This window comes from Mycobacterium sp. 852002-40037_SCH5390672, from assembly GCF_001665875.1.
GTDB lineage: Bacteria > Actinomycetota > Actinomycetes > Mycobacteriales > Mycobacteriaceae > Mycobacterium.
The window spans coordinates 1-57,517 of the sequence record NZ_LZTA01000008.1; the positions used below are offsets into that span (position 1 = coordinate 1).

The window sequence follows — 57,517 nt, forward strand, 5'->3', positions numbered from 1 at the left end:
CAACGGCAGCCCCGGCGCGAGCAGCAGCGCCAGCATGAGGCGAAGCGTCACCCGCAGCGGCACACCAGCGGCCGCGCGGCGCGGCGCCGCATCGAGGAGTCCCGCGAGCTGATCGCCGACAAGCTGGGCGCGCGCCCCTCGGAGGTCATCTTCACCGCCGGCGGCACCGAGAGCGACAACCTGGCGGTCAAGGGCATCTACTGGGCCCGCCGCGACGCCGAACCGCGTCGCCGGCGCATCGTCACCAGTGAGGTGGAACACCACGCCGTGCTGGACTCGGTGAACTGGCTCGTCGAGCACGAGGGCGCCGAGGTCACCTGGCTTGCGACCGCCGCCGACGGGTCGGTGTCGGCGGCGGAGCTGCGCGAGGTGCTTACCCGCCACGACGACGTCGCGCTGGTCTCGGTGATGTGGGCCAACAACGAGGTCGGCACCGTCATGCCGGCCGCCGAACTGGCCGCCGTCGCGGCCGAATTCGGTGTCCCGATGCACAGCGACGCCGTGCAGGCGGTGGGCCAGTTGCCCGTCGACTTCGCCGCCAGCGGGTTGTCGGCGATGAGCGTCACCGCACACAAGTTCGGTGGCCCGCCGGCCGTGGGCGCGCTGCTGCTGCGCCGCGACGTCGCGTGCGTGCCGCTGGCCCACGGTGGTGGGCAGGAGCGCGACATCCGTTCGGGCACCGCCGATGTCGCAGGCGCCGTGGGAATGGCGGCGGCGGCCCGGATCTCGGTCGACGGGCTCGAGGTCAACAGCGCCCGGCTGCGGGCGTTGCGCGACCGGCTGGTCGACGGTGTGCTGGACGGCATCGAGGACGTCAGCCTCAACGGGGCCCGCGACCCGCTGCGCCTGCCCGGCAACGCGCACTTCACCTTCCGCGGCTGCGAAGGCGATGCGCTGTTGATGCTCTTGGATGCCAACGGAATCGAGTGTTCGACCGGATCGGCGTGCACCGCGGGAGTCGCGCAGCCGTCGCACGTGCTGATCGCGATGGGCGCCGACGCGACCAGTGCCCGTGGGTCGTTGCGACTTTCGTTGGGTCACACCAGTGTCGACGCCGACGTCGACGCCGTGCTGCGGGTGCTGCCGGGCGCGGTGGATCGCGCCCGTCGGGCCACGCTGGCCGCCACGGGGGCGTCCTAAGTGAAAGTGCTTGCCGCCATGAGCGGTGGCGTCGACTCGTCGGTCGCCGCCGCCCGGATGGTCGACGCCGGACATGACGTGGTCGGCGTGCACCTGGCGCTGTCCAGCGCGCCAGGCACGCTGCGCACCGGTTCGCGCGGGTGCTGCTCGAAGGAGGACGCCTCCGACGCGCGCCGCGTCGCGGATGTGCTCGGAATCCCGTTCTATGTGTGGGATTTCGCGGAGAGGTTCAAGTCAGACGTCATCGACGAATTCGTGTCGTCGTATGCGCGCGGCGAAACACCCAACCCGTGCGTGGTGTGCAATCAGAAGATCAAGTTCTCGGCGCTGTCGGCGAAAGCCGTTGCGCTCGGCTTCGACACGGTGGCCACCGGCCACTACGCGCGGCTTTCGAACGGCCGGCTGCGTCGCGCCGTCGACATGGACAAGGACCAGTCCTACGTCCTGGCCGTGTTGAGCGCCGAGCAGTTGCGCCACGCCGCGTTCCCGATCGGGGACACCCCCAAGCCGCAGATCCGGGCCGAAGCCGCGCGGCGCGGTCTGACCGTCGCCGAAAAGCCGGACAGTCACGACATCTGCTTCATCCCCTCGGGCAACACCCGTGCCTTCCTGGGCGATCGCATCGGGGTTCGCCGGGGTTCCGTGGTCGATGCGGACGGCGCGGTGCTCGCCGAGCACGACGGCGTGCACGGGTTCACCATCGGCCAGCGCAAGGGGCTCGGCATCGCGGGACCGGGGCCCGACGGCCGTCCGCGTTACGTGACTGCGATCGACGCGGAGACCGCGACCGTGCAGGTGGGCGAGGCGGCTGATCTCGAGATCCGCGAAATGGTCGGGCGGACACCGGTTTTCACCTCTGGCGGCACGCCGTCGGGGCCGCTGGAGTGCGCGGTTCAGGTGCGCGCGCACGGGGAGACGGCCGACGCGACAGCCGAACTGGTCAACGACGAACTCGTTGTGCGACTGCGCGCTCCGATGCGCGGCGTGGCCCGCGGCCAGACGCTGGTGCTGTATCGCCGCGACCCCGACGGTGACGAGGTGCTCGCCAGCGCCACCATCGCCGGCACCACACGCTGAATCCTCACTACCGCGGCATGTTCGCGGAAATATTCGTCATCACGATGTCAGACACCGATTGCGCGAATCCGCAGAAGGTGACCTCCAGCATGGCCACCGACCGGATGCGGTAGTCGCGACCGCATCCGCCCGGCCGCAGGTGCAGCGAGGTGTCGTCGGCGTTCCAGTCGCCGACGTAGAGCTGCCCGCTCGAGCCGTTCGCGCAGTCGCCGACGGTGCCCACCAGGGCGCCGAAGGCACGACGGGCGGTGTCGGCATCGTGGTAGGCCGCGGCGCCTTCGGAGATCAGCGCGCCATCAGGTGGGTCCTGAAAGGTCGTCTTGTGGAACGCCGCGAGATCGCGGCCGAACGTTGCCGTCTCGGCGTAGATGAACCGGCACTCGCGCGGTGCGGTGTCGGCGAGTGCCTCGATGTCCACCGGGCTGGTGCCGTCCATGGAGGGGATGATGCTCAGATGCTCACCGGCACCGGTGATCGCGCGCATCCGTGACTGGTCGAGCAGGATCGCGTCGACATCGACGCCCTGCACCACCCTGCGGTTGGCGCCGGATCCCGCCGCAGCCGCGCCGTCCACCACCCGGGTGCACGACGCCGCCAGCAACACCGCCGTGCACAGCAGCGGTAGCCACGCCGATTTCGCCTTCTGTGACACGATTTCGCACCCCTTCGGCGTTGAACCTACCCGCGCGCTCCGCCGGCACACAGACCCCTGCCGACCGGTCGGTGGTGCGTCGTCGAATACGGTTGCCGGATGAGTGTTTTCGCCCATCCCTTTGCCGGCGCCAGCGGTGTCGGATCGTGGCCCGGCATCGCCGCGCGCGAAGCCGCCGAAGTTGTCGTGGGTGAACTGGCGGGCGCGCTGGCGCACATCGTCGAACTGCCGGCGCGCGGAGTAGGTGCGGACATGCTCGGCCGGGCCGGCGCGCTGCTGGTCGACGTGGCCATCGACACGGTGCCCCGCGGCTACCGGCTTGCCGCCCGGCCCGGCGCGGTCACCCGCCGCGCCATCAGCCTCCTCGACGAGGACATGGACGCGCTGGAAGAGGCCTGGGAAGCCGCCGGCCTGCGCAACGAAGGCCGGGTGGTGAAGGTGCAGGCTCCCGGCCCGATCACGTTGGCCGCCGAGGTGGAGCTGGCCAACGGCCACCGGGCGATCACCGACCCCGGGGCGCTGCGCGACCTCGCGGTGTCGCTGGCCGAGGGTGTGTCCGCGCATCGTGCGGCGATGGCCCGCCGCCTCGAGGCGGAGGTGGTGGTGCAGTTCGACGAGCCGTCGCTACCCGACGCGCTGGGCGGGGGGCTGCGTGGGGTGACCTCACTGAGTCCGGTGGCCCCGCTCGACGAGGCGGTGGCCGTCGGACTGCTCGACACCTGCGCCCAAACGGTGGGAAGCGAGGTTCTGCTGCATTGCTGCGCCCCGGGTGTTCCGTGGAAACTCTTGCAGCGCAGCGCTATTCGCGCTATTTCAGTGGACGCCGGCACGCTGAACGCGGCGGATCTGGACGGCATTGCCGAGTTCGTGGAGCCTGGTCGCACCGTCATGCTGGGGGTGGTCGCCGGCAAGACCCCGCCACGTCGGCCCTCGGCGGAGGAGGTGGCCGCCGCGTTGGTCGCGGTGACCGATCGCCTCGGCTTCGCCCGCTCGGCACTGCGCGACCGCATCGGCGTCACCCCCGCGTGCGGCCTGGCCGGCGCCACGCCGGAGTGGGCCCGCACCGCGATCGGGCTGGCGCGCAGGGCGGCTGAGATGTTCGCGGAGGATCCCGACGCCATCGAATAAGCAACCATAAGGTTGCGTGTTCGGCCACATTGTGCTCAACTCATAGGCAACCAGGAGGTTGCATATGAAGATCGAGAAGCACGTGGTGCTGCGCGCCCCGCTCGAGCGGGTGTGGCGGGCCATCAGCGATGCCGAGGAGTTCGGTCGCTGGTTCGGGGTGCGCTTCGACGGGCCGTTCGTCGCCGGAACCTCGGTGACCGCCGCGATCAGCCCGACCACCGTCGACGGCGAGGTCGCACAGCGTCAGGAGGCGCATGCGGGAGTGCAGAGCACGTGGCAGATCGTCGCCATGGAGCCCCAGCGCCGGTTCGCCTACCGCTGGCATCCGTTCGCCACCGACCCGGATGTCGACTACGACCGCGAGCCGACCACGCTCGTCGAGTTCACCCTCGCCGAGCAGTCCGACGGCGTGTTGCTGACCATCACCGAGTCCGGCTTCGAGGCGATTCCCGAGGCGCGCCGCGGGCAAGCGTTCGAGGCCAACGGCGAGGGGTGGGCTATCCAGACCACGCTGGTGCGCAAGTACATCGAGGGCGTCCGGGTATGAGCGGAGGTGTCACCGTCGGCGCGCCGCTCTTCGACGCCTTGGGTGATCCCAACCGGCTGCGCATCATCGTGCGGCTCTGCGATCAGGGGCCGAGCTCGACATCCCAGGTCACCAGCGTTATCCCGGTCACCCGGCAGGCGGCCAGCAAGCACCTGCGGCTGCTGGAGTCCGTCGGGCTGGTGACCAGCAGCCGGCGGGGTCGTGAGCGCGTCTGGACGGTGCAGACCCGACCGCTGGCGTCGGCCAGCGACTACCTGAGTCAGCTGTCCCGCCGGTGGGACGCCGCGGTGGACCGGTTGCGGTCCTACGTGGAGGGCCCAGTGGAGGGCCCAGTGCAGGACTGAGCGCGCCGCGTTTTGCGTCGGTGTCCTCGGATAGCCTGCCAAGGTGAGCTCAGCAGAAGCTGATTCGGTATCGCCCGAGGTGCGCCGGCAGTGGCAGGACCTGGCCGAAACGGTTCGTGAACACCAGTTCCGCTACTACATCAAGGACGCTCCGATCATTTCGGACGCGGACTTCGACACGATGTTCAACGAACTCCTGGCGCTCGAGGAACGGCACCCGGAGCTCCGGGTGCCCGATTCCCCGACGCAGCTGGTCGGCGGGGCGGGATTTGCCACCGAGTTCGGCGAGGCGCAGCACCTGGAACGGATGCTGAGCCTCGACGACGTCTTCGATCGCGACGAGCTGGTGGCCTGGAGCAACCGCGTCGAGAACGAGGTCGGCAAGGAACCGCATTACCTGTGCGAACTCAAGATCGACGGGGTGGCACTGTCGCTGGTGTACCGCGACGGCCGGTTGGAACGCGCCGCGACCCGGGGCGACGGTCGGGTCGGCGAAGACGTGACGCTCAATGCGCGCACCATCGACGACGTCCCCGAAAGGCTTTCCGCCAGCAAGGGCTTCCCGGTTCCCGCCCTGCTCGAGGTGCGGGGCGAGGTGTTCTTTCTGCTCACCGATTTCGAGGCGCTCAACGCCAGCCTGGTCGAGGGCGGCAAGGCGCCGTTCGCCAACCCGCGCAACAGCGCGGCCGGGTCGCTGCGCCAGAAGAACCCGGCCGTCACCGCCCGGCGCAAGCTGCGGATGATCTGTCACGGCATCGGCCGCACCGAGGGGTTCGCGCCGAAGACCCAGCACGAGGCCTACACCGCGCTGAAAGTCTGGGGGCTGCCGGTGGCCGAACAAACCGCGCGCGTGCGCGGCCTTGCCGCCGTGGAGGAGCGGATCGGCTACTGGGGTGAGCACCGTTACGACCTCGAGCACGAAATCGACGGGGTGGTAGTCAAAGTCGACGACGTCGCGCTGCAACGCCGGCTCGGGACCACGTCGCGCGCGCCGCGATGGGCCGTGGCCTACAAGTACCCGCCCCAAGAGGCGCAGACCAAGCTGCTCGACATTCGCGTCAACGTCGGGCGCACCGGGCGTGTCACCCCGTTCGCGTTCATGACGCCGGTGAAGGTGGCCGGGTCGACGGTGGGGCTGGCCACTCTGCACAACGCCGCCGAGGTGAAACGCAAGGGAGTGCTGATCGGCGACACCGTGATGATCCGCAAAGCCGGCGACGTGATCCCGGAGGTGCTCGGTCCCGTCGTCGACCTGCGCGACGGCTCCGAACGCGAATTCGACATGCCCACCACGTGTCCCGAATGCGGCACCCCGCTGGCGCCGGCCAAGGAGGGCGACGCCGACATCCGCTGCCCCAACGCCCGGTCCTGTCCCGCGCAGTTGCGCGAGCGGGTGTTTCACGTCGCCGGTCGCGGGGCGCTCGACATCGAGGGGCTGGGCTATGAAGCCGCCACCGCGCTGCTCAAGGCCGGTGTGATCGCCGACGAGGGCGACCTGTTCGCGCTCACCGAGGACGACCTGCTGCGTACCGAGCTGTTCCGGACGAAGGCCGGCGCCCTGTCCGCCAACGGCAGACGGCTGCTCGACAACCTGGACAAGGCCAAGAAGGTGGCGCTGTGGCGAGTGTTGGTGGCGTTGTCGATCCGGCATGTCGGGCCGACGGCCGCGCGTGCCCTGGCGACCGAGTTCGGTGATCTGGACGCGATCATGTCGGCGTCGACCGAGCGCCTGGCCGCGGTGGAAGGTGTCGGACCGACGATCGCGGCGGCGCTCACCGAATGGTTCACCGTCGACTGGCACCGCGCGATCGTCGAGAAGTGGCGGGCCGCCGGTGTGCGAATGGCGGACGAACGCGACACCAGCGTGCAGCGCACGCTGGAGGGACTGACGGTCGTGGTCACCGGGTCGCTGGCCCGCTTTTCCCGCGACGACGCCAAGGAGGCGATCCTGGCGCGCGGTGGAAAGGCCGCCGGCTCGGTGTCGAAGAAGACCGACTACGTCGTGGCCGGCGATTCCCCGGGTTCCAAATACGACAAGGCGATCGAGCTAGGGGTACCCGTCCTCGACGAGGACGGCTTCGCGAAACTGTTGGCCGAAGGTCCGCCCGAAACCCCGGCGGACTGAGCATGACCGGCCGGTACGGTGATTCCACTCGTAGCCTCAAAGCCGTTGATCTGGAGGCGATCTCGGGTCAGCCCGTGGCGCCGCAGGCGGTGCTCGCCGCCACCTATCACCTGTCCAGCGACGAGACCGGCGCTTGGGACAGCTACGGCCGCAGCTCCAATCCGACCTGGCGGCAACTGGAGTCCGCACTCGCCGAGCTGGAGGGGGCCAGCGGCGCGCTGGTGTTCGGCTCGGGCATGGCGGCCATCAGCGCCGTACTACGCGTACTGGCGACGCCCGGATCGACGGTGGTGATACCGGCCGACGGCTATTACCAGGTGCGCCGCTACGCCTCCGAAGACCTGGTGCCCGCGGGCGTGACGGTCATCGAGGCGTCCAGTGCGCGGATCTATGACGCGGCGGCCGAAGCCGACGTGGTGCTGGCCGAAACGCCCACCAACCCGGCGTTGGACGTGATCGATCTGCACCGGTTGGCCACCATCTGCCGGGGCCGCAACGCGCGCTTGATCGTCGACAACACCGCCGCGACGCCCTTGGGCCAGCAGCCGCTGTCGTTGGGCGCCGACGCGGTGGTGGCCAGCGCGACCAAGGCCCTGTCCGGTCACGGCGACCTGCTGGCCGGCTATGTCGCCACCAATCAGCCCGAGCTGCGCGCCGCGGTGGAGCGACACAGGCTGCTCGCCGGTGCGATCCTCGGCGGGTTTGAGGCGTGGCTTGTGTTGCGCAGCTTGGGAACCGCCGGATTGCGATTCGAACGCCAATGCCAGAACGCCCGGGCGGTGGCGACGATGTTGGCCCGCCACCCGGCGATACGGGCGGTGCGCTACCCGGGATTGGTCGACGACCCGGCCCATCCGGTGGCCATGGCGCAGATGCGCCGATTCGGAGCGCTGGTCTGCATCGAATTGGCCGATGCGGCCGCGGTGCACGCGCTGGTGGAGCGCAGCGAACTGCTCATCGCCTCCACCAGTTTCGGGGGCCTGCACACGTCGGTGGACCGCCGGGCGCGCTGGGGAGATCCGGTCGCCGACGGATTCGCGCGCATCTCGCTGGGTATCGAAGACACCGACGACCTGCTCGCCGACATCGAACGTGCGCTGATGCCCGCCCGCTGACGAATTCACATTCGTCGGGGTGGGCTGCGCCGAAATTGGTCCGCATCGCCCGCGCGGCTCTATCGTGGGTTCTATGACCCAGACGGCCGACCGGTGCGACCACGCATCACCATGGTCGCCGCGCGAGGCCGAGATCCTGGCTGTGACCCTGGGGCTGCTGCAGGAACACGGCTATGACCAGCTGACGGTGGACGCGGTGGCCACCGCCGCCCGCGCCAGCAAGGCCACGGTCTACCGGCGTTGGCCGTCCAAGGCCGAACTGGTGCTGGCCGCCTTCATCGAAGGCGTCCGCCAGGTGGCCGTCCCCCCGAATACCGGCACGTTGCGCGGCGACCTGCTGAGCCTGGGGGAGACGATCAGCCAGGAGTGCGGGCAGCACGCCGGCACCATCCGCGCGGTGATGGTCGAGGTGTCGCGCCACCCCGCGCTCAACGACGCGTTGCAGCATCAATTCCTCGATCAGCGCAAAGCCATGATCCAGCACGTGCTGCATCAGGCCGTCGACCGCGGTGAGATCACCGAAGACGTCATCACCGACGAACTCTGGGACTTGTTGCCCGGCTACCTGATTTTCAGGTCGATCATTCCCGGTCGCCCGCCCACTCGCCGCACCGTGCAAGATTTTGTCGACGGATTTCTCATCCCCGGCCTGACCAAGTCCGCCGGGTAAACGATGCCGCATTCCGGGCTCGGCCCCGTCGGGGAAATATACGCGTGCGTCTCTTGTACAGTACGGTCCCGTACCGTACTGTCATAGCTGTCGATCATGCTCATGACGTTGGCAGTCGCACTTGACTTGAGCGTGATCCCGTCGCCCGATCTTCGAAAGGCTAACGCGTGAAAGGCTTTTCGATCGCGTCCCTGGCGAAGCGGTGGTGGATGGTGCTCGTCGCGGTACTGGTCGTCGCGCTCGCGGGCTTCGGTATCTATCGCCTGCACGGAATCTTCGGGTCGCACAACAACACGTCGGCCAACAGCGGCCTGGCCAACCAGATCGTCCCGTTCAACCCCAAGCAGGTCGTGCTCGAGGTCTTCGGTGCACCGGGGGCGACCGCGACCATCAATTACCTCGATGTCAATGCCCAGCCGCAGCAAGTCAAAAATGCGCCCTTGCCGTGGTCGTTCACCATTACCACGACCGAGCCCGCGGTTATCGGCAACGTCGTGGCGCAGGGCGACGGCGACACCCTGGGCTGCCGCATCACGGTCAACGGAGAAGTGAAAGACCAACGCACCGTTAACAAAGTCGACGCCTACACCTTCTGTCTGGATAAATCTGGATGAGCAACGATCAACAGTCGCGGCCGTTCGTGCCGCGCACAATCCGCCGGCTCGCGTTGCCGATCCTGCTGTTCTGGGTGGCACTGGCCGCCATCACGAACATCGCGGTGCCGCAGCTGGAAGAGGTGGGCAAGACCCACAACGTGGCGCTGAACTCGCCAGATGCGCCGTCGCTGAAGGCGATCAAGCGCATCGGCGAAAAATTCCACGAGTTCGACACCGACAGCTCGGCCATGATCGTGCTGGAAGGCGACAAGCCGCTCGGCGCCGACGCCCACCGCTTCTACGACGAGATGATCCGCAAGATCGAGCAGGACAAGAAACACGTCCAACACGTCCAGGATTACTGGGGCGACACCCTCACGGCGGCGGGATCGCAGAGTAGTGACGGCAAGGCCGCTTATGTTCAGGTGAACCTTGCCGGTAATCAAGGTTCGGCGTTGGCCAACGAGGGCGTCAACGCCGTGCGCGACATCGTCGAGCGCATCAAGCCGCCGCCGGGCGTCCGGGCCTATGTGACCGGGGCGGCGCCGCTGATCTCCGATCAGTTCGACGTCGGTAGCAAGGGGACCGCAAAGGTCACCGGTATCACCATCGGGGTGATCGCGCTGATGTTGTTCTTCGTCTACCGCTCGGTGCTCACCACGTTGCTGGTGCTTGCCACGGTCCTGATAGAAATGTCAGCCGCCCGAGGTCTTGTCGCGTTTCTCGGAAACGCAGGAGTCATCGGGCTGTCGACCTATGCGACGAATCTGCTGACGCTCTTGGTGATCGCCGCCGGAACCGACTACGCGATATTTTTCGTGGGTCGCTACCAGGAGGCCCGTGGTACCGGTGAGGATCGCGAAAAAGCTTTCTACACCATGTATCACGGCACCACGCACATCGTGCTGGGTTCGGGGCTCACCGTTGCGGGTGCAGTGGCCTGCCTGAGCTTCACCCGGCTGCCCTACTTCCAAACTCTGGGCATTCCCGCCGCGTTGGGCATCCTCGTCGCACTGTTCGCCGCGCTCACCCTGGGCCCGGCCATCCTCACCCTGGGCGCCATGGCGGGCATCTTCGATCCCAAGCGAGCGATACGAACCCGGGGATGGCGGCGCATCGGTACCGCCATCGTCCGTTGGCCCGGCGCGGTTCTGGCGGCGGCGTGCGCGCTGGCCCTGGTCGGTCTGCTGGCCCTGCCCGGTTACAAGACCAGTTACGACACCCGCCCGTACATGCCCGCCAGCGCACCGGCCAATATCGGTTACACCGCCGCCGAGAAGCACTTCTCGCGGGCCCGGCTGGAGCCCGAATTGCTGATGGTCGAAACGGATCACGACATGCGTAATCCGGAGAGCATGCTCATCCTGGACAAGGTGGCCAAGTCGGTGTTCCACGTACCCGGCGTCGCGCAGGTGCAGACCATCACCCGTCCCCTGGGAACCCCGCTGGTGCACAGCTCGCTGGCGTTTGTGGTCAGCAACTCCAGCGCCGCGCAGCAGGAAAACCTGACCTACCAACAAGATCGGGCGAACGACGCCCTCAAGCAGGCCAATGAACTGAACAAGACGATCAACATTCTCAAGCAGCAGTACGTATTGCAGCAACAGCTCGCCGGCACCACCCACGACGAGACCCAGAGCTTTCATGACACGCTGGGCACGATCCAGGATCTGCGCGACAAGATCGCGAATTTCGACGATTTCTTCCGGCCGGTGCGCAGCTATTTCTATTGGGAGAAGCATTGTTACGACATTCCCGTCTGCTTCGCGTTCAGGTCCCTGTTCGACGCGCTCGACGGCATCGACCAGCTCACCGAGAAGTTCGAAAACCTCACTGCTTCCCTCGACCAGCTTGACGCGCTGCAGCCGAAACTGGTGGCGCTGATCCCGCCGCAGATCGACAGTCAGCAGACCAATCGCGATCTGACGCTGGCCAATTACGCCACGTTGTCCGGCATCTACGCACAGACCGCGGCCGCGATCGACAACGCGACTGCGCTGGGTCGGGCCTTCGACGCGGCCAAGAACGACGACACCTTCTACCTGCCGCCCGAGGTGTTCAACAACCCCGACTTCAAGCGCGGGCTCAAATTGTTCCTGTCACCGGACGGCAAGGCCGCCCGCATGATCGTCACGCATGAGGGTGATCCCGCTACCCCAGAAGGCATTTCGCACATCGATCCGATGGCCAAGGCCGCGCATGAGGCCTTGAAGGGCACGCCGATGGCCGGCGCGGGGATTTATCTCGGCGGCACCTCCGCGACCTACAAGGACATCCAGGACGGCGCGAAATACGATCTGATGATCGTGGCGTTCGCGGCGCTGAGCCTGATCCTGCTGATCATGATGATCATCACGCGCAGCCTGATCGCCGCGCTTGTCATCGTGGGTACGGTGGCCCTGTCGCTGGGCGCTTCGTTCGGGCTGTCAGTCCTGGTGTGGCAGTACATCTTCGGCATTCAGCTGTATTGGGTCGTGCTCGCGTTGGCGGTGATCCTGCTGCTGGCAGTGGGATCCGACTACAACCTCCTGTTGATCTCGCGCTTCAAGGAAGAGATCCATGCGGGCCTGAATACCGGCATCATCCGGGCGATGGCCGGCTCCGGCTCGGTGGTCACCTCGGCCGGCATCGTCTTCGCCGTCACCATGTGTGCGTTCGTGTTCAGCGGGTTTCAGGTCCTCGGCCAGATCGGGACCACCATCGGCCTCGGCCTGTTGTTCGACACGCTGATCGTGCGGTCATTCATGACGCCTTCTGTCGCAAGGCTTCTCGGGCGCTGGTTCTGGTGGCCGCAACGGGTGCGTCCACGGCCGGCCAGCACCATGCTGCGGCCCTACGGTCCGCGCTCGGCGGTCCGACAACTGCTGCTGTGGGACGACGACGACCCGGTAGCGATGTCCGGATCGCACGCGTCGTCGCGCTAGCGCAGCATGGTGGCGACGATCCCGGCGAGGTAACCGAGCCGGGCGACCTCTGACGGCCTGAATTCCGGGCCGGGACGGCCCAGCACCACCGCGGTGTCCGGGTCGCCCAACGGCGCCGCGACCATCGTCATGTCCATATCGCGCCACGCCTTGGGCACCCACTCGGCGCTGCTGTCCAGCGTTACGGCCCGCTCGATTGGCAGCCAGGGCGCCGAGTCCGCCTTGGTTTCCGGAGCGCCCGGACTGCCGGACAGGCGCTGCAGCTCGCCGTCCGAACTGCGCAGTACCGTGCACCAACTGACGCGCAGCACCTTGGGCGCCTCGTTGGCGAGGACCTGCAGTCGTGCCGCCTTGCCGTCGGCCGCGGCGATGTGGTCGAGCAGCTCCAGCTCGCGGTGCGCTTCCAGTAGTCCGGTGTGCGGACGCACGCTGTCCACCCGGACGCCGGATAGGGATTCGGCGGCGGTGATGAGTGTGTCGGGCATGGCTCCATGCGGCAGTTCGATCACCAGGTCGTCGGTGGCGTAACCCGAGCTGCGTTCCACGACATCGAGCGACAGGATGTCGGCGCCCACCGAACCGAGCGCCACCGCCAGCGACCCCAGGCTGCCCGGCCGGTCGACGAGCTCGATGCGCAACAGATAGGACGGCACGGCCAACACTGTTGCACAGCCATGTGTCGGCGGCATTTCGGTTCGACCCGGTTCGGGCCCCGTCCGCCGGTCCCACGCTCGCGGCTAGGCTTTCGGATCGTGTCCCAGATCTCCCGCGACGAGGTAGCGCACCTGGCACGGCTGTCCCGGCTGGCGTTGACCGACAGCGAGCTCGACAGCTTCGTCGGCCAGCTCGGCGCCATCCTGACCCACGTGAGCCAGGTCCAGGCGGTCGATGTCACCGGCGTCGAAGCCACCGACAACCCGCTCAGTGACGTCTTGAAAGACGTCACTGGCACCCGCCCGGACGAGCCGACACCGTGCCTGACACAGGCCGAAGCGCTGGCCGAAGCGCCCGCGGCCGTCGACGGCCGCTTCGCCGTGCCGCAGATCCTGGGGGACAGCGAGTGAACGAGATCATCCGGTCCGACGCCGCCACGCTGGCGGCCCGGATCGCCGCCAAAGAGGTGTCATCGGTCGAGGTCACCCAGGCGTGCCTGGACCAGATTCGGGCGACCGACGACCGCTACCACGCCTTCCTACACGTGGCGGCCGACGAGGCGCTTGCGGCGGCAGCCGCCGTTGACAAGCAGGTCGACGAGGCGGTGGCCGCCGGGGAGCGGCTGCCGTCCCCGCTGGCCGGGGTCCCCCTGGCGCTCAAGGACGTGTTCACCACCGTGGACATGCCCACCACTTGCGGGTCCAAGATCCTTCAGGGCTGGCGTTCCCCGTACGACGCCACCGTCACCTCGCGACTGCGCGCCGCGGGAATCCCGATCCTGGGCAAGACCAACATGGACGAGTTCGCGATGGGCAGCTCGACCGAGAACTCCGCCTACGGCCCCACCCGCAACCCGTGGAACGTCGACCGGGTGCCCGGTGGCTCCGGGGGCGGCAGCGCGGCCGCACTGGCCGCGTTCCAGGCCCCACTGGCCATCGGATCCGACACCGGGGGTTCCATCCGGCAGCCCGCCGCGCTGACCGCGACGGTGGGAGTCAAGCCGACCTACGGCACGGTGTCGCGCTACGGCCTGGTGGCGTGCGCGTCGTCGCTGGATCAGGGCGGCCCGTGTGCCCGCACGGTGCTGGACACCGCGCTGCTGCATCAGGTGATCGCCGGGCATGACACCCGCGACTCCACCTCGGTGAACGCGGCGGTGCCCGACGTCGTCGGCGCCGCCAGGGCCGGCGCGGCCGGTGACCTCAAGGGTGTGCGCGTCGGAGTGGTCAAGCAGCTGCGCGGCGAGGGTTATCAGCCCGGGGTGCTGAGCGCTTTCGAGGAAGCCGTCAAGCAGCTGACCGCCCTGGGCGCCGAGGTGAGCGAGGTCGACTGCCCGCACTTCGAGTACGCGCTGGCCGCCTACTACCTGATCCTGCCGTCGGAGGTGTCGAGCAACCTGGCCCGCTTCGACGCGATGCGCTACGGGCTGCGGGTCGGCGACGACGGCAGCCACAGCGCCGAGGAAGTGATGGCCATGACGCGGGCCGCCGGCTTCGGTCCGGAGGTCAAGCGGCGCATCATGATCGGCACCTACGCGCTGTCGGCCGGTTACTACGACGCGTATTACAACCAGGCCCAGAAGGTGCGCACCCTGATCGCCCGCGACCTGGACGAGGCCTATCGCTCGGTGGACGTGGTGGTGTCGCCCGCGACCCCGACGACGGCGTTCCGGCTGGGCGAGAAGGTCGACGATCCGCTGGCGATGTATCTGTTCGACCTGTGCACGCTGCCGCTGAATCTGGCCGGCCACTGCGGCATGTCGGTGCCGGCCGGTCTGTCGCCGGATGACCAGCTGCCGGTCGGGCTGCAGATCATGGCGCCCGCACTGGCCGACGACCGGCTCTACCGGGTCGGCGCGGCCTACGAAGCGGCCCGCGGACCGCTGCCGTCGGCGCCCACGCTTTAGCGATCACGAGCGCGGCGCAAGCCGGGCGAAGCGGGTCGCCGCCATGGACTGTCGCGGACTAATCGCGCCATAACGGCGCCGTCCCGGGCAAGATGAGAGCATGCGGATCGGAGTGCTCACCGGAGGCGGCGACTGCCCCGGGCTCAACGCGGTCATCCGGGCAGTGGTGCGAACCTGCGACTCCCGGTACGGCTCGTCGGTGGTCGGATTCCAGGACGGTTGGCGCGGATTGCTGGAGAACCGGCGTATCCAGCTGCAGAACGACGACCGCAACGACCGCCTGCTGGCCAAGGGCGGAACCATGCTGGGCACCGCCCGCGTGCACCCCGACAAACTGCGGGCCGGGCTGCACCAGATCAAGCAGACCCTCGACGACAACGGGATAGACGTCCTGATTCCCATCGGCGGCGAGGGCACTCTGACGGCCGCGCATTGGCTCTCGGAAGAGAACGTTCCGGTGGTCGGCGTGCCGAAGACCATCGACAACGACATCGATTGCACTGACGTGACTTTCGGCCACGACACCGCGTTGACCGTCGCGACCGACGCCATCGACCGGTTGCACAGCACCGCCGAATCGCACCAGCGGGTGATGCTGGTCGAGGTGATGGGCCGGCACGCCGGTTGGATCGCGTTGAACGCGGGCCTGGCTTCGGGTGCGCACATGACCCTGATCCCCGAGCAGCCCTTCGATGTCGAAGAGGTCTGTCGGCTCGTCAAAAGGCGCTTCCAGCGCGGAGATTCGCACTTCATCTGTGTGGTCGCCGAGGGCGCCAAGCCCATTCCGGGATCGATTGCGTTGCGGGAAGGCGGAATTGATGAATTCGGCCACGAGAAGTTCACCGGCGTGGCAGCCCAGCTCGGTGCCGAAGTGGAGAAGCGAATCAACAAGGACGTCCGCGTGACCGTGCTGGGTCACGTCCAGCGAGGGGGCACCCCGACGGCCTATGACCGGGTGCTGGCCACCCGGTTCGGGGTGAATGCCGCCGACGCCGCGCATGCCGCGGAATACGGCCAGATGGTGTCGCTGCGCGGGCAGGATATCGGCCGGGTGCCGCTGGCGGACGCGGTGCGTCAGCTCAAGCTGGTCCCCGAAAGCCGCTACGACGACGCCGCCGCCTTCTTCGGTTAAATGTGCCCGCCCGGCAAACAACCGGTGGAGCTGAGTGAACCGCGGCTTGAATTTGCCCGCTAATGATCCAGGTGGTTCGCGATTACCGCACTTTGGTGGTTTCCGGAACGGTCGCTTGGGGTTATACCGGGAGTATGAGTAACCGCGGTGCGATTCGCGGAGTCGGTCAGCAACCGGCTGGAGCGGGGGGCCCACCCGGCCCGCCGAACCACAAGCCGGGTCCGCCCAGACGACGCGCCGGCGGCGACCCCGCAGCGGCCACCGTGCCGCAATCCCGCGGTCCGAATCGGAACAAGAGCGGATCGCCACAACGTCCACCTGCCGCGCCCCCAACGCCCCGGCGTGCCCCAGCACCGCCGCGCCCGGAGCCAATGCTGGGCGCGACCGCGCTGGACCGCTTCGACACGCAGGACACCGATGCCACCCGGTTTAACTGGCGACGGCTGGTTCATCGCTTTACCGGGATCGAGTTCGGTCCGGGCAAAAACACGACCTATGAAAACGAGCTGCGGCAGCGCATCCGCGCGAGCCTGGGTGGCGCCTTTCCCATCTCCGTGCTGAACCTCAAGGGTGGGGTCGGCAAGACCACGGTGGTGGAGGCCCTCGGTTCGACGTTCGCGGCGGTGCGCAACGACCGGGTGCTTGCCCTCGATATCGACGCCGGAGACTTGGCCGAGCGCCACGGTCGGCCTAACCCGCACAGCATGGCCGACCTGCTGCACGGCAACCCCGCGGCGCAGTACGAGGACATACGCGCGCTGACGTATATGAACGGCTTCGGGCTGGAAGTCCTCGGGTTGCCCGACTACGCGCGCACCGACTGGCGCCTGGGGCGCGACGACATGCTGCGGGCCTTCTCGATGCTGCGAAACCAGTATTCGCTGGTGCTGGTCGACTGTGTCAAAACGCTCAATTCCGCTGTGATGGACGCTGTTCTACCGGAATCGCGCGCCCTGGTGGTGGTCACGAGCACCTCGATCGATGCGATACGCAAGACACGGACCACCCTGGAGTGGTTGTGCCACAGCGGGTATCAACCGTTGATGCAGTCGACCGTGCTCGCCATCAACCACGTCGAGCCGGCCAAGGTGGACGGGGTGGCCGTCACCGAACTCGATCGACTGTCCGCCCGCGTTGCCGCCACGGTGGTGTTGCCGTTCGATCGGCACGTGCACGATGGGCGAAAGATCGCGCTGGACCGGTTGAGCAAGGAAAGCCGGCGCAGTTATTTGGAGATGGCGGCCGTGCTGGCCGATATGTTCGGTGACGGGGGTGGAGAGCGCGCTCGCGATCACCGCGGTGTTGATCGGCGGTGACCCGCTTCGCCCGGCTCCGCCGCGCTCGCGATCACCACGGTGCTGATCGGCGGTGACCCGCTTCGCCCGGCTCCGCCGCGCTCGCGATCACCACGGTGCTGATGGGCGGTGACCCGCTTCGCCCGGCTCCGCCGCGCTCGCGATCACCACTAGGATCGAGCGCATGAGTGTTGCCGCCAGCGCCGATCTAATGGACTACGACGACGTCATCGCGCGATTCGATCCGGTACTCGGCCTCGAGGTGCACGTCGAGCTGTCCACCGTCACCAAGATGTTCTGCGGCTGCTCCACCGCTTTCGGCGCCCAACCCAACACCCAGGTGTGCCCGGTGTGCCTCGGGCTGCCCGGCTCGTTGCCCGTGCTCAACCAGAACGCGGTCGAGTCGGCCATTCGCATCGGCCTGGCGCTGAACTGCGAGATCGTGCCGTGGTGCCGCTTCGCCCGGAAGAACTACTTCTACCCGGACCAACCGAAGAACTACCAGATCTCGCAGTACGACGAGCCAATCGCCATCAACGGTTACCTGGACGCCCCGCTGGAGGACGGCACCACCTGGCGCGTCGAAATCGAACGTGCCCACATGGAAGAGGACACCGGCAAGCTCACTCACATCGGCAGCGAGACCGGCCGGATCCACGGCGCGACGACCTCGCTGATCGACTACAACCGCGCCGGCGTGCCCCTGATCGAAATCGTCACCAAGCCCATCGAGGGTGCCGGAGCCCGAGCGCCGCAGATCGCCCGGGCCTACGTGACGGCATTGCGAGACCTGTTACGCGCGTTGGGCGTATCCGACGTCCGGATGGACCAGGGATCGATGCGTTGTGACTCCAACGTGTCGCTCAAGCCGACCGGTGCCACCGTGTTCGGTACCCGGACCGAAACCAAGAACGTCAACTCGCTGAAAAGCGTTGAGGTTGCCGTTCGTTATGAAATGCAGCGTCAGGCCGCGATTCTGGTGTCCGGCGGTCGAATCACGCAGGAAACCAGACACTTTCACGAGGCTGGCGGTTACACGAGTCCGGGGCGCACCAAGGAGACCGCCGAGGACTACCGGTATTTCCCCGAGCCCGACCTGGAGCCCGTGGCCCCCAGCCGCGAGCTGGTCGAGCGGCTGCGCCAGACCATTCCCGAGCTGCCGTGGTTGAGCCGCAAGCGCATTCAGGACGAGTGGGGAATCTCCGACGAGGTGATGCGCGATCTGGTCAATGCCGGGGCGATCGAATTGGTCACCGCAACCATCGCACACGGCGCGTCCAGCGAGCAGGCCCGCGCCTGGTGGGGAAACTTCTTGATGCAGAAGGCCAACGAGGCCAACCTAGCGCTCGATGAGCTGGCCATCACGCCCGCCCAGGTCGCCGCGGTGGTGGCGTTGGTGGACGAGGGCAAGCTGTCCGCCAAGCTGGCCCGTCAGGTCATCGAGGGTGTGCTGGCCGGGGAGGGCGAGCCCGAAGAGGTGATGACCGCGCGCGGCCTGGCGCTGGTGCGCGACGACTCGGTGACACAAGCCGCCGTCGACGACGCGCTGGCCGCCAATCCCGATGTGGCAGAAAAGATTCGCGGTGGGAAGGTGGCCGCGGCCGGCGCGATCGTCGGCGCGGTGATGAAGGCCACCCGCGGGCAGGCCGATGCCGCCCGGGTGCGCGAACTGGTCCTGGCCGCCTGCGGCCAGAGCTAGCCGCGGCGTCGATCGTCCGCCATCACGATGGCGGCGACGTGAGGATCCTCAGCTCTTGTCGTCGCTGTTGCGCGGGAACCCGCCGCCCTGCGGGAACAGTGGGAACACCACGTCATCCAGCTTCTCGGCGTCCCCGGCGGTCTTGTTGACGGTTGCCCCCCAGACGTTGCCATCCGGGGACATGCGCAGCGCCCAGGCGTGCGCGTGGGTGTCCTTGCGGACGACATCGGGTTCACCGGTGACCGCACCCGTGGCCGGCGCCAGCCGGACCGCAACCGTCAGCTTGGTATTGATCAGGTTGACCAGCACGGTCCCGTCCATGGCCGCGCAGCCGGCTACGCCGGGCTTGTCCGGCCAGGTCCACACCGTGGAGACGTCTGACGTTTTGGTGATGCGCTGCAACCGGTCTGCCGTCGGGGTGCGGTCGGCGACATACAGTGAGCCGTCGACCGGGTCGGTGCACAGGCCGCCGCCGGAACCCACGCCGGACAGCGCGGTCGTCGGAGGCGCCTGGCCCACGGTGGTGGGTTGCTCGATCCGCAGCACCTTGCCGGCCAGCGATTTGGGGTCGGCGGCCAGTGCCGGATTGCCCGCGTCGCCGGTCATCACGACCAGCGTGGTGGGGCTGGTGAAGATCAACGCCCCGGTGTTTCCGGTGGCGCCCTTGGGAATCCCGGTCAGGATGTCCTTGGGGATGTCGCCATCGGCCACGCGGATCACCCGGTTGTCGGTCGGCGTGCTGATGTACGCGTACATCAGGCGGTCCTGCGTGTAGGTCGGCGACATCACGATGTCCATCAACCCGCCATCGCCGGACGGGTCCACCGGAATCACCGTCTTCACCTTCGGCTCGGCGCTGACCGAGATCTCCTTGACCGCGCCGGTGGTGCGCTCGGCGACCAGTGCGGTTTTGCTGTCGGGACCCATGATCAGGCCGCTGGTGCTTTCCAGGCAGCCCTGCATCACCCCGGGAGCGGGACAGGCCTTGGGAAACGGTGTGGGCGGCAGCGGCGGCGGCGGGGGAGGCGTCGAGCTGGGCTGCGGCTTCAATTCGGGGGCGGTGGTGAACGGTTGGGATTGGGCGTCATTGAAGCGTGCGCACCCGCTCGTCACCAGCACGAGGGCGCACAGCGCGGCGAAGCCGCGCCGAACCGACCGCCCCGATCGCCCTAGTCGCATGACCGTCAGGCTACGGACAGTGCCGGCAGCGCCGCCACACCCGTCCCTCTTGCCCGCCGCCCAAAACTCGAACACGACCGCTTTGTGTCCGGGTCCCGCGCCACCTCCGGCGACGGGCGATCTCCCCGTTGCGGGCCCATCGGAACGGGCCCGGAAGGCGATTTGGGGCCGATCCCGGCCCCCGTGGCGGGCAAACCATCGATTGCCAGGCGAAAGCGCCGCTCAAATCCCCAATTCAGGACCGAATGCCCTTACCCTGTCACCCGTGACCAGTCAACCGAATGACGCACATTGGCAACGGCCCGGCGAATCCCCGGAGCCGACCCCGGGACGCCCCGCCACGGCGCGGCTGGTCGATCCCGAAGATGATCTGACGCCCGTCGGCTTCCCCGGCGACTTCAACCCGTCGACCGGGACCACCACCGTCATCCCTTACGGCGCCTCCGCAGCGGCCGCCGGCTCTGGGGCCGGCGGCTATAACCTGCTGGAACAGCAGGAGCCGTTGCCCTACGTCCAGCCGCATGCGCCGGCCCGGCACGCGGCTGCCGAGGCCGCCGAGATCGACGACGACGACGAACACCACGACCGGTTGCACGACGTCGGCCGGCGCGGAACGCAGCATCTCGGTTTGCTGTTGCTGCGGGTCGGGCTTGGTGTGGTGCTCGGCGCCCACGGGCTGCAGAAGCTGTTCGGCTGGTGGGGCGGCTCGGGCGTGTCCGGGTTCAAGAACTCACTGTCCGACGTGGGCTACCAGCACGCCGACATCCTCGCCTACGTGAGCGCCGGAGGTGAGGCCGTGGCGGGTGTGCTGCTGATACTGGGTTTGTTCACGCCGGTAGCGGCGGCCGGTGCGCTGGCGTTCCTGATCAACGGTCTGCTGGCCAGCGTCTCGGCGCGGCCGCATACGCGCACCTTCTCGTTCTTCCTGCCCGAGGGCCACGAATACCAGCTCACCCTGATCGTCCTGGCCGCCGGGGTCGTTCTGTGCGGACCGGGCCGCTATGGCCTGGATGCGCGCCGTGGGTGGGCGCACCGGCCCTTCATCGGGTCCTTTGTCGCCCTGCTGGCCGGCATCGCCGCCGGTGTCGGGGTGTGGGTGGCCCTCAATGGCGTGAATCCGATCGCCTGACCGGCTCTTCACCGATAGGGGTTGGGCACCCGCCCCGCGCTCGCCTCGGTCAGCTGGGGCAGCGTGGAGAACGTGACCGCGGGCAATCGCAGCTCCGTTCCGCTCTTGAGGCGCGCGCGACCCCACGAGCCGCGGTGGAAACGCAGCCCCTCGATGTCGTCCCAGCGCACCTGCCGGCTGCCCAGCAGCGTGCGAACGGTCACGCCCTGGTCGTCGGCGACGGTGCGTAACCGGATGATCAACGCGGACAGCAGTATCGGAAGGATCAGCAGCGGCAGGGACGGCGGCCACAGCAGCACCGGGATCAGCAACCCCAAGGTCAAGAACCCGACAGCCAGATGCGCTATCGGCGACACTTTGATCACGACGGGCGCTTTGGACGGTGTTTGGTGAGACGAACCGGTAGCCACGCCACCATCATTTCACCTGGGACGCGGGCACGATTCCGCGAGCGCTCAGCCGTCGGCACCGCGCCCCACCCATCTGGTGGGCGGGACGCCGACGGTCACGGATTTGACTGCTGAGCTGTGCGAAGGCTAGCGTCGGACGCTATGGATACCGCCGGAAAGCCCGGGATGCTCGTAGTAATTAGTCGGCGCGTTGGTGGCTGACTTGCCCTTCAGCATGTGAAGCAATCCAGCACCAACGCGCAACCCTCGTGCAGCAGATGAGCTGTCGGGGGTTTTTTGTTGCCCCCAGCGAGACTCCCGGAATGAATAAAGGACTGAACGACAGTGAGCGCTCCCATCAGGCAGCACGCCTCCGCGACACCGGACGCTGCCGACATCGCTACGGACGCGGCCAAGCCCGCCGCGAAGTCCGCGACCGGCAAGCCGAAACGCATTGGGCCCGAGCAACTTACCGGCGCACAGTCGGTGATCCGTTCGCTGGAGGAACTCGGTGTAGAGGTCATCTTCGGCATTCCCGGCGGCGCGGTGCTGCCCGTCTATGACCCGCTGTTCGACTCGCAAAAGCTGCGCCACGTGCTGGTGCGCCACGAGCAGGGGGCCGGCCACGCCGCCAGCGGCTATGCGCACGCCACCGGCAAGGTCGGTGTCTGCATGGCGACGTCGGGCCCCGGCGCCACCAACCTGGTGACCCCGCTGGCCGATGCCCAGATGGACTCGATACCCGTCGTCGCCGTGACCGGCCAGGTCGGGCGCTCGCTGATCGGCACCGATGCCTTCCAGGAAGCCGACATCTCGGGCATCACGATGCCGATCACCAAGCACAACTTCCTGGTCCGCTCGGGTAACGAAATCCCGCAGGTGCTTGCCGAGGCGTTCCACATCGCGTCCTCGGGGCGTCCCGGCGCGGTGCTCGTCGACATCCCCAAGGACGTGCTGCAGGCCCAGTGCACGTTCAGCTGGCCGCCGCGCATCGACCTGCCCGGATACAAGCCGAACACCAAACCGCACAGCCGGCAGATCCGCGAGGCCGCCAAGCTGATCGCGGCCGCCCGTAAGCCGGTGCTCTACGTGGGCGGCGGGGTCATCCGCGGTGACGCGACCGAGCAGCTGCGCGAGCTGGCCGAGCTGACCGGCATCCCCGTGGTGACCACGCTGATGGCGCGCGGCGCCTTCCCGGACAGCCATCCGCAGCACATGGGCATGCCCGGCATGCACGGCACCGTCGCCGCGGTGGCGGCCCTGCAGCGCAGCGACCTGCTGATCGCGCTGGGCACCCGCTTCGATGACCGGGTGACCGGGAAGCTGGACACCTTCGCCCCGGAAGCCAAGGTCATTCACGCCGACATCGACCCGGCCGAGATCGGCAAGAACCGGCACGCCGACGTGCCGATCGTCGGCGACGTCAAAGCCGTCATCATCGAGCTGCTCGAGTTGCTGCGGCAGGACGGGATACCCGGCAAGCTCGACATGACCGAGTGGTGGGGCTACCTGAACGAGGTTCAGTCCACGTACCCGCTGAGCTACGGACCGCAGAGTGATGGCAGCCTCGGCCCGGAATTCGTCATCGAGAAGCTGGGCCAGATCGCCGGTCCGGACGCCCTGTACGTCGCCGGTGTCGGTCAGCACCAGATGTGGGCGGCCCAATTCATCTCCTATGAAAAGCCGCGCACCTGGCTCAACTCCGGCGGGTTGGGCACCATGGGGTTTGCCATTCCGGCTGCCATGGGCGCCAAGATGGCTCGCCCGGACGCGGAGGTGTGGGCGATCGACGGCGACGGCTGTTTCCAGATGACCAACCAGGAGCTGGCCACCTGCGCGATCGAAGGCGTGCCGATCAAGGTGGCGCTGATCAACAACGGCAACTTGGGCATGGTCCGCCAGTGGCAGACGCTGTTCTACCAAGAGCGCTACTCCCAGACGGATCTGGCCACGCATTCGCGTCGCATCCCGGACTTCGTGAAGCTGGCGGAGGCGTTGGGCTGCGTCGGATTGCGTTGCGAGCGTGAAGAAGACGTCGAGGACGTGATCAACCAGGCGCGGGCGATCAACGACCGCCCGGTGGTGATCGACTTCATCGTCGGCGCCGACGCGCAGGTGTGGCCGATGGTGGCCGCCGGCACCAGCAATGACGAGATTCAGGCGGCCCGCGGCATCCGCCCGCTGTTCGACGACGAAAGCGAGGGGCACGCCTGATGAACACCCACACCCTGTCGGTGTTGGTCGAAGACAAACCCGGCGTGCTCGCCCGTGTGGCGGCCCTGTTCTCGCGGCGCGGCTTCAACATCGAGTCGCTGGCGGTCGGCGCCACCGAGCAGAAGGACATGTCGCGGATGACCATTGTGGTCTCCGCCGAGGAGACCCCGCTCGAGCAGATCACCAAGCAGCTCAACAAGCTGATCAATGTCATCAAGATCGTCGAGCTCGACGACGACAACTCGGTGTCGCGGGAACTGGCGCTGATCAAGGTGCGCGCCGACGCGGGTATTCGCAGTCAGGTGATCGAAGCGGTGAACCTGTTCCGCGCCAAGGTGATTGACGTGTCGCCGGAGGCACTGACGATCGAGGCCACCGGTAACCGCGGCAAGATCGAGGCGTTGCTGCGGGTCCTGGAACCGTTCGGGATCCGCGAAATCGTCCAATCCGGAGTGGTGTCGCTATCCCGCGGTCCGCGCGGAATCGGCACGGCCAAATAAGTTTTCAGCGCAAACAAGAAGGAGATAGTGAAGTGACTAACCCGCCTGGGGAGACATTGCCGATGTTCTACGACGACGATGCGGACCTGACGATCATCCAGGGTCGCAAGGTCGGTGTCATCGGATACGGCAGCCAAGGACACGCGCACTCGCTGAGCCTGCGCGACTCCGGCGTGCAGGTGAAGGTGGGCCTGAAGGAGGGGTCGAAGTCCCGCGCCAAGGTTTCCGAGCAGGGCCTGGACGTCGACACCCCGACCGAGGTCGCCAAGTGGGCCGACGTCATCATGCTGCTGGCACCCGACACCGCGCAGGCCGACATCTTCACCAACGACATCGAACCCAACCTCAAGGATGGGGACGCGTTGTTCTTCGGTCACGGGCTCAACATCCACTTCGACCTGATCAAGCCGCCCGCCAACGTCACCGTCGCGATGGTCGCGCCGAAGGGCCCCGGGCACTTGGTGCGTCGTCAATTCGTCGACGGCAAGGGTGTGCCGGCGCTGATCGCCGTCGATCAGGACCCGAACGGCGACGGCGAGGCGCTGGCGCTGTCCTATGCCAAGGCCATCGGCGGCACCCGCGCCGGTGTCATCAAGACCACCTTCAAGGACGAGACCGAGACGGACCTGTTCGGTGAGCAGGCCGTGTTATGCGGTGGCACAGAGGAATTGGTGAAGACCGGTTTCGACGTGATGGTCGAGGCGGGTTACCCGCCGGAGATGGCCTACTTCGAGGTGCTGCACGAGCTCAAGCTGATCGTCGACCTGATGTACGAGGGCGGCATCGCCCGGATGAACTACTCGGTCTCCGACACCGCTGAGTTCGGTGGCTATCTGTCCGGTCCGCGCGTCATCGACGCCGATACCAAAGAGCGGATGCGGGCCATCCTGCGCGACATTCAGGACGGCAGCTTCACCAAGAAGCTCGTCGCCAACGTCGAGGGCGGCAACAAGCAACTCGAGCAGCTGCGCAAGGAAAACGCCGAGCACCCCATCGAGGTCACCGGCAAGAAGCTGCGCGACCTGATGAGCTGGGTCGACCGGCCGATCACCGAGACCGCCTAGTTTGCGGCGCCGAACGTGCACTCAGGGCGACTATTTCGCGATTTTTTCGCCGTGAGTGCACGTTCGGTGGCTTAAGACGTCGCGAGGCGTCCCGCCGTCTCGACCACCCGGCGGGCCAGATGCTCGAGGGCGGCGTCGGTCGGCTCGTCGAATTCGTTGATGTTGTCGTGGGTGGTGACCAGGCTCACGCCATAGGGATTGCCATCGACGAACTTGCAGGGATCGGTGTATCCCGGGGGCACGATGATGCCGCCGAAATGCATCAGCGTGATGTACAGCGAGAGCAGGGTGGTTTCCTGGCCGCCGTGCACGGTGTTGGACGACGTGAAGCCCGCATACACCTTGTCCGCGAGCTTGCCCTGCGCCCATAGCCCGCCCAGCGAGTCGAGGAACGCGCGCAACTGCGCTGCCGGGGAGCCGAAGCGGGTCGGTGAACCGAAGATCACCGCGTCGGCCCACACGATGTCGTCGCCGGTTGCGACCGGAAGGTCTTTGGTGGCCTCGTAGTTCGCCGTCCAGGCCGGGTTGTGGGCGAACGATTCGGGATCCTGTGTCTCGGCGACGTGCCTCAAGCGGACTTCGGCCCCCGCCGACTCGGCCGCCGCGGCGACACGCTGCGCCATCGTGGTGTTATGCCCGGTGGCCGAGTAGTAGATGACCGCAAGTTTCGTCACGGCGTCATCGTAGGCCGCAAATCGGGAAGAGTGTCGATTCCGAATTCACGACGCAACAACGTGCGTGCGGCGTAGTAGCCGGCCATGCCGTGCACGCCTCCGCCCGGGGGTGTGGCCGCGGAGCACAGGTATACCTTCGGAATCGGTGTGCGCCAAGGGTTTAACCGCGGTGTCGGGCCGACGATCGCCCGCCAGGCGGAGTTGCCGCCCATCCCGATGTCGCCGCCCACATAGTTGGCGTTGTGGTCGCACAGCCGCGCGGCCGGCACCGCGCGCGCGGCCACCACCACGTCGCGGAAGCCGGGTGCGAACCGCTCGACCACCGCGGTCACCGCATCGGTCGCCTCGACCGTGGACCCCGACGGCACGTGGGCATAGGTCCAGAAGGGGCGGCGTCCGTCGGCGTCGATGCGGCCGGGGTCGGCGACGTGCGGGGACGCGGCCAGCACCATGGGCCACTGCGCGTGACGGCCGGCGGCGATCTCGGCCTCCGCGTGAGCCATCTGCGCCCGGGTGCCGCCGAGATGCAGGGTCGGGGCCTGGCGCAGCCGGACGTCCGACCACGGAATCTCGTCGTTGAGCACAAAGTCCACCTTGGCGACCCCAGGCCCGAACGTGTAGCGCCGCAACGCCTTAGCGTAGCGAGAGGGGAGGGCTTCGCCGTAGATCTTCAGCAGCGCGGTCGGCGCGGTGTCATAGGCGACGACTCCGCCCGGCGGTTCGATTACTTCCGTGCCGGCCGTGAGCTCGCCGCCGTGCGCGCGCAGATCGGCGATCAGGGCGTCGGTGATCGCCTGGCTGCCGCCCACCGGAATCGGCCAGCCGACCGAATGCGCGAGGGTGGCCAGCATCAGCCCGGCACCGGCCGCGGTCAGCGACGGCATCCGCGAAATGATATGGGCGGCAACGCCGGTGAACAGCGCGCGGGCGTCGTCCCCGGCGAGCAAACCCCACGCCGGGGTGCCTTGGGCCAGCATTCGCAGCCCCAGCTGCAGCGCCGACGGCAGCGAGTTCGGTATCGAGCGTTTGTCGCCCAGCAGCAGGGCCACCACGTCGTCGGAACGCTCGACCAGCGGGCCGAGCAGGCGTCCGAAGGACGCGCCGTGCTCGAGTTCGGCACAGGTGCGGCCCAGGTCGCGGTAGGCGATGACCGCCGGACGACCAGGCAGCGGGTTGGCGTACGAAATCTCTGGCACCGCCAACCGCACGCCGCGCGCGGGCAGGTCGAACTCCTTGAAGAACGGCGACGCCAGCGCCAACGGGTGCACCGCGGAGCAGATGTCGTGCAAGACTCCCGCAGAATCTGGGTCGGGTGCGGTGCGCGCACCCCCGCCAAAGGTCGGCTGAGCTTCGACGACCTGCACTTTCAGGCCGGCCCGGGCGCAGATTACGGCAGCGGTCAGCCCGTTGGGTCCGCTGCCGACGATGGTGACGTCCACGCGTCAATTACAGCCGATAGGCTGGCCGGGTGAATCTGCCTGTTGTACTCATTGCCGACAAGCTCGCCGAATCAACCGTCGCCGCCCTGGGCGACCAGGTCGAGGTGCGCTGGGTAGACGGCCCCGATCGGGAGAAGCTGCTGGCGGCCGTGCCGGAGGCCGATGCGCTGCTGGTGCGTTCGGCCACCACCGTCGACGCCGAGGTGCTGGCGGCGGCGCCCAAGCTCAAGATCGTCGCCCGCGCCGGGGTTGGCCTGGACAACGTCGACGTCGACGCCGCCACCGAGCGCGGCGTGCTGGTGGTCAACGCGCCGACGTCGAACATCCACAGCGCCGCCGAGCACGCGCTGGCGCTGTTGTTGTCCGCGGCCCGCCAGATCCCGGCCGCCGATGCCTCGCTGCGCGAGCACGCCTGGAAGCGGTCGTCGTTCTCGGGCACCGAGATCTTCGGCAAGACGGTCGGCGTTGTGGGCCTGGGCCGGATCGGTCAGTTGGTTGCCCAGCGGATCAGCGCCTTCGGCACCCACCTGATCGCCTACGACCCTTACGTGTCACCGGCGCGCGCAGCACAATTGGGCATCGAGCTGCTCACGCTGGACGAACTGCTGGGCCGCGCCGACTTCATCTCGGTGCACTTGCCGAAGACGCCCGAGACCGCGGGCCTGATCGACAAAGACGCGCTGGCCAAGACCAAACCGGGCGTCATCATCGTCAACGCGGCCCGTGGTGGCCTGGTGGACGAGGCGGCGCTGGCCGACGCGGTGCGCAGCGGCCACGTGCGCGCGGCCGGTCTGGACGTCTTCTCCAAAGAGCCGTGCACCGACAGCCCGCTGTTCGAACTGCCGCAGGTGGTGGTCACACCCCATCTGGGCGCATCGACCGAGGAGGCGCAGGACCGGGCCGGCACCGACGTCGCGGCGAGCGTGAAGCTCGCTCTGGCCGGGGAATTCGTTCCCGACGCGGTCAACGTCGGGGGCGGGGTGGTCAACGAGGAGGTGGCGCCATGGCTGGACCTGGTGCGCAAGCTCGGGGTGCTGGCCGCCACGCTCTCCGATGGCCCGCCGGTGTCGTTGTCGGTGCAGGTACGCGGCGAGCTTGCCTCCGAAGATGTTGAGGTGCTTAAACTTTCGGCCCTGCGAGGGCTGTTCTCGGCCGTCGTCGAGGGACCGGTGACGTTCGTCAACGCGCCGTCGCTGGCCGAAGAACGCGGCATCACCGCCGAAATCGGCGCCGCTTCGGAAAGTCCCAACCACCGCAGCGTGGTTGACGTGCGCGCGGTTGCGCACGACGGCACCACCGTCAACGTCGCCGGCACCTTGTCCGGGCCGCAGCTGGTCGAGAAGATCGTGCAGATCAACGGCCGCAACTTCGATCTACGCGCCCGGGGGATCAACCTGGTGATCAACTATGTCGACCAGCCCGGCGCGCTGGGCAAAATCGGCACCCTGCTGGGTTCGGCCGGGGTGAACATCGAAGCCGCGCAGCTCTCCGAGGACGCCGAGGGCCCGAGTGCGACGATCCTGCTGCGCCTGGACCAAGACGTGCCGGGCGACGTGCGGGCCGAAATCGGCGCGGCGGTGGGCGCCAACAAGCTTGAGGTGGTTGATCTGTCGTGAGCGCCGGCGACGATGCAAAGCGGAGCGATGAGGAGGAGCGGCGCCGATGAAGTTGGCGGTGATCGAGGGCGACGGTATTGGGCCCGAAGTCGTTTCCGAGGCCATCAAAGTCCTGGACGCGGTGCTGCCCGGGGTGGACAAGACCAGTTATGACCTGGGCGCGCGGCGCTACCACGCCACCGGCGAGCTGCTGCCGGACTCGGTCGTCGACGAGCTGCGCGCGCATGACGCCATTCTGCTAGGAGCCATCGGTGACCCGTCGGTGCCCAGCGGCGTCCTGGAGCGAGGCCTGTTGCTACGCCTGCGTTTCGAGCTCGACCATCACATCAACTTGCGGCCGGGCCGGCTGTATCCGGGAGTGAACAGCCCGCTGGCCGGCAACCCCGAGATCGACTTCGTGGTGGTGCGCGAGGGAACGGAAGGTCCCTACACGGGCACCGGCGGTGCCATCCGCGTCGGCACGCCCAATGAAATCGCCACCGAGGTAAGCCAGAACACCGCTTTCGGTGTACGCCGCGTGGTGGCCGACGCGTTCGAGCGGGCTCAGCGACGACGAAAGCACTTGACGCTGGTGCACAAAACCAACGTGCTGACTTTCGCCGGCAAGCTGTGGTCGCGCATGGTGGCCGAGGTGGGTGAGGACTATCCCGAGGTCGAGGTGGCGTATCAACACATCGATGCCGCGACCATCTTCATGGTCACCGACCCCGGTCGCTTCGACGTGATCGTCACCGACAACCTGTTCGGCGACATCATCACCGACCTGTCAGCGGCGGTGTGTGGCGGAATTGGCTTGGCCGCCAGTGGAAATATCGACGGCACCCGGACCAATCCCTCGATGTTCGAGCCCGTCCACGGCAGCGCTCCGGACATCGCCGGTCAAGGCATCGCCGACCCGACCGCTGCCATCATGTCGGTGGCGCTGCTACTCGCCCATCTCGGCGAGGACGCCGCCGCTAAGAGGGTGGACCGGGCCGTTGAGCAATATCTGGCAACGCGTGGGAACGAACGGCGCGCCACCACCGAAGTCGGCGAACGGATTGCTGCCGGGCTCTAGTTTCCAAGCCGGGCGGGAGCAGCCGCGTCGGCACCAGCGGCATTGCCGCCAGCGGGAACAACGCGCACAACATCCACGCCGGTGGATATTTCGCCGCCGAGATCAAGGCACCGAACAGCGGGGGGCCCGCGGCCGCCATCATCCGCTGGGTGGTGTTCTGAATGCCCAGGGCGCGACCGCTCCAGTACGGCCCGGCGAGTTCGGTGATGGCGGTCGCTTCCAGCCCGTTGTCGAGTACCGCGATCACCGAGATGGCGACCATCAGCCCCGCCTGCCACCGGGAATTCATGTAGTCGGCCCACGCCAGCAACAGCAGGGTGAGCACGGCGGCGGCCGCGATGTAGCGCACCGGCCGCATGCGTGAGCCGAGTCGATCCGACCAGCGGCCCACGGCGACGCGGCCGAGCGCGCCGAGCAGCTGCGAAAGGGTGACCAACCCGCCGGCGGCCGCGACCGACCAGTGCAAGTTGCGGATCAGCCACACCAGCATGAACGTCACGGTGACCGTTTGCGGCATCATCATCAGACCCGCCACGGCGTGAATTCGCCACAGCGTCAACGACCCTCGGTACGGGCTGGCGAGTTCCTGATCGCTCGCACTGGCGCGGGGTTTACGCGGCGGGTCGACGATTCCGACCACGCTCACGACCGCCCCGAACACGCACGCCAGCGCCGTGAACCGAAGACCGGCCCGCGGCCCGTGTTCGGCCAGTTCGGGAATTATCATCGCCCCCAAGGCGATTCCCAAGGGTTGCGCCGTCTGACGGATGCCCATGGCCAGCCCGCGCTGGTGTGGCGGAAACCAGGCGGACACCAGCCGTCCGCCGGCTGTGTTACAACTGGCGGCGGCCATACCGCCGAGAAACAGATAGACGGCGATCATCACCATCGAATGCGCCGACGCCGCGGCGTAGGCCGCAATTGCGGTCAGCGCCGAGCCGGTGGCCATCACCACCCGCTCGCCGACCCGGTCCAGCACGTATCCCCAGAGCACCAGCGTGACCACCATGCCCCAGCTGGGCATCGAGGCCAGCAGAGCTGCTTCGTCGAGCCGGATTCCGCGCACCCCTTGCAGCGACGGGATGAGGAAGGCGACGCCATTGATGAAGAGGAACGAACTTGCCGTTGCCAGCAGCGAAACGATCATGATCGACCAGCGCGCGCCCGTGCCGATTTTGGGCGTCGCGGCGGGGTCGATCTGCATTCCCCATGCTTGCATACCGGCGCGAAATTTAGGGGTAGGACTTGGGCCGTTGCCCGCTATTGGTGCCTCCCTACTCGGGCCGGATCGTGACGGCCCGCCACGCCCGGCTGCGCCGCGCTCGCGACCGTCACTCGGGCTGGATCGTGACGGCCCGCCACGCCCGGCTACGCCGCGCTCGCGACCGTCACTAGGCTCAACCAAATGCGCCTTGGTCGAATCGCCAGCCCGGACGGAGTCGCCTTCGTCAGCATCGAAGGTGAACTCAACGATCCAGCCGAGATGATCGCGCGCGAGATCGCCGAACATCCGTTCGGCACGCCGAACTTCACCGGCCGATCATGGCCGCTGGCCGACGTCCGGCTGCTCGCACCGATACTGGCCAGCAAGGTGGTGTGTGTCGGAAAGAACTACGCCGATCACATCGCCGAGATGAAGGATATGACCGGCCCCGCACCGGTGGATCCGGTGATATTCCTCAAGCCCAACACCGCGATCATCGGGACGAACGTGCCGATTCGGTTGCCTGCCAACGCATCACCGGTGCACTTCGAGGGCGAGCTGGCGGTAGTGATCGGCCGGCCCTGCAAGGACGTCTCGGCCGCCCAGGCGGCGGAGAACATCCTCGGCTACACCATCGGCAACGACGTGTCGGCGCGCGATCAACAAAAATCCGATGGCCAGTGGACCAGGGCCAAAGGGCATGACACCTTCTGCCCGGTCGGGCCGTGGATCGTCACCGACCTCAAGCCGCTGGACCCGGACGACCTGGAACTGCGCACCGAGGTCAACGGCGAGGTCAAGCAGCACAGCCGCACCTCGCTGCTGATCCACGACATCGGTGCCATCGTCGAGTGGATTTCGGCCGTGATGACCTTGCTGCCCGGCGACATCATCCTCACCGGAACGCCGGCGGGTGTCGGCCCCATCGAGGACGGCGACACGGTCTCCATCACCATCGAGGGCATCGGCACCCTCACCAATCCCGTGGTCCGTAAAGGAAAATCGTGACTGCACCAGCGCAAGCACAGCTAGTCCGGGTCCGATTCTGTCCCTCGCCCACCGGCACCCCGCACGTCGGAATGGTCCGCACGGCGCTGTTCAACTGGGCCTACGCCCGACACACCGGGGGCACCTTCGTCTTTCGCATCGAGGACACCGATGCGCAGCGCGACAGCGAGGAAAGCTACCTGGCGCTGCTGGACGCGCTGCGCTGGCTCGGTCTGGATTGGGACGAGGGGCCCGAGGTGGGCGGACCCTATGGCCCCTACCGCCAGTCGCAGCGCAGTGAGATCTATCACGACGTGGTGGCCTCGCTGCTGGAAGCGGGGGAGGCCTATTACGCCTTTTCCACGCCGGAGGAGGTCGAGGCGCGCCATGTCGCCGCGGGTCGTAATCCCAAGCTGGGCTACGACAATTTCGACCGGCACCTGACCGATTCCCAGCGCGCCGCGTTTCTGGCCGAGGGCCGCAAACCGGTGGTGCGGCTGCGGATGCCCGACGAAGACCTCGCGTGGGACGACCTGGTTCGCGGCACCACCAGCTTCGCGGCCGGGTCCGTGCCCGATTTCGCGTTGACCCGCGCCAACGGAGATCCGTTGTACACCTTGGTCAACCCGTGTGACGACGCGTTGATGAAGATCACCCATGTGCTGCGTGGCGACGACCTGCTGTCGTCGACCCCGCGCCAGCTTGCGCTGTATCAGGCGCTGATCCGGATCGGCGTCGCCGAGCGCACGCCGCAGTTCGCCCATCTTCCAACGGTATTGGGAGAGGGAACCAAAAAACTCTCCAAGCGTGACCCGCAGTCGAACCTGTTCGCCCACCGCGACCGGGGTTTCATCCCCGAAGGGTTGCTCAACTATCTCGCGTTGCTCGGCTGGGCCATCGCCGACGACCACGATGTGTTCAGCCTCGAGGAGATGGTAGCCGCGTTCGACGTGGTCAACGTCAACTCCAATCCCGCCCGCTTCGACCAGAAGAAGGCCGACGCGCTCAACGCCGAGCACATCCGGATGCTGGCGGTTGACGACTTCACCGCCAGGCTGCGCGACTATCTCAGCGTCCACGGCCATCGCCTCGAATTGGACGACGCCAGCTTCGCCGCCGCCGCCGACTTGGTGCAGACCCGGATCGTGGTGCTCGGTGACGCCTGGGAGCTGCTGAAGTTCCTCAACGACGACGAGTACGCCATCGACCCCCGGGCCGCCGCCAAAGAGCTGGGGCCGGACGGTGCCGAGGTCCTGGACGCGGCGCTGGCCGCGCTGGACGACGTCGCGGACTGGACCGCGCCCCAGCTCGAAGCCGCGCTCAAGGCCGCGCTCATCGACAAGCTCGGCCTCAAACCGCGCAAGGCGTTTGGCCCGCTCCGGGTGGGGGCTACCGGGACGACGATCAGCCCGCCGTTGTTCGAGTCGCTGGAGTTGCTGGGCCGCGACCGCAGTGTGCTGCGGCTGCGGGCGGCGCGCGAGATTGCCGGGCGGGACCCCCGTTGAGCAACGGGACCGCGCGTGCGGAGTGTGCGCCGAGACTTTGGTAGTCTGCACTGCGGTTTACAAAGGCCGACAACGGCTGGCGGCGGCGGACTCCAAAGAACTTATGAAAGCCCGCAATCGACGCTGACCAGCGGTTTTAGGCAGCCAATGGGGTATGGTGTAATTGGCAACACAGCTGATTCTGGTTCAGCCATTCTAGGTTCGAGTCCTGGTACCCCAGCAAAACTCTCCCGGCCTCAAGCGATTAGGTGGGCTTAGCGGGGTGAGATATGCTGACTGCTCGGATCGTGTCTGGCCCCGTCGTCTAGCGGCCTAGGACGCCGCCCTCTCACGGCGGTAGCGTGGGTTCGAATCCCATCGGGGCTACAAATATCGCAGTTACTGGTCGGTCCCCAGGACCGCCGGCGCGGTCGATCCGCCCACCGGCATAGCCGGCAAGCCGAGTTTGCGGTGATCCCACGAACGAGCCCGGCGGGCCACGATGCGAACGCAGACCCGCTTGTTCATCATCTGCTCGACGAACGGCTTCATGTCGTCGGTGTAGGGACCCGTGTAGCGCTCCCAGACGCTGACCCCCACCCGATGTGAGACATCGGGATCGTCGACGATCTCCGCGACGCCCTCGAAGGACACCCCGCGCAGTGTGTCGTAGGTGTGGCCGTCCTCGATCAGAAAGCTCACCCGCGCATCGCGCTTGAGGTTGATGGCCTTCTGCGACTTGGCCTTGGTCTCCAGCCAGATCTCGCCATCGACGACGGCGTACCACATGGCGGTCAAATGAGGCTGGCCATCGGCGCCGATGGTGGCCAGGGTGCCGGTGCGGCTCTTGACGACGAAATCGGCGATCTCGTCTTCGGACATGACGATGCTCGCGCGCTGATTGGTTCCCATGCCGGCCAGTCTGGCAGGCGGTCTGCGGTGACTGTGCACTGGTGGCGGTGAGCGTGCACCGAGGGCGACAAATTCCCGATTACGCCGCCCTGGACGCACACTCGCCGCCGGAACAGCTCAGAGCCGGCGGGTGAGTGCTTCGGCTGCGGACAGCAGATCGGCGGCCCAGCGCGCCCCCGGGCGTCGGCCGATCCGGTCGATGGGCCCCGATACGGAGATGGCTGCGACGACGGCGCCGCGGCTGTCGCGCACCGGCGCCGACACACTCGCCACCCCCGGCTCGCGCTCCGCGACGCTTTGGGCCCAACCCCGACGCCGCACTTCGGCCAGGGTTCGTTCGGTGAATTTCGCCGTCGCGAGAACCGCTTTCTGGGTGGCCGCGTCGCTGTGGGCCAGCAGCACTTTGGCCCCCGACCCGGCCGTCATCGGCAGTCGCGCCCCGATCGGAACCGTATCGCGAAGGCCGGCAGCGGGTTCCAGCGCAGCCACGCAGACCCGGTCGGTGCCCTCGCGGCGGTACAGCTGCACGCTTTCGCCGGTGGTTTCGCGCAACAGCGGGAGCACCGCGCTGCTGGCAGCCAGCAGTGGATCGTTGACATGGGCCGCGAGTTCGGTGACCGCCGGACCAAGCAGCCAGCGTCCTTCGTCGTCGCGCGCCAGCAGGCGATGGACCTCGAGGGCGGCCGCCAGCCGATAGGCCGTGGCGCGGGGCAACGAGGTCCGCTCACACAGTTCGGCTAATCCACAGGGTGATTGGGAGATCGTGTGCAAGATACCCACGGCTTTGTCCAGGACGCCGATACCGCTATGCTGTCTCACAAGGAGATACTAGCGTCTCGCATTCTGAGATCACAGCCCGAATGATCGGCGAGCCGCTAACGAGGCGAATTGAGGCGAGTTCGATATGGGAATCGACCAAGGGGCGGCGGGGGCCGCCACCAAACCGCGCACTCTGGCCGAAAAAGTCTGGGATGACCACGTTGTGGTGTCAGGCGGTGGCTCGGATCAAGGCGGGGCGCCCGACTTGATCTACATCGATTTGCACCTGGTGCACGAAGTCACCAGCCCGCAGGCTTTCGACGGTCTACGCCTGGCCGGCCGGCCGGTGCGCCGCCCCGATTTGACGCTGGCCACTGAGGACCACAACGTCCCGACCATCGATATCGACAAGCCGATTGCCGACCCGGTATCGCGGACCCAGGTCGAGACATTGCGGCGGAATTGTGCCGAATTCGGTGTGCGGCTATATCCGATGGGCGACGTCGAGCAGGGCATCGTGCATGTGGTCGGGCCGCAACTGGGCCTCACGCAGCCCGGAATGACGATCGTCTGTGGGGATAGTCACACCTCGACCCATGGCGCATTCGGCGCGCTGGCCATGGGAATTGGCACCTCGGAGGTCGAGCATGTGCTCGCCACTCAGACGTTGCCGCTGCGACCGTTCAAGACGATGGCGGTCAATGTCGACGGGCAACTGCCCGCCGGCGTGACGGCCAAGGACATCATTCTCGCGCTGATAGCCAAGGTCGGTACCGGCGGCGGCCAGGGCCATGTCATCGAATATCGCGGCAGCGCCATCGAATCGCTGTCGATGGAAGGCCGGATGACCGTCTGCAATATGAGCATCGAGGCCGGTGCCCGGGCGGGCATGGTGGCTCCGGACAAAACCACATTCGAGTTCCTGCGTGACCGCCCGCACGCCCCGCAGGGGGCGCAATGGGATGCGGCGATGCGTTATTGGCAGGACTTGCACACCGACCCCGGGGCCGAATTCGACACCGAGATCTACCTCGATGCCGCGTCGCTGACCCCGTTCGTGACGTGGGGAACGAACCCCGGCCAGGGCGTGCCGTTGGCCGACGCCGTGCCGGATCCCGAGTTGATGACCGACGACGCGCAGCGGCAGGCGGCTGAGAAAGCGTTGGCGTATATGGACCTTCGACCGGGCACTCCGATGCGCGACGTCGCCGTTGACACGGTGTTCGTGGGTTCTTGTACCAACGGTCGTATCGAAGACCTGCGGGTCGTCGCCGACGTGCTGCGTGGCCGCAAGGTCGCGTCCGGGGTGCGGATGCTCGTCGTGCCGGGCTCGATGCGGGTGCGCGCGCAGGCCGAAGCCGAAGGGCTGGGTGAGGTTTTCACCGCTGCCGGCGCTGAGTGGCGCCAAGCGGGCTGCTCAATGTGCCTGGGAATGAATCCCGACCAGCTTGCTCCAGGGGAGCGGTGTGCAGCCACGTCCAACCGCAACTTCGAAGGGCGCCAGGGTAAAGGCGGCCGCACGCATTTGGTGTCTCCGGGCGTTGCGGCGGCGACGGCAGTTCGCGGCACATTGTCTGCTCCCGCCGATTTGAGCTGACGTATTCGACTGTGAAGGGATGAGCATGGAAGCATTTCACACCCACACCGGTATCGGTGTGCCGCTGCGGCGCTCCAATGTCGACACCGATCAGATCATTCCGGCGGTGTATTTGAAGCGCGTCACCCGAACCGGTTTCGAGGACGGTCTGTTCGCCAGCTGGCGGTCGGATCCGTCATTCGTGCTAAACCTCAGCCCCTTTGACCGGGGGTCAGTGCTAGTGGCGGGACCCGATTTCGGGACGGGGTCGTCGCGTGAGCATGCGGTGTGGGCGCTGATGGACTACGGGTTCCGGGTGGTCATCTCGTCTCGATTCGGTGACATTTTCCGGGGCAACGCCGGCAAGTCGGGGCTGCTGGCGGCCGAAGTTTCCCAAGACGGTGTGGAGCTGCTCTGGAAGCTCATCGAGCAGAACCCCGGCTTGGAAATCACTGCCAATCTTCAAGATCGAAATATCACTGCGGGAACGACGGTGCTGCCGTTCAAGATTGACGACCACACCGCATGGCGACTACTCGAAGGACTTGACGATATAGCCCTTACGCTGCGAAAACTCGACGAAATCGAGTCATTCGAGACGGCGTATCCGGACTGGAAACCGCGTACTGTGCCCACCGCTTGAGTGGCCGAGCGAAGCCGATTTTCTGCTTGATCGGCTAACTAAACCCGGCCGATTTTTAACGCCCTCCACCGGTCAAGGGCGGCAACCGGATTGCGAAAACGTCGTACGCCTTGCCGTGAAATTGCGCGTGGCTCTTGGAAATTTGCTGGGTGAGGGTTTACCGTGTCCACTAGTTGGTTCAAATCGAGGACCACTAGCGTCGGAGGGATTGATGAACAAGGCAGAGCTCATTGATGTGCTCACAACTAAATTGAACACGGACCGTCGACAGGCGACCGCTGCGGTCGAGAATGTTGTCGACACCATTGTGCGTGCGGTACACAAGGGCGACAGCGTCACTATCACCGGGTTCGGTGTGTTCGAACAGCGGCGCCGCGCAGCGCGGGTTGCCCGCAACCCGCGGACCGGTGAGACGGTGAAGGTGAAGCCGACGTCCGTCCCTGCGTTCCGCCCCGGTGCACAATTCAAAGCGGTTGTGTCTGGCGCACAGCGCCTCCCGTCGGACGGCCCGGCCGTCAAGCGCGGTGTGGTGTCCGGTGGTGCGGCTAAGAAGACCGCCGCCAAGAAGGCTCCGGCCAAGAAGGCTGCGGCCAAGAAGGCTCCAGCCAAGAAGGCCGCGGCCAAGAAGGCTCCGGTTCGCAAGGCCGCGACCAAGGCCCCGGCCAAGAAGGCCGCGACCAAGGCTCCGGTTCGCAAGGCGGCCACCAAGGCTCCAGCCAAGAAGGCCACGACCAAGGCCCCGGCCAAGAAGGCCGCGACCAAGGCACCGGCCAAGAAGGCGGCGAGCAAGGCTCCGGCCCGCAAGGCTCCGGCCAAGAAGACGACCGCACGTCGCGGTCGCAAGTAGGCGGAGTCAAGTTCTAGACACGAATACCCTTCGGGCGGCAGCGGTGCCCCCGAAGGGTATTCGTGCGCTTAGCGACGGTCGCAAGCGCGGCGAGGCCGGGCGCAGCGGGCCGCCGCCATCACGCTAGGCCCGGACGTTGGCGGCCAGCGCACCGCCGATGTGGTCGGCGGCCACCAACCGGCCGTCTGACAGTGACAGCACCCAGGTGCTGCCCTTATGGTTGCGCGATTTGTCGGGCCGCACGCCGTCGCGCTCACACCACCACGCGATCAAGTCCGGAATCACCTTGCCCTGAGTGCAGACAACCGGCGTGTCCTGCTGCTCGGCGATATCCAGCATTCGGTGGCGGCCCCGTTTCGGGTTCTTGGCATAGGCCTCCTCGGTGAGGGTGGGCTCGTTGTGCACGGGCACACCCAAGTCCTCGGCAAGCGGTTCCACGGTCTGGTGGCAGCGGACCCGGTCGGCCGCATACACCTGTGTCGCACCGAAGGCCAGCAGCTGTGGAACCAGCGCCTCAGCCTGCGCGCGTCCACGTTTGTCCAGCGGCCGCTTGGCGTCGTCGCCGGAGAAACGCGATTTGCGGCCGGCCGTGCCGTGCCGGACCACCAACAGGGTTTGTGTGTCAGCGGGCTTTTTGTTGAAGTGGCGCAACACTTTTCGGTCTTGCGCATAATCCAGCTTCTGCATCGCCTCGGCGATCGGCAACCACAGCAATCCGTCGACTTCGTCACCCGGCACGAATTCGCCGCCGGTGGCTCGCGCCGTCCAGTAATAGACTTTTTTGACACCCTGGTCGATCGGGTAGCTCACCAGGTCGACCCGCCTGCCGAGGATGGCGCGCTGACCCGTCTCCTCGTGCACCTCGCGCACGGCGGCCACCGGGGCCGTCTCGCCGGGGTCCACCTTGCCTTTGGGCAGTGACCAGTCGTCATACCGGGGACGGTGAATGACGGCGATCTCGATGTCGTGGTCGCCTGCGTCGGCATTGCCCGGTCGCCACAGCACCGCGCCGGCGGCATAGACGACTCGGCTTCCGGAGCGCCGGGAAGTGGACGAATTATGGGTCGGCACCTCAACTCCTGCAGATCAATTCGGTCAGAGCCGCAAACTCAATCAGGATGCGGCCCGGAAAACAACCGGAAGTCACCGCACAGAGCTAGGGACTGCGATGGCGCTCCATCAACGATACTTGGTGGTCGCGCACGGTATGGCCTTCCTGTGGCGACGGGGTCCACTGCCCGTCGGCCCCCAATTCCCAGCACCGGGTGGACGGATCCAGTGCGGATTCGAACAATTCGTCCAGCTGCGCGGTGAGCTTGGGGTCCTTGACCTGAGCCAGCACCTCCACCCGCCGATCGAGGTTGCGGTGCATCATGTCGGCGCTGCCGATCCAGAATTCGTTGATGTTGCGGAAATGGATGATCCGCGAGTGCTCCAGGAAGCGGCCGAGAATCGAGCGGACGAAGACGTTTTCGGAGAAACCCTCGGCGCCCGGGCGCAGCGCGCAGATGCCGCGCACCACGACTTCGACCCGCACTCCGGCCTGTGACGCCCGGTAGAGCGCATCGATCACCTGCTCGTCCACGAGCGCATTCATCTTGAGACGGATTCGCCCATTTCCTCGTTCACGGTGCGCAGCGATCTCGCGTTCGACGCGCTCAATGATGCCGGCGCGAATTCCATGCGGCGCCACCAGCAGATTGCGGTAGGAGACCTTACGCGAATAGCCGGTAAGCGAATTGAACAAATCGGTGAGATCTGCGCCGATATCGGGGTTCGCCGTCAGCAGCCCGACATCCTCGTACAGACGGGCGGTCTTGCTGTTGTAGTTGCCGGTTCCGATGTGGCAGTACCGCCGAATCGCCGAACCTTCGCGGCGCACCACCAAGCAGGTCTTGCAGTGCGTCTTGAGGCCGACGAGCCCGTAGACCACATGCACCCCCGCTTGCTCGAGTGCGCGCGCCCAACGGATGTTGGCCTGTTCGTCGAAGCGCGCCTTGATCTCGACGAGCGCCACGGCCTGCTTCCCGGCCTCGGCCGCTTCGATCAGCGCCCGAACGATCGGCGAATCACCGGAGGTGCGATACAGCGTTTGTTTGATCGCCAGCACATTGGGGTCCGCGGCGGCCTGCTGAATGAAGCGCTGCACGCTGGTGGAGAAGGAGTCGTACGGGTGGTGCACCAAGACGTCGCCTTCGCGCAGCGTCGCGAAGATGCTCTTGGGAGATTCGCGGTCGGCGAAGGCGGGGTGGGTGTCCGGGACGAACGCCGGGTCCTTGAGCGCCGGCCGGTCCAGGTCGTAGATCTGCCACAGCGACGAAAGGTCGAGCAGGCCGGGGACTTCGATGACGTCACCGGGGTGCACGTCGAGTTCGCGCAGCAGCAATTCCAGCATGCCCTCGGTCATGTCGTCGGCGATCTCGAGCCGCACCGGCGGACCGAACCGCCGGCGCGCCAATTCCCGTTCCAGCGCCTGCAGCAGATCCTCGTCGCGATCTTCTTCGACTTCCATGTCGGCGTTGCGGGTGATGCGGAAAGCGTGGTGTTCCACGATTTCCATGCCCGGGAAGAGAAGAGGAAGGAAAGCCGCGATCAGTTCTTCCATCGGCAGGTAACGCACGATGGTCCGTCCGCCGTCCTCAGAGCGGAGGACGGCGAGTTCGACGAAGCGGTCCACGTTGTTGGGCACCTTGACTCGGGCGAAGTGCTGGCCGCCGTCCTCGGGCTGGCGCACCATGACCGCCAAGTTCAGGCTCAGCCCGCTGACGAACGGGAACGGGTGCGCGGGATCTACGGCCAGTGGCGTCAGGACGGGGAAGACCTGCTCGGTGAAATAGTTCGACAGTTCGTCGCGCTCGGCCTGATCGAGATCGGCCCACGTGACGAGGTGAATGCCTTCTTCGGCGAGTGCCGGGCGCACCGAATCGAGGAAGACCCGCGCGTGCCGGGTCGCGATGCGCTGAGTCTGTTCCCCGATGAGGGCAAGTTGCTTGCGCGGCGTCAAACCGTCGGCCGAACGGACCGACAACCCCATCTCGTCACGGCGTTTGAGGCCGGCAACGCGCACCATATAGAACTCGTCGAGGTTGGAGGCGAAGATCGCCAGGAACTTGGCGCGTTCCAGCAGCGGCAACGAGTTGTCGTCGGCCAGCGCCAGCACGCGGGCGTTGAAGTCCAGCCAGCTCAGTTCCCGGTTGAGGTAACGGTCCTCCGGCAGATCGGTCAGCGCGGACGGGGTCGCAGCCGGTGGTGCTGCCACGGCCGAGTCGCCTGAATGCCACAAATTCTCGTCGGGTCGCGCCTCAGCTTCGATTTCGGTCACCCTGCGATCATCGCTCATCACGCGCGGGTGCTGCTAGCGCTCGAGGGACATCCATTCGCCGTTGGGATGACGTTCACCCACCGGACAGATCTACCCGCGGCGATCGAAATCAGTGCGTCGCGATGGCTCGGGCCGTTGCTGCCCCCACCCCGAGGCGACGGGCGACGGCGAGGTCGGTAGGGGTGTCGACATCACACCGCAGGCCGGGCCAGGCGCCGGTCAGCTCGATTGCGCCCGAACTGCGGTGCCGCGCCGAGGAATCGGAACCGAATCGCGGGTCGAGCGGGCTTCCGAACGCAAACAGCGCCGCGGTGCCCGTCGCCAACCGGTCGGCGACGAAGCTGCGCCGGTGTTGGCGTGCGGCGGCGATCGCCTCGTTGAGCTCTTGAGTCTGCAACGCGGGCAAATCACCTTGCAGCACAACGACATTGGCGAAGGAGCTGCCCACCGCACGTTCCGCGGTGGCGATGGCGTTGTTCAGGGGATCGGGATGACCCTCGGGTGTCGGGTCGGCCAGCACATCGGCTCCCATATCGGTGGCCGCGGCGGCTGCGGCGGCGTCGGGCGTGATCACGGTGATCGAGCCCAGCGATCGGACCCGTCCGGCGGCGGTCAGGGTGTCCATCAACATGGCCAGTACCACGCTTTCCCGGGTGCGCGCCGAGAAGACCGGGGCCAGCCTGGTCTTGGCCGCGGCCAACTTCTTGACGGCGACGATCACGGCAACATCGCCCGCACCGTTGGCCGCACCGTCGGCTCGTATGCCGCTCATGAGATGTCATCCTGCCAGCGAGACCCCGCGGATGGCTCGCGAGCCGGGGCGATCGCGGCGTGGCGCAGGACATGCTGGCTCGCGTGACGCCTGGTCCGTCGCTGATCTAGGGTGTAGCGGCTGACGTGCCGCACGAGCAACGCCGACCGCGGACAGGGGGGTGGTACATGACCAGCACATCACCGGGCGCCGTCGCGATCATGGGTGCCGGGGCGTGGGGCACGGCGCTGGCCAAGGTGCTGGTCGATGCCGGGGGACCGGAAGCGGGGGCCACGCTGTGGGCCCGCAGACCCGAACTCGCCGAACGAATCAACTCCACCCGTTCCAATCCCGACTACCTGCCCGGCACGTTGCTGCCGCCGGGTATCCGCGCCACCGCCGACGCCGCCGAGGCCCTCCGCGATGCGTCAACGGTGCTGCTGGCGGTGCCGGCGCAGAAGCTGCGCCGCAACCTCGAGCGCTGGGTGCCCCTGATCCGCGAGGGAGCGACCCTGGTCAGCCTGGCCAAGGGCATCGAGCTGGGCACCTTGATGCGGATGAGTCAGGTCATCGTCTCGGTCACCGGAGTCGACCAGTCTCAGGTCGCGGTGATCTCGGGCCCGAACCTGGCCAGCGAGATCGCCGAATCCCAGCCCGCCGCCACGGTGGTCGCGTGCAGCGACTCGGGCCGGGCCGTCGCCCTGCAGCGCATGCTGAACAGCGGATACTTCCGTCCGTACACCAACAGCGATGTGACGGGCACCGAGATCGGCGGGGCCTGCAAGAACGTCATCGCACTCGCGTGCGGGATGGCGGTGGGTGTCGGGCTCGGCGAGAACACCACGGCGGCGATCATCACCCGCGGCCTGGCCGAGATCATGCGGCTGGGGATCGCGCTGGGCGCCAAGGGCGCGACGCTGGCCGGGCTGGCCGGAGTGGGCGATCTGGTCGCCACCTGCAGCTCCCCGCATTCGCGCAACCGTTCCCTGGGCGAACGGCTCGGCCGGGGTGCGACCATTCAGGAGGTTCTGGCCGGCACGCCCGACGGTGGCGACGGGCATGTCGTCGAGGGCGTGACATCCTGCGAGTCGGTGCTGGCACTGGCCGCCAGTTACGACGTCGAGATGCCTCTCACCGATGCCGTGCATCGCGTATGCCACAAAGGGCTGTCGGTCGACGAGGCGGTGGCCCTGCTCTTGGGCCGCAGGACCAAGCCCGAATAAAAGGCCGGGCAAAGGCCCGCCACCCGACCGGGCCGGGTGCCACCCGGTAGCCTCTTGAGATTGTGAATGCCAGCGAGCGGTCGACGCCGCACCCCAGCTCACGAGGTGGCGATCGGGTGCGCGTCGCCGTCGTCTTCGGCGGCCGCAGCAACGAGCACGCCATCTCGTGCGTCTCGGCAGGCAGCATTCTGCGCAACCTTGACCCGGAGCGGTTCGACGTGGTCGCGATCGGCATCACCCCGGAGGGCTCGTGGGTGCTCACCGACGGCGATCCGGCCGCGCTGGCGATCACCGACCGGCAACTGCCCGAGGTGACGTCCGAATCGGGAACCGAACTGGCGCTGCCGGCCGATCCCCGGCGCAGCGGCCAGTTGGTGTCCCTCGCACCTGGCGCCAGTGAGGTCTTGGCGGCGGTCGACGTGGTGTTTCCGGTGCTGCACGGCGCCTACGGCGAAGACGGCACGATTCAGGGCCTGCTGGAACTCGCCGGTGTGCCATATGTGGGGGCCGGCGTGCTGGCCAGCGCGGCCGGCATGGACAAGGAGTTCACCAAGAAGCTGTTCGCGGCCGAAGGATTGCCGGTCGGCGACTACGCGGTGCTGCGCCCGCCGCCCTCGAGGCTGCGCCCCGAGGAGTGCGAGCGGCTGGGCTTGCCGGTGTTCGTCAAGCCCGCCCGGGGTGGGTCCTCGATCGGTGTGAGCCGGGTGTCGAGCTGGGACCAGTTGGACGCCGCGGTCGCCACGGCGCGCGCGCACGATCCGAAGGTCATCGTGGAGGCGGCGATCGTCGGCCGCGAGCTGGAATGCGGCGTGCTCGAAATGCCCGACGGCACAGTACAAGCCAGCACGCTGGGTGAGATCCGGGTGGCCGGCGTGCGCGGGCGCGAGGATTCTTTCTACGACTTTTCGACCAAATACCTTGACGATGCGGCCGAATTGGATGTGCCCGCCAAGGTGGACGACGAAACCACCGACGCGATACGCCAATTGGCGATTCGGGCGTTCAAGGCCATCGACTGCCAAGGGCTGGCCCGGGTGGACTTCTTCCTCACCGACGACGGGCCGGTGCTCAACGAGATCAACACGATGCCGGGATTCACCACGATCTCGATGTATCCGAGGATGTGGGCGGCCAGCGGCGTGGATTACGCGGCGTTGCTGGCGACGATGGTCGAGACCGCGTTGGCCCGCGGCGTGGGTCTGCGCTAGTGGCGATCGCAAGCGCGGCAGGGCCGGGCGAAGCGGGTCGCTACCATCGGGGCTAGTGGCGATCGCAAGCGCGGCAGGGCCGGGCGAAGCGGGTCGCCACCATCGGGCCGTTACCGGGGCTGGCCGGGATCGATGGGCGCCGCCGGGATGCTGCGATCGATGACGTCGGAGATCCGCTGGATCGGTGTCGGGCCTGATCCGGTCGGCAGTGTCAGCGCGACATAGACTCCGCGGTCCACCGCGTACCAGGTGGATCTGCCCGCATCGCCCGCGGATTGCTGTTCGGAACTCACCTGGAACCACTGCACGCGATCGACGACCTGGATCGGAGAGCCCAGGACGAACTCGGCCGGGCGGTCCAGCCCGCAGCGCAGCACCACCGGGTCGCTGTCCGGCGGCCCCGCCCGCCACGCGGCGGCGCCTTGCGGTGCGGGCTGCTCGAGGGGCGCGCGCTGGTAGTCCCCGAGCCGCTGCGGCAGCGCACCCACCAGCGCGCGGCATGCGGCGCCGTCGGCCTGCGGCGCCGGGACCGCGGGCACGGCAACCGCACGCGGGGGCGCCTCGCGGGTCGCTGCGATGGCCAGGATCACGCCGATGGTCCCGACGGCCAGCGCGATCGCGACGATGATCAGCGCGCGCGACGGCCCGGCATCGGCGTCCGATTCGGTTGCCACCGCCGCGCACCTCCTTCTCTGCTAACCACTATCGCCTTCACTCACCCGGGTGCCAATTTATTCTCGTGCCGAAAGGGGCCCGCCAGGACGCGGGGTTCTACACTGGCGCGGTCCGGTGCGGGGGGCCCTATCGCGGGCCACCGGGGCGCACCGCGGCCCACGACGCGCCGAAGGGAGGTGGCGTGCAGGACGAATCGGGCCAGCCCCCGTCGCTGCAGCAACTCGGTGAGTTCGCCGTGATCGATCGCCTGGTGCGGGATCGCGAGCAGCCTGCCGCGGTCGTGCTCGGGCCGGGCGACGATGCGGCGCTGGTGTCGTGCGGCGATGGCGGCGCGCTGGTGTCGACCGACATGCTTGTGCAGGATCGGCACTTCCGGCTGGACTGGTCGACGCCCCGCGAGATCGGTCGCAAGGCGATCGCCCAGAACGCCGCGGATATCGAGGCGATGGGCGGGCGGCCGACGGCCTTTGTGGTCGCCTTTGGCGCGCCCGGGGACACGCCTGCAGCAACGGTGGACGCGCTGGTCGACGGAATGTGGGACGAGGCGCAGCGGGTCGGTGCGGGCATCGCCGGCGGTGACCTGGTCCACTGCCCGCAGTGGGTCATCTCGGTGACGGTGCTAGGTGACCTGGACGGGCGCGCACCGGTACGACGCTCAGGCGCGCAGCCCGGTGCGCTGATCGCCGTCGCCGGCGACTTAGGCCGCTCGGCCGCGGGCTTTTCGTTGTGGCGCAACGATATTGTCGGCTTCGGTGAGTTGCGGCGCCGGCACGTGGTACCGGAGCCGCCCTATGGTCAGGGCGCGGTGGCGGCGGCCGGGGGTGCGCAGGCGATGATCGACATCTCCGACGGCCTGATCGCCGACCTGCGTCACGTCGCCGACGCGTCCGGGGTCGGCATGGACCTGTCCACCGCGGCACTGGCCGCGGACCGCGATGCGCTTGCCGCGGCAGCGGTGGCCGCGGGCGCCGATGCGTGGCACTGGGTGCTCGGCGGTGGTGAGGACCACGCCCTGGTGGCGTGTTTCGCCGGTCCGGTGCCGGCCGGATGGCGCATCATCGGGCGGGTTCTCGACGGGCCGGCCCGGGTGCTCGTCGACGATCAAGAGTGGAGCGGCTACGCCGGCTGGCAGTCGTACTAGGGTGACGCGGTGACCGTTTACGCGATCGCGACGAGACGATGATGACCGCGCGTCCGCTGGGGGAACTGGTCGAGCCGGGTTGGGCGAGTGCGCTGCAGCCGGTGGCCGACCAGGTGGCCGGGATGGGCCAATTCCTGCGTGCCGAAATCGCGGCCGGGCGCAGGTATCTGCCGGCCGGGCCGAATGTGTTGCGCGCGTTCACCTATCCCTTCGACGACGTCAGGGTGCTGATCGTGGGGCAGGACCCCTACCCGACGCCCGGACACGCTGTGGGCCTGAGCTTTTCGGTGGCGCCTGAGGTGGCGCCGCTGCCGCGAAGTCTGGCCAACATTTTTCAGGAGTACACCGCGGACCTGGGCCATCCGCCGCCCTCGTGCGGTGACCTGACGCCCTGGGCGCAGCGCGGCGTGCTGCTGCTGAACAGGGTGCTCACGGTGCGTCCCAGCAATCCGGCGTCGCACCGCGGCAAGGGCTGGGAGGCCGTGACCGAATGCGCTATCCGCGCGCTGACCGAGCGGTCGCGTCCGTTGGTGGCGATTCTGTGGGGTCGTGACGCATCGACCCTCAAACCGATTCTCGCCCAAGGAAATTGCGTCGCAATCGAGTCGCCGCATCCGTCCCCGCTGTCGGCGTCCCGCGGTTTCTTCGGTTCGCGTCCGTTCAGCCGCGCCAACGAACTGCTGACCGGGATGGGCGCCGACGCGATCGATTGGCGCCTGCCGTGACCGAGATGACCGCGCTGCGGGCGCACCGGCGGGGCGGCCCGGAGCAGCTGGTGCTCGAACGGGCCCCGCGACCGGTGCCGGGCTCGGGCGAAGTCTTGGTGGCCGTACACGCGGCCGGGATCACCTTCGACGAGCTGACGTGGGACGAGACCTGGACCCTCGACGGTGCCAGCCGCGTCCCGGTGATCCCCTCACACGAGGTCTCGGGTGTCGTCGAAGCGGTTGCCGCCGATGTGACGGATTTCGCGCCCGGCGCCGAAGTGTACGGCTTGGTCAGTTTCGACCGCGATGGCGCGGCGGCCGATTTCGTCGCCGTGCCCGCGGCCGACCTGGCTGCCAAGCCGTCGACCGTTTCGCACACCGTCGCCGCCGCGCTGCCGCTGGCCGGCCTGACCGCCCTGCAGGCTTTGGTCGACCACGCCGCCGTGCAACCCGGAGAGAGCGTGCTGGTGCACGGAGGCGCCGGGGGAGTGGGCCTGTTGGCAGTTCAACTGGCCGCACTGCTGGGTGCGCGGGTGACCGCGACCGTGCGCAGCGACACCGCGAGTCTTTTGCGCGGGTGCGGCGCGCAGCGGGTGATCGACGTGCGCACCGAGGCATTCGATGAAACCGGCTACGACGTCGTCATCGACACGGTCGGTGGTCAGACGTTGCAGAGATCATTCGGCGTGCTGCGGCGCGGGGGGCGCCTGGTCACCTTGTCCGCACCGCCCCCAGACGGCAGAGCCGAGGAGTTCGGCGTCACTGCAACCTTTTTCATCGTCACTCCGAATCGGGATCAACTCAACGAACTCGCCGCGCTGGTCGACAGTGACCGGTTGCACGTCGCGATCGCCCAGACGTTCGGGCTCGACGAGGGCCGGAAAGCGTTTGAAAGCCGCAGCCATGGCAGGCGTGCCGGCAAGACTGTCATCGTCGTGCGGGACTGATCGGCTCGTCGGACGCCGACCGTGGGGCCTACGAACCCGGGAAGTTCACGTCCTTCGTGACGGCCTTCCACTCTTCGATGGACGCCGACATCGCAGCGATCTTGTCCCGCATGGCCTTCAGCACGTCACGACCCAGCAGCAGCCGCAGTGGCGGCTCGTCGAGCGTGGTCACCATCAGCACCGCTTCGGCTACCTTGCGCGGATCACCGGGCAGGTGATCGGCGAATTGCTTGATCAGGTCCTTGCGTGCCGCGACATCGGCATAGTCGGCTATCGGGCTGCCCGATTCCTTCATCGACCGGGTCGCCCAATCGGTGCGGAACGCGCCCGGCTCGATCGCGGTCACCTTGATGCCCAGCGGGCGCACCTCGGCGGCCAGCGCTTCGGTCACCGCCTCCAGCGCGAACTTGGTCGACGAGTAATAGGCGTTGGGCGGGTTTGCCACCAGGCCCGTCATCGAGGAAATGTTGATGATGTGCCCCGATCCGCGGGCGCGCATGGCCGGCAGCACCGCCTTGATCATATCGACGGCACCGAAATAGTTCACGTCGAACAGCTTTCGAACCTCGGTGTCCTCCCCCTCTTCCACCGAGGACAGGTACCCGTGGCCGGCGTTGTTGACCAGGACGTCGATCCCGCCGAACGCCGTCTGGGCCGCCGACACCGCCGCCGCGATCTGGGCGGGGTCGGTCACGTCGAGGGCGACGGCGACGGCCCGATCCCCGAATTCGTCGGGGATATCCTGCACGGTCTCGGGCCGCCGCGCGGTCACCACCACGCTGTGGCCGGATTGCAGTGCGGCGCAGGCGATTTCGCGACCAAAGCCCGTGGAGCATCCCGTGATAAGCCAGCGCGACATCTCAGATCGTCCCTTCCGGCAGGCGGCGCAGATAGGCCTTGCGGCGCGCGGCCAGCTCGGCCGCGCGCTGCTGCTCGCCGACTCGCGGCAAGTGCGGCACCTCGGCATCGAGCCGGTCCAGCTTGACCACCCGCCCGCGTGCCCCGAGGTCTTCGCGCGGACCGGCGTCACCGAACTCCGCCAGGCGCAGCGTCAAAATGGCCTCCCGCAACCCGTCGGAGTCGATCCAGTTGGCCACGCCGGGGTCCACCGGCGAGATCACGTAGGTGTAGCTGCCGTCCTCGTTGGCCACCGACTGCGCCTTGTTGAGGCTGCCGGTGCGGTCGACGAGGTCGAGCGTGGTGCCCCAGATGTTGCTCAGCGGCACCGTGAAGTATTCGGCGCCACCGTCATTCAGGTCGACGACGAACGCCTCGTCGGGGGCGAGGTCGAACCGGCCCATCACGTAGACCTGGTTGCGCATCGCGCCGACCTTGTCGGCAGACCAGGCCAGGTTGAAATGGTTGGCGGGCATCTTGTACACGCCGTGGCTGAGCTTGCCGGTGAAGTTGGCGAAGTACTCTATCATCGCCGCCGTCGCCGCGGCCTGCTCGTCGAGCGTGCGCGCGGGGGTTGCCGGCGAACCGCCAAGCCGTCGCACCTCAATGTGATTGGGGTCGTCACGGCCCCAGTCCAGCAGCACGTCACGGATGTAGAACTCGTGGGCCTCCGGCGAGGTTTGCACATGGTTTCCTCGCCCGTTGGCGGGGTCGGCGTCGACAGTGATGACGTAGCTGCCGTCGGAGTCGACGAGCATGGTGCGACCGTTGAGCACGGCGACGGTGCCCATCTGCGCGTCCCACAGCGTGAAGTAGTTCTCCGTCATGCGGTGCTCGCCGACCCGCCCGCGTATCTCGTAGCGTTCGTCGCCGGAGATCGGGATCACCCGGTACACGCTGTCGGGATTGTCGATGCCCCAACGCGATCCGGGAATCCGACGGCCGTCCACCGGATGTGCCAGGCGGGTGATGCAGCTGACCTTGGGCCGCAGCTTGTCCTGATTGGACGACCACATTGCCGCCGAGAACATCACCTCGGCGAACGCATCGTCGAACCGTTCACGCATCGCGTCCGACGCCTTGGCGCGACCGAGCCAGGTCTGCGCGACCGTGCGGTAGGCGGCCTTGACTTCTGGATGCTCGATCAGGTCAAGGGCCGCCAGCTCCTGTTCGTGCTGGGACGCCGTCGCGACCGGGTCCTCAGGCATGTGCTGTTCCTCCGATTTGCTGTCCGAAACGCTTGTTGTACAACGCGAATCGCTCATCGACCTGCTCGGGACGCAGGCCGTAGTTCTCCAGCCCGTAGGGTGGCCGCGGCACCTCTCGGGGACGGTGGGCCAGCCAGCGCCGCATCGCCTCCTCGGCTGCTGTCGTCAGCGGCAGCCCGATGGCGTCGTAGACGCGGGCCACCTGACCGATCGGGTCGGCCACCGCCTCGTCGAACCCGATGTCGGTGACCCTGGCGGCGGCTCGTCCTGTTTCCAAGTCCCAGCCGTCGCGGATCGTCATCGCCCGATCAGTGGTCCAGCCCATCCGCTCCAGCCATTGCGCACCCACCCGGTGCACGTCGACGGCATCGGCGTGCATCGCATGCAGGGTCGCGTTCAAACTGGCCCCCGAGGCGATCGTGGTGCGCGGGTCACGATGCATGTGCACGATGTGCAGATCGGGGAACTGTGCCCGCAGGAGATTCAAATACCCTAGGTGCGCAGGCGATTTGAGCACCCAGCGCCGGCCCTGCACGCCGCCCCGGTGTTTCTGCCACTGCAGGAACTGCAGCATGCGGTGCAGATAATCGTAGGCGGGGGAGAAGTCCTGGCCGTCGAGCCAGGACCGGTACCGCGGCAGGTGCGCGCCCGACTCGGGGACATGCGACAGGAACGCGTCGGCGAGGAAGACGATCTCCTCTTCGGCCTCCCTGGCGTACATGGGGTGGATCGAGAACAATGCGGGCGCCAGTTCGCGGGATTTCGCTTCTCGCGCTTCGCTGATCGCGATGCGCGGGTCGGCGTCATCGGTGAACTGGTGGTTCAGCCGGGGCGCGACCTCCACGACCTCCCACCCGTAGGCGCAGACGAACCGCGGGTCGGCGGCCAGCAGCCGCTGCAGCAGCGTGGTGCCGCTGCGCATCATCCCGACGACGACGATCGGCGCAACCACCCGCTCGTCGAGGATCTCCGGGTGGCGGCGGATCCACTCCTGCGCGCGCAGCCGCATCCGAAGGCTGTGCACGATGCCCGACCGCAGGATGTGCACACCGATGTCGTTGAGATCGGTGCGTGCGTAGTCGGCGAGCAACACCCGCAACGGGTCGGCGAATTCGCCCGGGCCCCAGTCGGTCAGCTCTTCCTTGCGTTGCGCGTCGGCCAGCACGCCGGCCGGGTCGAACGCGCTCGCGGATCCCACGGGTCAGAACTTCAGATGCCGGCTGACGTCGCCGACCTGGTCGACGAACATGGTGCGGCTGTCGAAGCACCAGGCGCCGTCCACCCGGTGAAAGGTGTCCTTGTAATGCCCCGTGACGATGACCTGCAGCGGCAGGTCGTCGGTGGCTTGGGTGACGCAGTAATAGGACGCGCTGCGCGCGGTCCCGGCCGCCTCGTCGATGTAGAGCTGCACGTTGGTCGTGTTGTGTTTGGTCTTCGGGGTGCCGTCGTCGTAGATACGCGTGGCCATCTCATACATCTCGCGCACCCGGGCGGAGCCGGCGAACACGGTCTCGGGCGGGCCGTCCTCCACCCCGCAGATGCGGCCGTGCTCGAAGAGCCGGGCCACCGCGTCCAGATCCCCGCGGTCGAGAAGCTGCGCATAGGTGTAGATGAGGTTGGTGATCTCGGTGGCGCTGTCAGTCATGTCGAACCGCCTCGGGGAAAGTCTGCCGCTGTGCCTTATGTTGGCAGAACCGGTCCAACTTACATAGAACCGACCATTACTCTGGATCGCCGTGACCTTACCGTGGACGCCGAGCAGGCTCGGCAACCTCAGCGGCAAACGCGTGATCGTGACCGGAGCAACCAACGGCGTCGGGCTGGGCACAGCGCGTGCGCTCGCCAAAGCCGGCGCGCACGTGATCCTGGCCGTGCGCAACACCGAACTCGGCGAGCGACGTGCGGGCGAGATCGGCGGCTCGACCGCCGTGGCCAAGCTCGACCTCGCCGACCTTTCTTCGGTGAGGGCTTTCGCTGGCCTGATCACCGAGCCCGTGGACATCCTGATCAACAACGCCGGTGCCCTGACCGACCGGCGCACCGAGACGGTCGACGGCTTCGAGATGACGCTGGGCACCAACCTGCTCGGACCCTTCGCCCTGACCAACCTGCTGCTGGGAAAGGTGCGTTCGCAGATCATCAACGTCGGCTCCGATGCACACCGGTCGGCGACGCTGCGGCTCGACGACCCGCACCTGCGTCAGCACAAGTGGACGAGGCTGAGCGCCTACGCGCAGTCGAAACTCGCGGTCATGCTGTGGGGGCTAGAGCTGGACCGCAGGCTGCGCGCGGCCGGATCACCGATCGTCACGCAGCTCACCCACCCGGGCTGGGTGGCCTCGAACCTGTCGAACCTGGGCGACTCGCCGCTGATGTCGCTGGCTCACAAGGGGGTCAAAGTGGTGGCCGACCGGTTGGCCAATGACATCGACGAAGGTGCGGCGCCCACGCTCTACTGCATCAGCGAGCCGATTCCGCCGGGCAGCTACGTCGGGGTCAGCGGCAGGCTCGGGCTGCGCGGCGGCCCGGTGCTCATCGGCCGCACGCCGCTCGCGTGCGACTACGACACGGCCGCGCGGCTGGTGGCCGTCGCCGAACGCGAGACCGCCACGACACTGGAGGTGTAGTCATGGGTGAATTCGACAATACGGTTGCCGTCATCACCGGCGCCGCGCGCGGCCAGGGCCGCAGCCACGCCGTGGCACTGGCCGAGCAGGGTGCGGACATCATCGCCGTGGACATCTGCGCCGACCTCGAGGCGATTCCCTATGCCTTGGCGACCGAATCCGATCTTGCCGAGACCGTGCGGTTGGTCGAGGCGGCCGGCCGCAGAGCGGTTCCGGTGGCCGCCGACGTCCGCGACCTCAAGGGGCTACAGGCCGGAGTGCAGACCGGCGTCGACGAACTCGGCGACATCGACGTCGTCGTCGCCAACGCCGGGGTGGTGGCGATCGGGGTCACCGATCCCGAATCCGAACCGGTGTTCAACACCATCGTCGACACCAACCTCAAGGGTGTCTGGCACACGCTGCTGGCGACGGTGCCCTCGATCGTGCGCAAGGGCCGGGGCGGCTCGGTGGTGCTGGTCAGCTCGTCGCAGGGCCTGACCGGTCGTGGCGGCGACGGCAGCGCGGCGATGTTCGCCTACGCCGCGTCCAAACACGGTGTGGTGGGGCTGATGCGCTCGGCGGCGAATGCTTATGCCCCGCACAAGATTCGGGTCAATTCGATCCACCCGAGCGGCGTCGCGACGCCGATGATCCTCAACGATTTCGTGGTGAACCGGATGCTGGAGAACCCCAACCCGGCTCTGTCGCAGACGCTGCTACCCGATGTGCCGTTGGTCGAGGCGCAAGACGTCACCGAAGCGGTGCTCTGGCTTGCCGGCCCGCGGTCGCGCTATATAACCGGCGCCGCGATTCCGGTGGATGCCGGCCACGTCGTCATGTGAACGACGGCTGCTCAGCTTCATGGTGGCGACCCGCTGCGCCCGGCTACGCCGCGCTTGCGATCGCCACGGCCGCGCTTGCGATCGCCGCTAGCCCCGGACGACCTTGCCGGCCTTGATGCAGGACGTGCAGACGTTCAGGCGCTGCTTGTTGCCGCCCGGACGGGCGACGTGCACGGTCTGAACGTTGGGGTCCCATCGGCGACTGGTGCGGCGGTGGGAGTGCGACACCGACTTACCGAAGCCGGGGCCTTTCCCGCAGATGTCGCACACAGCGGCCATTGTTCAAGCTCCTCAAATCTCGGGGGTCCGGCAATCTGGCCGGGACGGCCCAGGTTACCGGGCACACCTGAGGATACCGACTGTCGTGGCAACCACCAAAACGGTTCATCACCGGCTGGCCCTGCGCTTACGTGAGGTCACGGGGGGTCAGCTGTGCGCTGGAACCGCGTCAGCTGTCGACATGGAGTCGATCACAGTACCGGTCGCATCGAGGGTTGCCGGGGCGCACGGCCGCTAGGATGACAGCGCCGCCGATGGTCGGTGCAATCGCTGCCTGTGTCAGGCGTGGACGGTGCGCTGACCGTGGCTGAAGTCTTCTTCCCGGCGGTGCCGGCCCGCGCGAAGCTGCGGATGAGGCTGGGAAGCAAATATCGGCAGGCTTGAGGGGAGTGCGCGGGGTGGTTGCGCGCGCCGTAAACACGGCTGGTTCCGCCCGCGTCGAAAGCCGGCGGGGCCCCGCGGTGGGTGTACGACGTTTGGTCGCGCGTTTGCGCCGGGTCGCTCGGTTGCGGCGGGTCGCGGCGGCCTATCTGATGGTGGCGGCGCTGGGCAGCGTGGCTATAGGGAGTACCTCAGTGAACTGCCCGACGGCTGTGGGCGGGCAGTACGGCATAGGGCAGGGCGGGCTGGGCCCGAGAGCATCGCGGTCCGGTCAACCCAATGCGGCGACGACGTGGTGGCAGCCCGGTGGCCTTCGCGCCGCGGTGCAGGAGGCTGTCGCCGTGCGCGGCGGTATCCAGCTGGGGCAGGTTGCTTTCGACGGTCGAGGAGCGTGGCCGGACGGACCGGAGGCGATCCGCGGCTATCTCGAGGAGGCGCTGACGCGGATCGGGGTTACCGAGGCGTCGGCCCGTGGCCACTGGATTGACGGCATGATGACCATCGCCGATCACGAATCGGAGTTTCACTCGGCTGCGATCAACCTGTCAGACAGCAATTCCTATGGGCCTCCCCAGCCCGACGGCGGCCCGCTGCACGCAACGCGCGGCCCGTGGCAGGTAATGCCGGACACGTTCGCGGCGTTTCACCAGCCGGGGACGTCGAATTCGGCGTGGGATCCGGTGGCCGCCGCGTGCGCGTCGATGAACTATCAGATGAGCCGCTATGGGGTCAGCCGCGATGGCAGCAATGAGCGCATGCTGGTGGGGCAGGCCAATCCCGGTATCCGGCAGGGCTATTAGGGATCTGCCGCGCTGATGGCCGGCGGCTCAATCTTCCTCAACGGCGCGGAGCAACTGAGCACGACGGCTCCGGGGCCGGGCTACGCTGGCGCGCACCGGGTGCTGGGCATCGAAGCTGCGGAGGAGGTGGGTCACCCTGGGCACTGCTGATACGTCGCAGGACCGTCTCCTGGACGCGATCACCCTGCGCGACTGGGCGCACACCGCCGTCAGCGACCTGATCACGCACATCGACGAGATCAACCGGCTCAACGTGTTCCCCGTCGCCGACTCCGACACCGGGGCCAACATGCTGTTCACCATGCGTTCCGCCCTGGCCGAGGCCAACGTGGGCGCAGGCTCGGAGGGCGGCTCAAGCTGCGTGGCCCGGGCCGCGGCGGCGCTGTCGGCCGGCGCGCTGAACGGCGCCCGCGGCAATTCCGGGGTGATCCTGTCGCAGATCCTGCGCGGCGTCGCCGACGTCACCGCGACCGCGGCGGCCGACGCCGGCGGCGAGCTGCCCCACATCGACGTCGTCATCTTTGGTGCCGCGCTGCAGCGCGGCGTGGAGCTGGTCATCAGCTCGATGGGTGGCGAGGAGGTCCCCGGGACCATCGTCTCGGTGCTGCGGGCGGCCGCGAACGCCGTTGCGCAGTGCGCAGCCGCGGGGGACGGCCTGGCGCCGGCGGTCATCGCGGCCGGTGACGCGGCGGTGGTCGCCCTGGAAAAGACCCCCGAACAACTCGACGTGCTCGCCGACGCCGGTGCGGTGGACGCCGGCGGGCGTGGCCTGCTGGTCCTGCTGGACGCGCTGCGGTGCACCATCACCGGGCAGGCGCCGGCCCGCACGGTGTACGAACTGGCGCCACGAGCACTGCAACCGGAGGCGTCCGCGCAGCGCCCGGCGCCCCACTTCGAGGTGATGTACCGGCTGGACGGCTGCGAGCCCCCGGCGGCGGACGCGCTGCGGGACCGGCTGGCGGAGCTGGGTGACTCGGTGGGCATCGCGTCGGCGCCGTCGTCGGCTCAGCGCACGTACTCGGTCCACGTGCACACCGACGACGCCGGCGCCGCCGTGGAGGCGGGACTGGCGGCCGGGCGGCTCAGCCGGATCGTCATCTCGGCGTTGAGCTCCGGCACCCCGGGGCTGCCCGCCGGCGGCTGGACGCGGGAGCGCGCGGTGCTGGCCGTGGTCGACGGTGACGGCGCCGCGGACCTGTTCGCGGGCGAGGGTGCCTGCGTGCTGCAACGCGACCCGGTCGCGCACGATCCCGTCACCAACATCAGCGCGCACCAGCTGATGCGGGCCATCGTCGACACCGGCGCCGCACAGGTGATGGTGCTGCCCAACGGATATGTCGCGGCCGAGGAGCTGGTGGCCGGATGCACCGCGGCCATCGGCTGGGGGGTCGACGTGGTACCGATCCCGACGGGGTCGATGGTGCAGGGGCTGGCCGCGCTGGCCGTGCACGAGACCGACAGGCAGGCCGTGGACGACGGCTACACCATGGCCCGCGCCGCCGGCGCGGCACGGCACGGCTCGGTGCGCATCGCGACCGAGAGCGCGTTGACGTGGGCGGGGCGCTGCCGCCCCGGCGACGGCCTGGGCATTGCGGGGGATGAGGTGCTGATCGTGGCCTCCGATGCGGTCGGGGCGGCGATCGGTCTGCTCGATCTCCTGCTGGCCTCAGGCGGTGACCTGGTGACGGTGCTGCTGGGCGCCGGCATCGAGACCGACTGCGACGCCGGCGCCGTCGGCGACATCCTGGAAGAACACATGCACGACCACCACCCCGGGACCGAACTGGTCACCTACCGGACCGGCCATCACGGTGACGCGCTGCTGATCGGGGTCGAGTAGCGATGGTGTC

55 protein-coding genes and 2 tRNA genes (1 of these 57 cut by a window edge) are annotated in these 57,517 nt (G+C 67.5%); 39 read left to right on the forward strand and 18 right to left on the reverse strand.

Annotated elements, in window-relative coordinates; translation table 11 throughout:
* Positions 1-1,140: cysteine desulfurase family protein (locus A5782_RS01925; RefSeq protein ID WP_231986571.1), on the forward strand; the 1,140-nt coding region annotated here is incomplete at its 5' end.
* A complete protein-coding gene (gene mnmA / locus A5782_RS01930; protein ID WP_067094323.1) occupies positions 1,141-2,217 on the forward strand; it encodes a tRNA 2-thiouridine(34) synthase MnmA in 1,077 nt (358 codons plus the stop codon).
* A 7-nt stretch (positions 2,218-2,224) separates the two neighbouring features.
* Here the strand turns inward: mnmA and A5782_RS01935 are convergent, their stop codons facing one another.
* Complete coding sequence (locus A5782_RS01935) at positions 2,225-2,869, reverse strand: sensor domain-containing protein (RefSeq protein WP_197694078.1); 645 nt, start codon at positions 2,867-2,869, stop codon at positions 2,225-2,227.
* Positions 2,870-2,968: 99 nt separating this feature from the next.
* On the opposite strand from A5782_RS01935, the gene A5782_RS01940 reads away from it, so the two are divergent.
* The 8 genes from A5782_RS01940 (at position 2,969) to A5782_RS01975 (ending at position 12,318) form a co-directional block, all read left to right on the forward strand.
* Positions 2,969-3,997, forward strand: coding sequence for a methionine synthase (locus A5782_RS01940; protein ID WP_067094326.1), 1,029 nt, complete (start codon positions 2,969-2,971; stop codon positions 3,995-3,997).
* 64 nt (positions 3,998-4,061) lie between these two features.
* Entirely contained in the window at positions 4,062-4,544 is a 483-nt protein-coding gene (locus A5782_RS01945) for an SRPBCC family protein (RefSeq protein WP_067094329.1), read from the forward strand.
* Positions 4,541-4,888, forward strand: a complete 348-nt coding sequence (locus A5782_RS01950) for a helix-turn-helix transcriptional regulator (RefSeq protein ID WP_067094332.1) — start codon at positions 4,541-4,543, stop codon at positions 4,886-4,888. The genes A5782_RS01945 and A5782_RS01950 overlap by 4 nt, the downstream gene beginning before the upstream one ends.
* Before the next feature lie 43 nt (positions 4,889-4,931).
* The gene (ligA, locus tag A5782_RS01955; protein ID WP_067094335.1) at positions 4,932-7,013 is read left to right on the forward strand and encodes an NAD-dependent DNA ligase LigA; all 2,082 of its coding nucleotides are present in this window, start codon (positions 4,932-4,934) and stop codon (positions 7,011-7,013) included.
* 2 nt (positions 7,014-7,015) lie between these two features.
* Complete coding sequence (locus A5782_RS01960) at positions 7,016-8,128, forward strand: cystathionine gamma-lyase (RefSeq protein WP_067094338.1); 1,113 nt, start codon at positions 7,016-7,018, stop codon at positions 8,126-8,128.
* Positions 8,129-8,189: 61 nt separating this feature from the next.
* Positions 8,190-8,798 (forward strand): TetR/AcrR family transcriptional regulator, encoded by a 609-nt coding sequence (locus tag A5782_RS01965; RefSeq protein ID WP_156623768.1) that lies wholly within the window; start codon positions 8,190-8,192, stop codon positions 8,796-8,798.
* Positions 8,799-9,007: 209 nt separating this feature from the next.
* Complete coding sequence (locus A5782_RS01970) at positions 9,008-9,412, forward strand: MmpS family transport accessory protein (protein ID WP_067094771.1); 405 nt, start codon at positions 9,008-9,010, stop codon at positions 9,410-9,412.
* A complete protein-coding gene (locus tag A5782_RS01975; protein ID WP_067094344.1) occupies positions 9,409-12,318 on the forward strand; it encodes an RND family transporter in 2,910 nt (969 codons plus the stop codon). Before A5782_RS01970 ends, A5782_RS01975 begins: the two co-directional genes overlap by 4 nt.
* Here the strand turns inward: A5782_RS01975 and A5782_RS01980 are convergent.
* Positions 12,315-12,971: an amino acid-binding protein gene (locus tag A5782_RS01980; protein WP_156623762.1), complete on the reverse strand. Its 657-nt coding sequence runs from the start codon at positions 12,969-12,971 to the stop codon at positions 12,315-12,317. The two genes, A5782_RS01975 and A5782_RS01980, sit on opposite strands and share 4 nt — an antisense overlap.
* 99 nt (positions 12,972-13,070) lie before the next feature.
* Here A5782_RS01980 and gatC point away from each other — a divergent pair, with 99 nt between their 5' ends.
* From gatC to gatB, 5 genes are all read left to right on the forward strand, one after another.
* Positions 13,071-13,382 (forward strand): Asp-tRNA(Asn)/Glu-tRNA(Gln) amidotransferase subunit GatC, encoded by a 312-nt coding sequence (gene gatC, locus A5782_RS01985; protein WP_067094350.1) that lies wholly within the window; start codon positions 13,071-13,073, stop codon positions 13,380-13,382.
* Entirely contained in the window at positions 13,379-14,878 is a 1,500-nt protein-coding gene (gene gatA / locus A5782_RS01990) for an Asp-tRNA(Asn)/Glu-tRNA(Gln) amidotransferase subunit GatA (protein ID WP_067094353.1), read from the forward strand. The genes gatC and gatA overlap by 4 nt, the downstream gene beginning before the upstream one ends.
* 100 nt (positions 14,879-14,978) lie before the next feature.
* On the forward strand, positions 14,979-16,010 hold the full coding sequence (locus tag A5782_RS01995; RefSeq protein WP_067094356.1) for an ATP-dependent 6-phosphofructokinase: 1,032 nt from the start codon (positions 14,979-14,981) through the stop codon (positions 16,008-16,010).
* Positions 16,011-16,381: 371 nt separating this feature from the next.
* A complete protein-coding gene (locus tag A5782_RS02000) occupies positions 16,382-17,326 on the forward strand; it encodes a MinD/ParA family protein (protein WP_067094359.1) in 945 nt (314 codons plus the stop codon).
* A 163-nt stretch (positions 17,327-17,489) separates the two neighbouring features.
* The gene (gene gatB, locus A5782_RS02005; RefSeq protein WP_067094361.1) at positions 17,490-19,004 is read left to right on the forward strand and encodes an Asp-tRNA(Asn)/Glu-tRNA(Gln) amidotransferase subunit GatB; all 1,515 of its coding nucleotides are present in this window, start codon (positions 17,490-17,492) and stop codon (positions 19,002-19,004) included.
* A 48-nt stretch (positions 19,005-19,052) separates the two neighbouring features.
* On the opposite strand, the gene A5782_RS02010 is transcribed toward gatB, so the two are convergent.
* Positions 19,053-20,183 (reverse strand): sorbosone dehydrogenase family protein, encoded by a 1,131-nt coding sequence (locus tag A5782_RS02010; RefSeq protein ID WP_067094364.1) that lies wholly within the window; start codon positions 20,181-20,183, stop codon positions 19,053-19,055.
* A 265-nt stretch (positions 20,184-20,448) separates the two neighbouring features.
* Between A5782_RS02010 and A5782_RS02015 the strand changes: the two genes are divergently transcribed.
* A complete protein-coding gene (locus tag A5782_RS02015; protein ID WP_067094367.1) occupies positions 20,449-21,312 on the forward strand; it encodes a DoxX family protein in 864 nt (287 codons plus the stop codon).
* An 8-nt stretch (positions 21,313-21,320) separates the two neighbouring features.
* Here the strand turns inward: A5782_RS02015 and A5782_RS02020 are convergent, their stop codons facing one another.
* Complete coding sequence (locus A5782_RS02020; RefSeq protein ID WP_067094370.1) at positions 21,321-21,677, reverse strand: PH domain-containing protein; 357 nt, start codon at positions 21,675-21,677, stop codon at positions 21,321-21,323.
* Between the two features lie 369 nt (positions 21,678-22,046).
* Between A5782_RS02020 and A5782_RS02025 the strand changes: the two genes are divergently transcribed.
* From A5782_RS02025 to ilvC, 3 genes are all read left to right on the forward strand, one after another.
* On the forward strand, positions 22,047-23,915 hold the full coding sequence (locus A5782_RS02025) for an acetolactate synthase large subunit (RefSeq protein WP_067094373.1): 1,869 nt from the start codon (positions 22,047-22,049) through the stop codon (positions 23,913-23,915).
* Positions 23,915-24,415, forward strand: coding sequence for an acetolactate synthase small subunit (gene ilvN / locus A5782_RS02030; protein WP_067094376.1), 501 nt, complete (start codon positions 23,915-23,917; stop codon positions 24,413-24,415). The genes A5782_RS02025 and ilvN overlap by 1 nt, the downstream gene beginning before the upstream one ends.
* Positions 24,416-24,477: 62 nt before the next feature.
* A complete protein-coding gene (gene ilvC / locus A5782_RS02035; RefSeq protein ID WP_067094379.1) occupies positions 24,478-25,479 on the forward strand; it encodes a ketol-acid reductoisomerase in 1,002 nt (333 codons plus the stop codon).
* A gap of 71 nt (positions 25,480-25,550) precedes the next feature.
* On the opposite strand, the gene wrbA is transcribed toward ilvC, so the two are convergent.
* Positions 25,551-26,153 (reverse strand): NAD(P)H:quinone oxidoreductase, encoded by a 603-nt coding sequence (wrbA, locus tag A5782_RS02040; protein ID WP_067094382.1) that lies wholly within the window; start codon positions 26,151-26,153, stop codon positions 25,551-25,553.
* A complete protein-coding gene (locus tag A5782_RS02045; protein ID WP_067094385.1) occupies positions 26,150-27,592 on the reverse strand; it encodes an NAD(P)/FAD-dependent oxidoreductase in 1,443 nt (480 codons plus the stop codon). Before A5782_RS02045 ends, wrbA begins: the two co-directional genes overlap by 4 nt.
* Before the next feature lie 29 nt (positions 27,593-27,621).
* On the opposite strand from A5782_RS02045, the gene serA reads away from it, so the two are divergent.
* Positions 27,622-29,208, forward strand: coding sequence for a phosphoglycerate dehydrogenase (serA, locus tag A5782_RS02050; RefSeq protein WP_067094388.1), 1,587 nt, complete (start codon positions 27,622-27,624; stop codon positions 29,206-29,208).
* Positions 29,209-29,254: 46 nt separating this feature from the next.
* Positions 29,255-30,265, forward strand: coding sequence for a 3-isopropylmalate dehydrogenase (locus tag A5782_RS02055; protein ID WP_067094391.1), 1,011 nt, complete (start codon positions 29,255-29,257; stop codon positions 30,263-30,265).
* On the opposite strand, the gene A5782_RS02060 is transcribed toward A5782_RS02055, so the two are convergent.
* Positions 30,165-31,469, reverse strand: coding sequence for an MFS transporter (locus tag A5782_RS02060; RefSeq protein WP_067094395.1), 1,305 nt, complete (start codon positions 31,467-31,469; stop codon positions 30,165-30,167). The two genes, A5782_RS02055 and A5782_RS02060, sit on opposite strands and share 101 nt — an antisense overlap.
* 201 nt (positions 31,470-31,670) lie before the next feature.
* Here A5782_RS02060 and A5782_RS02065 point away from each other — a divergent pair, with 201 nt between their 5' ends.
* The 4 genes from A5782_RS02065 (at position 31,671) to A5782_RS02080 (ending at position 34,327) form a co-directional block, all read left to right on the forward strand.
* The gene (locus A5782_RS02065) at positions 31,671-32,477 is read left to right on the forward strand and encodes a fumarylacetoacetate hydrolase family protein (protein WP_067094398.1); all 807 of its coding nucleotides are present in this window, start codon (positions 31,671-31,673) and stop codon (positions 32,475-32,477) included.
* Positions 32,474-33,961, forward strand: coding sequence for a glutamate--tRNA ligase (gene gltX, locus A5782_RS02070; protein ID WP_082942743.1), 1,488 nt, complete (start codon positions 32,474-32,476; stop codon positions 33,959-33,961). Before A5782_RS02065 ends, gltX begins: the two co-directional genes overlap by 4 nt.
* 148 nt (positions 33,962-34,109) lie before the next feature.
* Positions 34,110-34,181: transfer RNA gene (locus A5782_RS02075), tRNA-Gln, on the forward strand.
* A 73-nt stretch (positions 34,182-34,254) separates the two neighbouring features.
* Positions 34,255-34,327, forward strand: a tRNA-Glu gene (locus A5782_RS02080).
* 12 nt (positions 34,328-34,339) lie between these two features.
* Here the strand turns inward: A5782_RS02080 and A5782_RS02085 are convergent.
* Positions 34,340-34,852 carry a pyridoxamine 5'-phosphate oxidase family protein gene (locus A5782_RS02085; protein WP_067094404.1) on the reverse strand — a complete coding sequence of 171 codons (513 nt, stop codon included), beginning with the start codon at positions 34,850-34,852 and terminating at the stop codon, positions 34,340-34,342.
* Positions 34,853-34,969: 117 nt separating this feature from the next.
* Complete coding sequence (locus A5782_RS02090) at positions 34,970-35,671, reverse strand: IclR family transcriptional regulator (RefSeq protein ID WP_067094407.1); 702 nt, start codon at positions 35,669-35,671, stop codon at positions 34,970-34,972.
* 85 nt (positions 35,672-35,756) lie between these two features.
* On the opposite strand from A5782_RS02090, the gene leuC reads away from it, so the two are divergent.
* The 3 genes from leuC (at position 35,757) to A5782_RS02105 (ending at position 38,677) form a co-directional block, all read left to right on the forward strand.
* Positions 35,757-37,208: a 3-isopropylmalate dehydratase large subunit gene (gene leuC, locus A5782_RS02095; protein ID WP_067094410.1), complete on the forward strand. Its 1,452-nt coding sequence runs from the start codon at positions 35,757-35,759 to the stop codon at positions 37,206-37,208.
* Between the two features lie 25 nt (positions 37,209-37,233).
* A complete protein-coding gene (gene leuD, locus A5782_RS02100; protein WP_067094775.1) occupies positions 37,234-37,830 on the forward strand; it encodes a 3-isopropylmalate dehydratase small subunit in 597 nt (198 codons plus the stop codon).
* Positions 37,831-38,041: 211 nt separating this feature from the next.
* On the forward strand, positions 38,042-38,677 hold the full coding sequence (locus tag A5782_RS02105) for an HU family DNA-binding protein (protein WP_067094412.1): 636 nt from the start codon (positions 38,042-38,044) through the stop codon (positions 38,675-38,677).
* A gap of 123 nt (positions 38,678-38,800) precedes the next feature.
* Here A5782_RS02105 and A5782_RS02110 read toward each other — a convergent pair whose 3' ends face one another.
* The 3 genes from A5782_RS02110 to cofC all read right to left on the reverse strand — a co-directional run bounded on the left by A5782_RS02110 (position 38,801) and on the right by cofC (position 42,771).
* Positions 38,801-39,748: a bifunctional NUDIX hydrolase/histidine phosphatase family protein gene (locus A5782_RS02110; RefSeq protein ID WP_067094415.1), complete on the reverse strand. Its 948-nt coding sequence runs from the start codon at positions 39,746-39,748 to the stop codon at positions 38,801-38,803.
* An 85-nt stretch (positions 39,749-39,833) separates the two neighbouring features.
* Positions 39,834-42,020 (reverse strand): RNA degradosome polyphosphate kinase, encoded by a 2,187-nt coding sequence (locus A5782_RS02115; protein ID WP_067094418.1) that lies wholly within the window; start codon positions 42,018-42,020, stop codon positions 39,834-39,836.
* An 88-nt stretch (positions 42,021-42,108) separates the two neighbouring features.
* On the reverse strand, positions 42,109-42,771 hold the full coding sequence (gene cofC, locus A5782_RS02120) for a 2-phospho-L-lactate guanylyltransferase (protein WP_067094420.1): 663 nt from the start codon (positions 42,769-42,771) through the stop codon (positions 42,109-42,111).
* A 167-nt stretch (positions 42,772-42,938) separates the two neighbouring features.
* Here cofC and A5782_RS02125 point away from each other — a divergent pair, with 167 nt between their 5' ends.
* Both A5782_RS02125 and A5782_RS02130 read left to right on the forward strand, forming a co-directional pair.
* Positions 42,939-43,973 carry an NAD(P)H-dependent glycerol-3-phosphate dehydrogenase gene (locus A5782_RS02125; RefSeq protein ID WP_067094423.1) on the forward strand — a complete coding sequence of 345 codons (1,035 nt, stop codon included), beginning with the start codon at positions 42,939-42,941 and terminating at the stop codon, positions 43,971-43,973.
* A gap of 62 nt (positions 43,974-44,035) precedes the next feature.
* Positions 44,036-45,181: a D-alanine--D-alanine ligase family protein gene (locus A5782_RS02130; protein ID WP_067094425.1), complete on the forward strand. Its 1,146-nt coding sequence runs from the start codon at positions 44,036-44,038 to the stop codon at positions 45,179-45,181.
* Between the two features lie 110 nt (positions 45,182-45,291).
* Here the strand turns inward: A5782_RS02130 and A5782_RS02135 are convergent, their stop codons facing one another.
* Entirely contained in the window at positions 45,292-45,855 is a 564-nt protein-coding gene (locus A5782_RS02135) for a DUF3515 domain-containing protein (RefSeq protein ID WP_067094429.1), read from the reverse strand.
* Positions 45,856-46,037: 182 nt separating this feature from the next.
* Here A5782_RS02135 and A5782_RS02140 point away from each other — a divergent pair, with 182 nt between their 5' ends.
* From A5782_RS02140 to A5782_RS02150, 3 genes are read left to right on the forward strand one after another with little or no spacing between them, the layout of a single operon-like run.
* Positions 46,038-46,997, forward strand: coding sequence for a thiamine-phosphate kinase (locus A5782_RS02140; RefSeq protein ID WP_067094431.1), 960 nt, complete (start codon positions 46,038-46,040; stop codon positions 46,995-46,997).
* A gap of 41 nt (positions 46,998-47,038) precedes the next feature.
* The gene (locus A5782_RS02145; protein ID WP_067094777.1) at positions 47,039-47,722 is read left to right on the forward strand and encodes a uracil-DNA glycosylase; all 684 of its coding nucleotides are present in this window, start codon (positions 47,039-47,041) and stop codon (positions 47,720-47,722) included.
* A gap of 5 nt (positions 47,723-47,727) precedes the next feature.
* The gene (locus A5782_RS02150) at positions 47,728-48,651 is read left to right on the forward strand and encodes an NADP-dependent oxidoreductase (protein WP_067094780.1); all 924 of its coding nucleotides are present in this window, start codon (positions 47,728-47,730) and stop codon (positions 48,649-48,651) included.
* A gap of 28 nt (positions 48,652-48,679) precedes the next feature.
* Here the strand turns inward: A5782_RS02150 and A5782_RS02155 are convergent, their stop codons facing one another.
* Genes A5782_RS02155 through A5782_RS02170 form a run of 4 tightly spaced genes read right to left on the reverse strand, consistent with a single transcriptional unit; the run spans position 48,680 to position 52,401 of the window.
* Positions 48,680-49,510, reverse strand: coding sequence for an oxidoreductase (locus A5782_RS02155; protein WP_067094434.1), 831 nt, complete (start codon positions 49,508-49,510; stop codon positions 48,680-48,682).
* Position 49,511: 1 nt separating this feature from the next.
* Positions 49,512-50,756, reverse strand: a complete 1,245-nt coding sequence (locus A5782_RS02160) for a DUF1214 domain-containing protein (protein WP_067094437.1) — start codon at positions 50,754-50,756, stop codon at positions 49,512-49,514.
* Entirely contained in the window at positions 50,749-51,954 is a 1,206-nt protein-coding gene (locus A5782_RS02165; RefSeq protein WP_067094440.1) for a sulfotransferase, read from the reverse strand. The genes A5782_RS02160 and A5782_RS02165 overlap by 8 nt, the downstream gene beginning before the upstream one ends.
* Before the next feature lie 3 nt (positions 51,955-51,957).
* The gene (locus A5782_RS02170) at positions 51,958-52,401 is read right to left on the reverse strand and encodes a nuclear transport factor 2 family protein (protein WP_067094443.1); all 444 of its coding nucleotides are present in this window, start codon (positions 52,399-52,401) and stop codon (positions 51,958-51,960) included.
* Positions 52,402-52,492: 91 nt separating this feature from the next.
* Between A5782_RS02170 and A5782_RS02175 the strand changes: the two genes are divergently transcribed.
* Complete coding sequence (locus tag A5782_RS02175) at positions 52,493-53,383, forward strand: SDR family NAD(P)-dependent oxidoreductase (protein ID WP_067094446.1); 891 nt, start codon at positions 52,493-52,495, stop codon at positions 53,381-53,383.
* A gap of 2 nt (positions 53,384-53,385) precedes the next feature.
* Positions 53,386-54,207 (forward strand): mycofactocin-coupled SDR family oxidoreductase, encoded by an 822-nt coding sequence (locus A5782_RS02180; protein ID WP_067094448.1) that lies wholly within the window; start codon positions 53,386-53,388, stop codon positions 54,205-54,207.
* 87 nt (positions 54,208-54,294) lie between these two features.
* Here the strand turns inward: A5782_RS02180 and rpmB are convergent, their stop codons facing one another.
* On the reverse strand, positions 54,295-54,486 hold the full coding sequence (rpmB, locus tag A5782_RS02185) for a 50S ribosomal protein L28 (RefSeq protein ID WP_008258973.1): 192 nt from the start codon (positions 54,484-54,486) through the stop codon (positions 54,295-54,297).
* A 704-nt stretch (positions 54,487-55,190) separates the two neighbouring features.
* Here rpmB and A5782_RS02190 point away from each other — a divergent pair.
* The 4 genes in view from A5782_RS02190 to recG are tightly spaced (at most 15 nt apart) and all read left to right on the forward strand, a layout consistent with a single transcriptional unit that may run on beyond the window.
* Positions 55,191-55,667 carry a transglycosylase SLT domain-containing protein gene (locus A5782_RS02190; RefSeq protein ID WP_067094451.1) on the forward strand — a complete coding sequence of 159 codons (477 nt, stop codon included), beginning with the start codon at positions 55,191-55,193 and terminating at the stop codon, positions 55,665-55,667.
* Positions 55,668-55,682: 15 nt separating this feature from the next.
* Positions 55,683-55,817: a hypothetical protein gene (locus A5782_RS27020; RefSeq protein ID WP_255360765.1), complete on the forward strand. Its 135-nt coding sequence runs from the start codon at positions 55,683-55,685 to the stop codon at positions 55,815-55,817.
* Entirely contained in the window at positions 55,804-57,507 is a 1,704-nt protein-coding gene (locus tag A5782_RS02200; protein WP_156623763.1) for a DAK2 domain-containing protein, read from the forward strand. Before A5782_RS27020 ends, A5782_RS02200 begins: the two co-directional genes overlap by 14 nt.
* Before the next feature lie 2 nt (positions 57,508-57,509).
* Positions 57,510-57,517: the beginning of an ATP-dependent DNA helicase RecG gene (gene recG / locus A5782_RS02205; RefSeq protein WP_067094460.1), read on the forward strand. 2,209 nt of this gene lie beyond the right edge of the window; the window shows 8 of its 2,217 coding nt (coding positions 1-8); its start codon is at positions 57,510-57,512; its stop codon lies beyond the right edge, outside the window.

Excerpts from the sequence above, each read along its gene's own strand:
- A5782_RS01940 (WP_067094326.1), top strand. The coding sequence starts at position 2,969 with ATGAGTGTTTTCGCCCATCCCTTTGCCGGCGCCAGCGGTGTCGGATCG.
- A5782_RS01970 (WP_067094771.1), top strand. The coding sequence starts at position 9,008 with ATGGTGCTCGTCGCGGTACTGGTCGTCGCGCTCGCGGGCTTCGGTATC.
- A5782_RS02065 (WP_067094398.1), top strand. The coding sequence starts at position 31,671 with ATGCGCCTTGGTCGAATCGCCAGCCCGGACGGAGTCGCCTTCGTCAGC.
- ilvN (WP_067094376.1), top strand. The coding sequence starts at position 23,915 with ATGAACACCCACACCCTGTCGGTGTTGGTCGAAGACAAACCCGGCGTG.
- A5782_RS02000 (WP_067094359.1), top strand. The coding sequence starts at position 16,382 with ATGCTGGGCGCGACCGCGCTGGACCGCTTCGACACGCAGGACACCGAT.
- A5782_RS02060 (WP_067094395.1), bottom strand. The coding sequence starts at position 31,469 with ATGCAGATCGACCCCGCCGCGACGCCCAAAATCGGCACGGGCGCGCGC.
- A5782_RS01945 (WP_067094329.1), top strand. The coding sequence starts at position 4,062 with ATGAAGATCGAGAAGCACGTGGTGCTGCGCGCCCCGCTCGAGCGGGTG.
- rpmB (WP_008258973.1), bottom strand. The coding sequence starts at position 54,486 with ATGGCCGCTGTGTGCGACATCTGCGGGAAAGGCCCCGGCTTCGGTAAG.
- A5782_RS01960 (WP_067094338.1), top strand. The coding sequence starts at position 7,016 with ATGACCGGCCGGTACGGTGATTCCACTCGTAGCCTCAAAGCCGTTGAT.
- A5782_RS02180 (WP_067094448.1), top strand. The coding sequence starts at position 53,386 with ATGGGTGAATTCGACAATACGGTTGCCGTCATCACCGGCGCCGCGCGC.
- cofC (WP_067094420.1), bottom strand. The coding sequence starts at position 42,771 with ATGAGCGGCATACGAGCCGACGGTGCGGCCAACGGTGCGGGCGATGTT.
- A5782_RS01975 (WP_067094344.1), top strand. The coding sequence starts at position 9,409 with ATGAGCAACGATCAACAGTCGCGGCCGTTCGTGCCGCGCACAATCCGC.
- gatB (WP_067094361.1), top strand. The coding sequence starts at position 17,490 with ATGAGTGTTGCCGCCAGCGCCGATCTAATGGACTACGACGACGTCATC.
- A5782_RS02105 (WP_067094412.1), top strand. The coding sequence starts at position 38,042 with ATGAACAAGGCAGAGCTCATTGATGTGCTCACAACTAAATTGAACACG.
- A5782_RS02170 (WP_067094443.1), bottom strand. The coding sequence starts at position 52,401 with ATGACTGACAGCGCCACCGAGATCACCAACCTCATCTACACCTATGCG.
- A5782_RS02155 (WP_067094434.1), bottom strand. The coding sequence starts at position 49,510 with ATGTCGCGCTGGCTTATCACGGGATGCTCCACGGGCTTTGGTCGCGAA.
- A5782_RS02160 (WP_067094437.1), bottom strand. The coding sequence starts at position 50,756 with ATGCCTGAGGACCCGGTCGCGACGGCGTCCCAGCACGAACAGGAGCTG.
- A5782_RS01950 (WP_067094332.1), top strand. The coding sequence starts at position 4,541 with ATGAGCGGAGGTGTCACCGTCGGCGCGCCGCTCTTCGACGCCTTGGGT.
- A5782_RS02055 (WP_067094391.1), top strand. The coding sequence starts at position 29,255 with ATGAAGTTGGCGGTGATCGAGGGCGACGGTATTGGGCCCGAAGTCGTT.
- ilvC (WP_067094379.1), top strand. The coding sequence starts at position 24,478 with ATGTTCTACGACGACGATGCGGACCTGACGATCATCCAGGGTCGCAAG.
- A5782_RS27020 (WP_255360765.1), top strand. The coding sequence starts at position 55,683 with ATGGCCGGCGGCTCAATCTTCCTCAACGGCGCGGAGCAACTGAGCACG.
- A5782_RS02150 (WP_067094780.1), top strand. The coding sequence starts at position 47,728 with ATGACCGCGCTGCGGGCGCACCGGCGGGGCGGCCCGGAGCAGCTGGTG.
- A5782_RS01995 (WP_067094356.1), top strand. The coding sequence starts at position 14,979 with ATGCGGATCGGAGTGCTCACCGGAGGCGGCGACTGCCCCGGGCTCAAC.
- leuD (WP_067094775.1), top strand. The coding sequence starts at position 37,234 with ATGGAAGCATTTCACACCCACACCGGTATCGGTGTGCCGCTGCGGCGC.
- A5782_RS02010 (WP_067094364.1), bottom strand. The coding sequence starts at position 20,183 with ATGCGACTAGGGCGATCGGGGCGGTCGGTTCGGCGCGGCTTCGCCGCG.
- A5782_RS02145 (WP_067094777.1), top strand. The coding sequence starts at position 47,039 with ATGACCGCGCGTCCGCTGGGGGAACTGGTCGAGCCGGGTTGGGCGAGT.
- A5782_RS02125 (WP_067094423.1), top strand. The coding sequence starts at position 42,939 with ATGACCAGCACATCACCGGGCGCCGTCGCGATCATGGGTGCCGGGGCG.
- A5782_RS02085 (WP_067094404.1), bottom strand. The coding sequence starts at position 34,852 with ATGGGAACCAATCAGCGCGCGAGCATCGTCATGTCCGAAGACGAGATC.
- leuC (WP_067094410.1), top strand. The coding sequence starts at position 35,757 with ATGGGAATCGACCAAGGGGCGGCGGGGGCCGCCACCAAACCGCGCACT.